The following is a 55,586-nucleotide window of genomic DNA, read 5'->3' on the forward strand; positions in this document are numbered from 1 at the left end:
CTGGTAAGTCATCGCCGATACCCACTCGACCAGGTCGCTCTGGAACAGGCCACCGAGGCCCATCAGCATCAGGGAAACCGTGCAGTTGCCGCCGATCCAGTCGCGGCCGCCCTTCACGAGCGAATCCTTGATGACGTTCATGTTGACCGGATCGAGGATGATCACCGCGTTGTCTTCCATGCGCAGCGCGCTGGCGGCATCGATCCAGTGCCCCTTCCAGCCGGTGGCACGCAACTGCGGATAGACGGCCTTGGTGTAGTCGCCGCCCTGGCAGGTGATGACGATGTCCATCTGCTTGAGCATGTCGATGTTCGACGCATCCTGCAGCGGCAGCGAGGCTTCCTTGCCGCCGAAAGCGGGCGGCTTGCCGCCGGCCGCGGACGTCGAGAAATACACCGGCTCGATGTGGGCGAAGTCGCCCTCCTCGACCATGCGCTGCATCAGCACGGAACCGACCATGCCACGCCAACCGACCAGACCAACCTTGTTCATTTGCTCTACCTCGAATTGCCAAAAATCTCAGAGCGCCGCCAGCACGGCGTCGCCCATCTGCTTCGTGCCCGTCTTCGTCGTACCCGGCTCGTAGATGTCACCGGTGCGATACCCTTGCGCGAGGACTTTCTTCACGGCCGTCTCGACGCGGGCAGCGGCGGCCTCGTTATTGAACGTATAGCGCAGCATCATCGCCGCCGACAGGATCGTCGCAAGCGGGTTCGCCACGCCCTTGCCGGCGATGTCCGGCGCCGAGCCGTGCGAGGGTTCGTACAGGCCCTTGTTGTTGGCGTCGAGCGAGGCCGAAGGCAGCATGCCGATCGAACCGGTGAGCATCGAGGCCTCGTCGGACAGGATGTCGCCGAACATGTTGCCGGTGACCATCACGTCGAACTGCTTGGGTGCACGGACGAGCTGCATCGCGGCGTTGTCCACGAGCATGTGGGTGAGTTCGACGTCCGGATACTCGGGGGCGAGCTCGATCATCACGTCACGCCACAGCTGCGTCGTTTCCAGCACGTTCATCTTGTCGACCGAGCACAGGCGCTTGTTGCGCTTGCGCGCGGCCTCGAAGGCGACGCGGCCGATGCGGCGGATCTCCGACTCGGTGTAGTGCATCGTGTTGAAGCCGTAGCGCTCGCCGTTGCGGTTCTCGATACCGCGCGGCTGGCCGAAGTAGATGTCGCCCGTGAGCTCGCGCACGATCAGGATGTCGAGCCCCGACACGACCTCGGGCTTGAGCGTGGAGGCGTTCGCGAGCTCGGGATAGAGGATCGCCGGACGCAGGTTGGCGAACAGGCCGAGATCCTTGCGAATGCCCAGCAGGCCGCGCTCGGGGCGCTGCTCGCGCGGCAGGTTGTCCCACTTCGGACCACCCACGGCGCCGAGCAGCACGGCATCGGCTTCGCGGGCGAGCTTGCGCGTCGCTTCCGGGTACGGGTCGCCGGTGGCATCGACCGCAGCGCCGCCCAGCAGCGCCTCTTCAAGTTCGAACTTCAGGTCCAGCGCTTCGATCACGCGGACGGCCTCGGCCGTGATTTCCGGACCGATCCCGTCGCCCGGCAGAACGCAAATCTTCATCAGCAGTCTTCTCCTCGTGCCCTTGCAGCGCTGCTCAGGCGAAATAATAAGGGTGTTCGGCGCGGCGCTTTTCCTCGAAAGCGCGGATCTTGTCGGCGTGGCGCAGCGTGAGGCCGATGTCGTCCCAGCCGTTCAGCAGGCATTCCCGGCGGAACGGATCCACGTCGAACTTGATGGTCGTGCCGTCCGGGCGAGTGATCGTCTGCGCGGCCAGATCAACGACGAGGCGGTAGCCTTCGGACGTCTCGCACTGGCGGAACAGTTCGTCGACCTGCACAGCCGGCAGCACGATGGGCAGCACGCCGTTCTTGAAGCAGTTGTTGAAGAAGATGTCGGCGAAACTCGTGCCGATCAGCACGCGGAAGCCGTAATCCTCCAACGCCCAGGGGGCGTGCTCGCGTGAGCTGCCGCAGCCGAAGTTGTCGCGGGTGAGCAGGATCTGCGCGCCCTGATAGCGGCCCTTGTTGAGCACGAAATCGGGATTCTTCGGCCGGTTGGTGCAGTCCTGGCCCGGCTCGCCGTGATCGAGGTAACGCCATTCGTCGAAGAGGTTAGGACCGAAGCCGCTGCGCTTGATCGACTTCAGGAACTGCTTCGGGATGATCGCATCGGTATCGACGTTCGCACGATCGAGCGGCATGGCCAGCGCGTCGAGTGAGGTAAACGGTTTCATTCTTTCACTACCCTCTGGATGGCCCGGCCATCCCTGTCAAGTTCGGTCGTCGGCGCGAAGTCGCGCCGGATGCAGTCAGAGTTCCCGGACATCCACGAAACGTCCGGTCACGGCCGCAGCGGCAGCCATTGCGGGACTGACGAGATGCGTTCGGCCGCCGGCGCCCTGCCGCCCTTCGAAGTTGCGGTTCGAAGTCGAGGCACAGTGCTCGCCCGGCTCGAGGCGGTCCGCATTCATCGCCAAGCACATCGAACAGCCCGGCTCGCGCCACTCGAAACCCGCCTCGATAAAGACCTTGTCGAGCCCTTCGGCCTCGGCCTGATGCTTCACCAGCCCCGAACCGGGAACGACCAGCACGCGCTTGACGCTCGCGGCCTTCCTGCGCCCCTTGGCGACCGCCGCGGCTTCGCGCAGGTCCTCGATGCGCGAGTTCGTGCACGAGCCGATGAACACCTGATCCACCGGAATTTCGCTGATCGGCGTATTCGGCGCGAGGCCCATGTACTTGAGCGCGCGCTCGACACCTTCGCGCTTGACCGGATCGGCGATCTTCGCCGGATCCGGCACGCGGCCGGCGACAGTCTCGACCATCTCGGGCGAAGTGCCCCAGGTAACTTGCGGCAGGATTTCGGTTGCATCGAGTTCGACGACACGATCGAAGTGCGCAGCGTCATCGGATTTCAGGGTGCGCCAATAGGCAGCCGCCTTCTCCCACAGCTCGCCCTTCGGTGCGAAGGGCTTGTCGCGCAGGTAGTCGATCGTGATGTCATCGACGCCGACCAGGCCGGCACGGGCACCGGCCTCGATCGCCATGTTGCATAGGGTCATGCGCCCTTCCATCGTCAGCGCGCGGATCGCGCTGCCGCCGAATTCGATCGCGTAGCCCGTCCCGCCGGCCGTGCCGATACGGCCGATCACGGCAAGGGCGATGTCCTTCGCGTAGACACCGCGCCCGAGCTGGCCGTCGACCCTGACCAGCATGGTCTTCGATTTCTTCTGCAGCAGGCATTGGGTCGCCATCACGTGCTCGACCTCGGATGTGCCGATGCCGTGCGCCAGACAGGCGAACGCGCCGTGCGTCGAGGTGTGCGAGTCACCACAGACGACCGTCATGCCCGGCAGCGTTGCCCCGTTTTCCGGCCCGATGACATGGACGATGCCCTGGCGCGAGTCCTTGAACGGAAAATACGCGAGCGCGCCGACTTCGCGGATGTTCGCGTCCAGCGTCTCGACCTGCTGGCGCGAGACCGGATCCTCGATACCCCGTTCCCAATGATCGGTCGGCGTGTTGTGGTCGGCGGTCGCGACGATCGAGCTCACGCGCCACGGCTTGCGCCCGGCGAGCTTGAGGCCCTCGAAGGCCTGCGGGCTGGTTACCTCGTGTACCAGGTGGCGGTCGATGTAAATGAGCGCAGTGCCGTCGGCCTCTTCATGGACGACGTGACTGGACCACAACTTTTCGTACAGCGTCTGGGCTTCCATCCAATATATCCCGCGGAAAGACAAGGAAAAGGTTTTGATTATTTCACACGTGCCGCCGACTGGGTAGCGGCGGCCCGAGCGCTGCCCGGCGCCGCATTCAGCGGCGTGCCTGCTCGTAAAGCGGCATCACCCGCTGGGCGTAATCGGCAAGATCCTTGCGCCGCGTGTCGTGCCCGGGGTGGGTGGACAGCCACTGCGGAGGTCCGCCGTTGGAGTGCGAGCTCATCTTGTCCCACAGGCTGATGGCGGCACGCGGATCGTAGCCCGCGCGTGCGGCGAGTTCGACGCCGATGCGATCGGCCTCCGTTTCGTGCAGACGGGAATTGGGCAGTTCGAAAGTCACCTTGCCGACCATGCTCATGAGATCCGTACCGAGTTCCCCGACTCCCAGGAGCGCACCTGCGACGGAAGCGCCCATGCTGGTCACCATCGCCTTGGAAATCTGCTCGCGCGAATGCTCGCGCAGCGCATGCGCGATCTCGTGCCCCATCACCGCTGCCAGTTCGTCATCGGTGAGCTTCAGCTGATCGATCAGACCCGAATAGACCGCCATCTTCCCCCCCGCCATGCACCACGCGTTGAGCTCGTCCGACTGGATCACGTTGACTTCCCAGTGCCACTGCGCCGCATCACGCCGGAACACGGCGGACTGGGGGATCAGGCGATTCGAAACGGCGCGTACGCGCGCAAGCTGCGCGGGATCGCGGTTGAGCACCCCCTTCTGGCGCGCCTCGGCGATCACCTGCTGGTACTGCTTGCCGGATGCCTGCTCGACCTCTGCGGCCGACACCATCATCATCTGGCTGCGATCCACGCCCACGGCTCCGGCGCCGGTTGTCTGCACGGTCTGGCAGGCCGACACGAGCCACGCTGCGGCCGCGGCCGACATCACCCTCACGAACCGAGTTTTCATCGCACCTCCCCTTCCATCATCGACTCCATATCACTGCGCCACCCCAGCACGAGCCACGCAAGCCCCGCGAGCGCGAACAGGGAACCGAGAGTATAGGTCCATGCCGGCCCCACTAAATCCCACGTGAATCCGCTCACGAGCCCGCCCAGCATCCCGCCCGCGCCGAAGGAAATACTCCCGTAAAGCGCCTGCCCGCGCGACTGCAGCTTTCCCCGGAACCACTGGTTGACCGCCGCGATCGCAGCCGCGTGATGGGCACCGAAGGTCGCACCGTGGAGAAGCTGGGCGAACGCCAGCACGAGGAGCGAACCCACCCCCCAGCCGATCGCCGCGAAGCGCACCACCGCGCACGCAAATGCAAAGATCAGGATCGCCCGCATCGAGTGGCGCCGCAGCAGCCGCGGCATGAACATGAAAACGACGATCTCCGCGACGACTCCGAGCGACCACATCGCGCCGACGACCGATTTGCCGTAGCCATGATCGACCAGGAAGATCGAGTAGAAGACATACAGCGCACCATGCGCGGCCGACATGAGGAAGCAGGCAATCAGCAAGGCCTGCACCTCGGGGCGGCGCAGTGTCTCCCGCAGGCTCGCGCTTTCACGATGCGCCGGCGGCCGCTCGGCCTCGGGCAAGGCTATGGAGCACAGAGCAATCGCGCCGAGGATCACGGCGGTCATCCAGAGCACGGCGTCCAGCGGAAGGAAGTCGAGCACGTAGCCGACACCCAGCACGGCGGCGATGAAACCGACCGAGCCCCACACGCGGATGCTGCCGTAGCGCCCGGGATGCACGCCCAGATGGGCAAAGGTCAGGCCCTCGACGAGCGGCAGCGCCGCACTCCAGAAGAACGCCATGAGGGCCATCGCAAGGAAGAGCCCTTCAAAGCGCGTCGTGAAGAAGAAGCCGCCGAACCCGACCAGGCTCGCCCAGGCGGACAGGCGGATGATGACGAGCCGGCGACCGAAATGTTCGGCGAGCCACCCCCACATGTTCGGGGCGATCACGCGCATGACCTGCATGAGGGACATCAGGATCGCAATGTCGGTGGCCGACAGCGCAATCGAATGCAGGTACAGCGTGAAATACGGCGAAAAAGCGCCGACGAACGCGAAGTATGAAAAGTAGTAGGCCGAGAGCCGCCAGTATGGAAGCACGGCGGAGCCTAGGCCCGATTCGGACGAACGCCTCTGTCCGACCTGCGACGGACCCGACAGGAGGCGTGCAAGACGTCCCCGCTCAAGCGCGCGGAGCGGGAACCCGCTGCACGCCCTGCGGGGCCAGACGCGCGATCTTCGGCGTTTCAGTCGTCACGTCGCCGCATTGCGCCCGATGGCGCAACGCATGATCCATCAGCACGATCGCGAGCATCGCCTCCGCGATCGGCGTTGCACGAATGCCGACACAGGGGTCGTGACGCCCCTGCGTGTTGATGACCACCGGATTCCCCTGCTTGTCGATCGAGCGGCGATCGAGGCGGATGCTGGAGGTCGGCTTGACCGCCATGCTCACGACGATGTCCTGGCCGCTGGAGATGCCGCCGAGCACGCCGCCCGCGTTGTTCGTCAGGTAGCCTTCGGGCGTCATCTCGTCGGAGTGCTCGGTCCCGTGCTGCGTCACGCACTCGAACCCGGCGCCGATCTCGACCCCCTTCACGGCATTGATGCCCATCATCGCGTACGCGATGTCGGCATCGAGCCGGTCATACACGGGCTCGCCCCAGCCGATCGGAACGCCCGTCGCGACCACGTCGATGCGCGCGCCGATCGAGTCGCCCGATTTGCGCAACTCGTCCATGTAGGCTTCCAGTTGCGGGACGATGGCGGCATTCGGCGCGAAGAACGGGTTGTGCGGAACCTCGTCCCAGCTCACGAACGGGATCGGAATCGGTCCGAGCTGCGACATGAAGCCGCGGACCACGACGCCGTAGCGTTCCTTCAGCCACTTCCTGGCAATGGCGCCGGCAGCCACCCGCACCGCCGTCTCGCGCGCCGACGCCCGGCCGCCGCCGCGGTGGTCGCGAATCCCGTACTTCTGCCAGTACTCGTAGTCCGCATGACCAGGCCGGAACGTCTCGGCAATGTTGCCGTAATCGCGCGAGCGCTGGTCCTGGTTGCGGATCAGGAGCGCGATCGGCGTGCCGGTCGTCACCCCCTCGAACACGCCCGACAGGATTTCCACCTCATCGGGCTCGCGGCGCTGCGTGACGTGCCGCGACGTCCCGGGCTTACGCCGATCCAACTCAACCTGGATCTCCTCGGCCGAAATCGGCAATCCCGGCGGACAGCCATCGACGACGCAGCCGATCGCGGGACCGTGGGATTCGCCAAACGACGTGACGCAATATAGTTTGCCTAGGGTGTTGCCGGACATCGCGATCTCGACTGAAACAGGTGGCGGATAGAACGTTGCAGTTTAGCACAGTGCCGAAACGCCCCTTCCGCCCAGCAGATCGGGGCAAACGCAGTGCCGCGCCCGCCCCGATTGCGTGCATCAGAGAAAGAATTTCTCGAGGCGCTCGAACACCTCGTGCCCGGCCCCGTGGCGGCGCACGGAAAGCACATCGACCAGCTTTTCGACCTGCAGCACCATCTGCTCCAACCGCTGATCCTCGAACACCAGCAGCCAGATCCGGCTGCGGCGCGCATCGGCCATCGGCATGCACAGGATGCCTTCGACGTTGAACGCCCGGCGGGCGAAAAGATTGCAGATGTGGCTCATCACACCGGGATGGTTGTTCACTTCCAGCTCCAGCACCACCTTGGCGAAGCCTTGCTGCTGCAGGGGCTCGGCAACTTGTTCGATCATGCTCAATCTCCGATCATTTCAGTGTTGGCAGCACCCGGCGCCACCATGGGGTAGACGAATTCCTCGCAGCTGATCGACACGTGAATCAGGCACGGCCCGCGACTCTGCAAGGCCTGCGCGAGCGCCGCGCGCGGATTCGCGGCATTGTCCAGATCCACCGCCGCGATGCCGAAACCTTCCGCGATCTTCACGAAGTCCGGCTCGCCGCGATACCTGGACGCGAACACCCGCTTGCCGTAGAACAGGCTCTGCTGCTGATACACGAGGCCGAGCGAATTGTTGTTCATCAGCACGATCTTGACGTTCAGCCCTTCCTCGGCGAGCGTCGCCAGTTCCTGGATATTCATCTTGAAGCTGCCGTCGCCGGTGAAACACACGACGGTCCGCTCGGGCTCCGCAAGCGCGGCACCAATCGCGGCCGGGAGCCCGAAGCCCATCGTCCCCGAGCCGCCCGAGGTCAGCCACTGGCGCGGCCGGCGGAAAGGGTAGGCCTGCGCAACCCACATCTGGTGCTGCCCCACGTCGGTGGCGATGATGGCCTCGTCGTCCAGCGCGGCGGCCACGGCATGCACGAGCCCGTAATGGGTGCGCGGATCGTCGCGGCCCGGCATCGCCATGGGAAAGCGCGCCTTCAGGCTATCCACGTGCGACAGCCAGCGCTTGCGCAGGCTCGGCTTGACCCGCGGCAGCATGGCCTCCAGCACGGCCGCCACGTCGCCGTTGATCGCCACGTGGGCCGTCCTGATCTTGTGCAACTCGGCCGGATCGATGTCGATATGGATGATCTTCGCGTTGGGGCAGAACTGTGCGGCCTTGCCGATCGCCCGATCGTCGAAGCGCGCGCCGACGCAGATCAGCAGGTCCGATTCCTCGAGAATGAAGTTCGTGCAGCGCGCACCGTGCATGCCGAGCATGCCGATGGAAAGCGGATGGTCGGCCGGCATCGTGCCCAGGGCCATGAGCGTCATCGTCGTCGGCAACCCCGCCTGCTCCGCCAGGCTAACCGCCAGTCCCGACGCGCCCGAGTGGACCACGCCACCGCCCAGATACAGCACCGGGCGTTCTGCGGCGTCGATCATCCGCGCCGCGGCATCGATCGCGTCGAGGTTCAGCGACGGTGCCGGATCCGGCACCGCCGGCTCGGGCAACGCCTCGAAGCTGACGAGCTGGTTCTGCACGTCCTTCGGCACATCGACGAGGACCGGCCCGGGCCGCCCGGACATCGCGATGCGAAATGCCTGGGGAATGACCTCGAGCAGTTCCGCCGCCGAGCGGACGAGGAAATTGTGCTTGGTGATCGGCACCGTCATGCCGTAGATATCGACTTCCTGGAACGCGTCGGTGCCGATCATCGCGAGCGGCACCTGGCCGGTGATGGCCACCATCGGAATGGAGTCCATGCGAGCGTCTGCAATCGCCGTCACCAGATTCGTCGCACCCGGACCGCTCGACGCGAAGCACACTTCGGGACGCCCGGACACACGCGCCATCCCTTGCGCGATGAAACCCGCCCCTTGCTCGTGGCGAGCGAGCACATGCCGGATGGTCTCGCTCCCTGACAAGGCATCGTACAGGGGCAGGATCGCCCCTCCGGGGATTCCTGCAATGGTACGAATACCCTGCCGTTCAAGCAGGCGCACGATCAACTCGGCGCCGGTCATTTGCATCATCTTGCGCTCCTTCGGTTCGGTGTCGGGCGTCAAAACCGGCGGCGCAAAAAACAAAACCCCCGCCGGGCTTGCGCGCCGGCGGGGGTTGGGAATCCGTTGCTTGCTTGTGTGCCCTTACCCTCGAGACGCGCGACCGCCTACGCCTACTACTACGCGTACGGACACTACTACGAGGGCGCGAACCAGATGGGTCATTTCGGGATTAAAACAAGCGATTAGCGGGTGAATCTAAACACAGGCGCGAACGGAACACAAGCGCGCCCTCATGCCTGCCCGTCGCGCAGCAGACGCCGCAGGATCTTGCCGACGTTCGTCTTCGGCAGTTCCTCGCGAAACTCCACCAGATGCGGCACCTTGTAGGCCGTAAGGTTCGCCCGGCAATGGGCGACGACTGCCTCCTTCGTCAGCGCCGGATCCTTGCGCACGATGAACACCTTCACCGCCTCGCCGGTCCGCTCGTCCGGGACTCCGACGGCGGCCACCTCGAGCACGCCCGGGTGGCTGGCGATGACATCCTCCACTTCGTTCGGGAAGACGTTGAAGCCCGACACCAGAATCATGTCCTTCTTGCGATCGACGATGCGCACGAAACCCCGTTCATCGATGGTCGCGACATCGCCGGTGCGCAGGAATCCATCTGCCGTGAAGACATTGGCCGTCTCCTCCGGCCGCTGCCAATACCCCCGCGTGACCTGCGGACCCCGCACGCACAGCTCGCCGGGCTGGCCAAGCGGCACCTCTTCCCCGCCATCGCCGCGGATGCTCACTTCGGTGGACGAGATCGGCAACCCGATCGAGTGGTTGAATTGCGGCAGATCGAGCGGATTGATCGTCACCGCGGGCGACGTCTCGGTAAGACCGTAGGCCTCCACGAGCGGCCGCCCCGTCACGCGCCGCCACTTCTCCGCGACGGCCTGCTGCACCGCCATGCCACCGCCCAGCGCAATGTGCAGGGACGAAAAATCCAGCTTGCTGAAATCCTCGTTGTTCAGCAGCGCGTTGAACAGGGTGTTCACGCCGGTGATCGCCGTGAACCGGTACTTCGCCAATTCCTTGACGAAACCCGGGATGTCCCGCGGGTTGGTGATCAGCACATTCATCGCGCCGATCTTGAAGAAAGTCAGGCAGTTCGCCGTCAGCGAAAAGATGTGGTACAGGGGCAAGGCCGTGACGATGATCTCGCCTTCCCTTCTCAGGTAGGGCTTGATCCACGCGTGCGCCTGCTGCAGGTTCGCAATGATGTTGCCATGGGTCAGCACCGCGCCTTTCGCGACGCCCGTCGTGCCGCCCGTGTACTGCAGATACGCGACATCCTCGTGCCCGACATCGACGGCGTTCAGGGGATGCCTTCCACCCGCAGCAAGCGCCTCGGAAAAGCGTACGTGACCGGGAATTCTCCACGACGGCACCAGCTTCTTGACATGGCGCACGACGAAGTCAACGAGCAGGCCCCTGGGGAAACCGAGCAGCTCGCCGAGACTGGTTATCACGACGTTCCGCACCTTCAGACGCTGCACGACGTGCTCGAGCGTGCTGGCGAAATTCTCGACGATGACGACCGTGTCGGCGCCCGAATCCCTGAGCTGATGCTCCAATTCGCGCGCCGTGTAGAGCGGGTTCACGTTGACGACCGTATACCCGGCGCGCAACGCCCCGAACATCGCGATCGGGTACTGCAGGACGTTGGGCATCATCAGCGCGATCCGCGACCCGCGCGGAAGCTTCAATTCACCCTGGAGATAGCCGGCAAACCGCGCCGACAGCCGGTCCAGCTCCGCATACGTGATCGACTTTCCCATGTTCACGTAGGCGATCCGGTCACCGTGCTGGCGCACCCCCTTCGCAAACAGGTCGCCGAGCGACGTGAACTCGTTCACGTCAATTTCCGCGGGAATTCCGGGGGGATAGCTCTTGAGCCAGATCCTTTCCACAGCACCTCCTCCGACAGTTGGAATCAGCACCGGACCGACCACATCCGGCGAAGCCCTCCCGAGGCTTGGACGACAAGCGCCTTTCGGCGCCGCCGACTTCCAGCTGCATGCCCTCGCCTCGTTGTGCGAGGGCTTCTTGTGCTCATCCGCCATGCCCCCGGGGTACGGCGGACGGGAACGGCCGAACGCGCTGCGTCAGCCGCGCATCACTCCTGCTCGCCCGGCTCCTGCGGCCAGTTGCGGATGTAATTCTTGAGCATGCGGTTCTCGAAGCTCTGCTCTTCGAGCACAGCCTTGGCCACGTCGTGGAAGGAAACCACCCCGAGCAGCGTGGTTCCGTCCATCACCGGCAGATAACGCTGGCGATGCTCCACCATGAGACGCCGGAGCTCATCCATTTCCATGTTCGGCGACGCCGCGACCGGGCCTGACAGCATCGCCTCCTCGATCGCCATCTTCCCCCATCCGGTGCCACCCTTATGCACCGCGCGCAGCACCTCGCGGAAGGTCAGCATGCCGACCATCTGCCCGTGCGAGAAGACCACCAGCGAACCGACGTCCTGCTCGGTCATGATCTCGACCGCCTCGGCGAGGCTCTTGTTCGGCGCTATGGTGTAGAGCACCTTGCCCTTGATTGCAAGAATCTCGCTCACCAGCATGCCAATCCCCTTTCCAAGTTCATATCAACCTATCCAAGTGCATCATATTGCATAGCCTCGACCAGGAAAAGACTCCGCACCCTGCGCGCCACGCATTATTTCACCATCTGCCGGTGCGCATCAGCCACGCCTTGCCGCGGGGACGCTTCAGCGCTTCAACTCGCCAAGCTTGTCCTTGCGCGCCGCCCATTCCTCGGCGTCGGGCAGGGCATCCTTGCGCTCGACGATCGGCTTCCACTGCGTCGCCAGTTCGGCATTCAGCGCGATGAAGTGGCGCTGCCCCTCGGGCACGTCGTCCTCCGCGTAGATGGCCTCGACCGGACACTCGGCCACACACAGGGTGCAATCGATGCATTCCGTCGGGTCGATCACGAGAAAGTTCGCCCCTTCACGGAAGCAATCCACCGGGCACACATCGACACAGTCGGTATACTTGCAGCGGATGCAAGCTTCAGTCACAACATAAGCCATCGTTTCCACTCCACGGTTAGTCAAGCAAGGCCCGCCAGAACCCGGGCGCACCGGCTTTTCCGACAATATAGCCGAGACCCTCGTTCTTTTGACACCCGCGCGGGCAAACCCTCATCCCGGCGAAGAGTCTTGACGTTCGCGGCGGCTTGGCATAACTTTTCCCGAATAGTCTGAAGTGGCGACCCAGTCTGCCATTGTCCAGAGGGCCGATCCGGCCCGCCTCCAAACCCGAATCACCTGCAAGACTTGATGCGAGGAATCATGAGCGAGCATATCCATTACGTCACCGACGGCAACTTCGAGGCCGAGGTGCTTCAGGCACAAACCCCCGTGCTGGTCGACTACTGGGCCGAGTGGTGCGGTCCGTGCAAGATGATCGCGCCGATCCTCGATGACGTCGCCAAGGAGTATGCGGGCAAGCTCAAGGTTGCCAAGCTGAACATCGACGAAAACCAGGAAACGCCGGCGAAATTCGGTATCCGCGGCATTCCGACGCTCATGCTCTTCAAGGGCGGCAACGTCGAAGCGACCAAGGTCGGCGCGCTTTCGAAATCGCAACTGACGGCATTCATTGACAGCAATCTCTGACCGGGGCTAAAGTCCCGGCCTGCCTGCGCGGCGCCTCCCGCTCCAGAAGCCGGCCTTCCGGCGCCGCAGCAGCGTCTTTCTGCAGTTACCCCCTCCACTGGTTTCATCCATCTGCGCCCCGTCGCGCCCTCTCACCATGCAATTATCGGAGCTCAAGTCTCTCCACGTCAGCGAGCTGCTGGAAATGGCGGTCGCCAACGAAATCGAAGGCGCCAACCGCCTGCGCAAGCAGGAACTGGTCTTCGCCCTGCTCAAGAACCGGGCCAAGAAAGGCGAACCCATCTATGGTGACGGCGCGCTCGAAGTGCTCCCCGACGGATTCGGCTTCCTGCGCTCGCCGGACATTTCCTACCTGGCGGGAACCGACGACATCTACGTCTCGCCGTCGCAGATCCGGCGCTTCAACCTGCACACCGGCGACACCATCGAGGGCGAGATCCGCACACCGAAGGACGGCGAACGCTATTTCGCACTGGTGAAGCTTGACCGGATCAACGGCCAGGCGCCCGAGGCATGCAAGCACAAGATCCTCTTCGAGAACCTCACTCCGCTTCACCCGAATGAGTGCCTCAAACTCGAGCGCGACATCCGCGGCGAAGAAAACGTCACCAGCCGCATCATCGACATGATCGCGCCGATCGGCAAAGGACAGCGCGGTTTGCTGGTGGCACCGCCGAAGAGCGGCAAGACGGTGATGCTTCAACACATCGCCCACGCGATCGTTGCCAATCATCCGGACGTGGTCGTAATCGTGCTGCTGATCGATGAGCGCCCCGAGGAAGTGACCGAAATGCAACGCTCGGTCAAAGGCGAAGTCGTCGCTTCGACCTTCGACGAGCCGGCATCGCGCCACGTGCAGGTCGCCGAAATGGTGATCGAGAAGGCCAAGCGCCTGACGGAGCACAAGAAGGACGTCGTGATCCTGCTCGACTCTCTCACCCGCCTCGCACGCGCCTACAACACGGTGGTACCGGCGTCCGGCAAGGTGCTGACCGGTGGTGTTGACGCCAATGCCCTGCAGAAACCGAAGCGCTTCTTCGGTGCAGCGCGGAACATCGAGGAAGGCGGATCGCTCACCATCATCGCCACCGCGCTGATCGACACCGGCAGCCGGATGGACGACGTGATCTACGAGGAGTTCAAGGGCACCGGCAACATGGAGCTGCATCTCGACCGTCGCATGGCCGAGAAGCGCGTCTATCCGGCCATCAACGTGAACCGCTCCGGCACCCGCCGCGAGGAACTCTTGATGAAAGCGGACGTGCTGCAAAAAGTCTGGGTGCTGCGCAAGCTGCTCTATGGCATGGACGACATCGACGCGATGGAATTCCTGCTCGACAAGGTCAAGGCCACGAAGAGCAACGCGGAATTCTTCGACGCCATGCGCCGCGGTTGACCGGGAACACCACTCGCAAAAACGCCACCTCGAGGGTGGCGTTTTTGCGTCTACGACCGGGGAACCGGACTGCGCAGAATCCGGTTCCGGCAAGCTTACTTGTAGTCGTAGAACCCCTTGCCGGCCTTGCGGCCCAGGTAACCCGCTTCCACCATTTCGACAAGCAGCGGCGCCGGACGGTACTTCGGATCCTTGAATCCCTCGAAGAGGACCTGCATCACCGCCAGTTCGACATCGAGGCCGATCATGTCGGCGAGCGCCAGCGGCCCGATCGGATGGTTGCAGCCGAGTTTCATCGCCTCGTCGATCTCGGCTGCCGTCGCGAGCCCCTCTCCCAGCGCGAAGATCGCTTCGTTGATCATTGGGCACAGCAGCCGGTTCACGACAAAGCCCGGGCTGTTGCGTACCTGCACCGGCGTCTTGCCGACCGCCTTGGCAACTGCCTCGACGGCCGCATAGGTCGCTTCCGATGTCTGAAGACCGCGAATCAGCTCGACGAGCGCCATCATCGGCACCGGGTTGAAGAAATGCATGCCGACCACCTTGTCCGCACGCTTCGTCGATGCGGCGAGCTTGGTAATCGAAATCGACGACGTGTTCGAGGCAAGCACTGCGTCGGCTTTCATGGCCGCATCGAGCTGGGCAAAGATCTTGAGCTTCAGCTCAAGGTTCTCGGTCGCCGCCTCGATCACGAGATCGCAGTCGGCAAGCGCGGCGACGTCGGTCGCCGTCGCGATTCGCGCCACCGTCTCCGCCTTCTGCGCCTCCGTCATCTTGTCCTTCTTGATCAGGCGATCAAGGCTCCCGCTCAGGGTTGCCAGACCACGCTGCACGGCCGCCTCAGCCACGTCCATCATCACCACATGGAATCCCGCCACGGCAAACGCCTGGGTGATGCCGTTTCCCATTGTGCCGGCGCCAACTACGCCGATCTTCTTCAAATCCATCGATTCCCGCTCCCTTGGTAAGCAACGCGGCAGCCCTGATCCGACAGGGACCATACTGATGCGTATGTATCGAATATAACGTAATGTGCAAATGCGGCGCCAGTCCGTGCGAAGTAAAGCCGCGGCAATGCTTACAGGGTCGAATGCGGAACATCCGGTACGAAGGGCTCGTTTCCGGACGCAAGGACGAAAAAAATGGGAGCCCGGAGGCTCCCATTCTTCTTTATTGGCGGAGTGGACGGGACTCGAACCCGCGACCCCCGGCGTGACAGGCCGGTATTCTAACCAACTGAACTACCACTCCGCGCCAACCAGTGTCCGGCATGGTCCTGCCGGCTCGCAAGTCGTCGTTCTACGCCTTGCTTCATGTGGCGTCCCCACGGGGATTCGAACCCCGGTTATCGCCGTGAAAGGGCGGTGTCCTAGGCCTCTAGACGATGGGGACAACGTCTTTTTGTTGCTTCGTTGGTGGAGGTAAGCGGGATCGAACCGCTGACCTCTTGCATGCCATGCAAGCGCTCTCCCAGCTGAGCTATACCCCCAACAGAGCTGCGCATTTTAGCTTCTGGCGCTACCAACCGCAAGCACTTTACTACATTTACTTAAATCTTCGCAGATACTCGTCTGCGTTGTTACTGGCGGAGTGGACGGGACTCGAACCCGCGACCCCCGGCGTGACAGGCCGGTATTCTAACCAACTGAACTACCACTCCACACTAACCCGTACCCGGCCCTACCGACCGGAATGCGATTCGTCATCATGATTCGACGCCTCGCGACATACTGGCGTCCCCACGGGGATTCGAACCCCGGTTATCGCCGTGAAAGGGCGGTGTCCTAGGCCTCTAGACGATGGGGACTGCATCGTTCTTTCGACTGGTGGAGGTAAGCGGGATCGAACCGCTGACCTCTTGCATGCCATGCAAGCGCTCTCCCAGCTGAGCTATACCCCCGACGGCGAAAGAGCGCGCATTATAGGGTGACGCCCCAACCCTGTAAACCAGGATTCGCCGTTTTTTTGCTTTCAAAGCACTTTCCCGGGATTCATCAGCCCGCGCGGATCGAAGACAGCCTTCACAGCCCTCATCAGCTCGAGCTCGATATCCGATTTGTAGCGGGCATTCTCGTCGCGTTTCAACCGACCCAACCCGTGCTCGGCTGAAATCGACCCCCGCAGGGACGCAACCAGGTCGTGTACGACCCGATTGACCTCCTCCGTGCGCGAGATGAACGCCACGTTGTCGAGCACGCCGGGTTTCGACAGGTTGTAGTGGAGGTTGCCATCGCCGATGTGGCCGAAGGCGACGATGCGCACGTCCGGCCACCGCGCAGTCAATTCGGCGTGTGCTCGTTCCAGGAACTCCGGAATGCGGCTCACGGGCACCGAGATATCGTGCTTGATGCTGACGCCTTCGATCTTCTGCGCTTCGGAGATGTTCTCGCGCAACGCCCACAATGCCGCCGCCTGCGCCACACTGGTTGCGACGGCGGCGTCAGTCACCAGTCCGGCGTCCAGCGCAGCCGCGACGGCGCTTTCGAGCATCGCATCCAGCGCTTGCGCGTCGAGGGTATCGGTGAGTTCGAGCAGGACACACCAGGCATGGTCGCCCGCCAACGGTGAGCGCGAGCCGGGAATATGACGCAGCACCAGTTTGAACGCAGTGCGGCCGACGATCTCGAACGCCGTCACGCGCTCGCCGCAACGTTCCCGCAGGAAGCCGAGAAGCTCCACAGCGGCTCCGGGGTGCGGCACGGCAAGCCAGGCGGTGGCACGGGCACGCGGGCGCGGGAACAGCTTGAGCACCGCCGCCGTGACGATTCCGAGCGTGCCTTCGGCGCCAATGAAAAGCTGCTTGAGATCGTACCCTGTATTGTCCTTGCGCAGCGCGCGCAGACCATCCCAGATTCTGCCGTCGGGCAGCACGACCTCCACGCCGAGAACCAGATCGCGCATGTTGCCGTAGCGCAAGACATGGACGCCACCAGCGTTGGTCGACAGGTTGCCACCGACGAGACAACTGCCCTCCGACGCCAGCGACAGGGGAAACAGGCGGCTCTCCCCCTCGGCGGCTTGCTGGACCGAGGCAAGAGTACAACCGGCTTCGGCGACGAGCGCGTTGTTTGCAACGTCGACGCTGCGGATGCGATGCATCCGTGACAGGTTGACGACCACGGAACGGCCATCCGGCAGGGGCGTGGCGCCTCCGCACAGGCCGGTGTTGCCGCCTTGCGGCACCATCGGGACGTTCGCCGCCGCGCAGGCTCGCACGACGGCAGCAACCTGCCGGGTGTCGGCGGGCTTGACGACCGCAAGCGCGCTCCCGACATAACGCCCGCGCCAGTCCGCGAGATGGGGCGCCATTGCCGCGGCATCGCTCAGTACATGCGACGGACCCACGGCCACAGAGAGGGCTTCTACGAGCTCGATCACGCGGATTGGTCGGCAGACGTGCGGCCCAGCGCATGGCGCAAGGCGGGCAGCATGTTGGTGACCGCGGCCTCGCCTTCCGCGATGGCCTCTCGGGCGCGGTGAAAATCCATCGTGCCGATATGACCGAGCCGTGGCGAGATCTGCACGTCGGCAGGCTCACCCGCCATTCGGCTGCGCGCGATGCGCACCTGCATGATGTTGATGCTGGAAGTCAGCACGGTCATCAGGGAAGGCAACGCGGCTTCAGCCGCCGCCGGGGGAGCCCCGCGCCCAACGCCGTTGCCCGTTGTGCTCATCGAGATACCGAGGCGAGCGAAGAGCCGCTCCGTCCAACCCTCGCTCGTCTCTTCTTCCTCCGCGGGCGTGGGACGCCACGCCCTGCCGATCATGTCCGAGCCGAGATCGACGGCGATCACGATGTCCGCCCCCATCGCACGGCACAGCGACACCGGAACGGGGTTCACCAGTCCGCCATCAACCAGGAGACGCCCATCGCGCGAGATGGGCGTGAGCAGCCCCGGGTGCGCGATTGACGCACGCACCGCCTGAGAGACGCTGCCTTCGCGCAGCCACACCTCGCGGCCGGTCTCGAGTTCGGTCGCGACACAGGCAAAACGACGATCGAGCTGGGAAAAATCGCAGTCCACGAAGTTGCGCTCGAAGAACTGGATGAGCTTCTGCCCCTTGATGAGTCCGCCCCGCAGACTGACATCGAGAAGTGAGACGACGTCCTGCCACTTCAGTGCCTCAGCCCATTGGGTGAGCTTCTCAAGGTCGCCGGAGGCCATCGCGGCACCGACAAACGCCCCGATCGAACAACCGCAGATGATCTGCGGCTCGATGCCCTCGCGCGCCAGTGCGCGCAGTACGCCAAGGTGAGCCCAGCCGCGCGCCGCGCCGCTGCCCAGCGCCAATCCGATGACCGGGTCGGCCTTGTCGGATTTCGGCGGCATCGGCTCGAACATCGGCGGGTTCCGTCAGGCGAGCGGCTCGGCGTACAGGTCGTGCACGTCGCAATCGGTGATGCGCACGCGGGCGAATTCGCCGGGCACCAGGCCCTCGCCGTTCGGAATGATGACGAGGCCGTCGATCTCGGGAGCATCTCCCGGCGAACGGGCAATCGCGCTGTCCTCGTCGAGGTCGTCCACGAGGACCGTGATTTCACGATCGATCCAGCGTTCCAGCCGCTGGGTCGAGATGTCCTCCTGAAACTCCATCAGACGCATGCGGCGCTCCTCGCGGATCTCGTCCGGGACGGGATCCGCGAGCTGATTGGCTTCAGCCCCCTCGACGGGGGAGTATGCGAACGCGCCGACACGGTCGAGCCGGGCTTCTTCGAGGAACTGCAGCAGCAGTTCGAAGTCCTCGTCGGTCTCGCCGGGGAAGCCGGTGATGAAGGTCGAACGAATCGTCAGATCGGGACAGATGCTCCGCCACGCACGGACACGTTCAAGCACGTTCTCGGCGTTTGCCGGGCGCCGCATCGCCTTGAGGATACGCGGGCTGGCATGCTGGAACGGCACATCCAGATACGGCAGGATCTTGCCTTCCGCCATCAGCGGAATCAGCTCGTCCACGCTGGGGTACGGATACACATAATGCATGCGCACCCAGACGCCGAGTTCGCCGAGCGCCTTCGCCAGGTCGATCAGCTTCGTCTTGAGCGGCCGACCGTTCCAGAATCCCGTGCGGTACTTGGTATCGACGCCGTAGGCGCTGGTATCCTGCGAGATCACCAGAAGCTCCTTCACCCCCGAATCGACCAGCGCCTCGGCTTCGCGCATCACGTCGTGGATGGGCCGGGACACGAGGTCGCCGCGCATCGACGGGATGATGCAGAAGGAACAGCGGTGGTTGCAGCCTTCCGAGATCTTCAGGTAGGCGTAGTGATTCGGCGTGAGGCGGATGCCCTGCGGCGGCACGAGGTCGGTGAACGGGTCGTGCGGCTTGGGCAGATGCTGATGCACCGCCTTCATCACCGCATCGGTCGCATGCGGCCCGGTAACGGCAAGGACCTGCGGATGCGCGGCCAACACCACGTCGTCCTTGGCCCCGAGGCAGCCGGTGACGATGACCTTGCCGTTCTCGGCAAGCGCTTCGCCGATGGCATCGAGGGACTCCTCGACGGCAGCATCGATGAAGCCGCAGGTATTCACCACGACGATGTCCGCGTCGTCGTAACTGCCGGAAATCTCGTACCCCTCGCCCCGCAGGCGCGTGAGGATGTGTTCGGAGTCGACGGTCGCCTTCGGGCATCCGAGGGAGACGAAACCGACTCGCGGTACGCCGGAGGTCTTGTGTTGGGTCATGCTCTGAGGGGGAGGTATTGCCCGGGGTCGAGGCGCCCCGGTCGAAATTTTACTTCTGGCTTGAGCGACCGGTTTTCGCCGTTGCGGCTTCCGCCTTCTCGTCCTTGGCCTGCTGGGGCGCAGCCCGCTCTTCCCTGGCGGCGGGGGCATAGCTCGGGAACGGGAAACCGGTGAAAATGTTGCGGGTCTGGCTCTCGATCTGTTCCTGCATCTGCGAGAACATCTTCTTGCTTTGATCGACGTAGGTGCCCATCACGCTCTGCAGCGCCGGCCCCTGGAAGTTCAGGAACTGGGCCCACAAGTCCTGGCTGATCGGGCTGTTTTCGCCGTAGATCGCCTGGGCCTGCTCCTGCAGTTTCGCCTGCATCTCGGTGAACGCCTTGATGTTGTTCTCGAGATACTTTCCCATCATCCCCTGCGTTGCATTGCCGTAGAAACGGATCATGTGTGCAAGCAGGTCACTGGTGAACATCGGGGCGCCGCCAGCCTCTTCTTCGAGGATGATCTGGAGCAGGATGCTGCGCGTGAGGTCTTCGCCCGTCTTGGCGTCAACGACCTGGAACTCTTCGCGTCCGAGCACGAGCTCCTTCACGTCGGCCAACGTGATGTAGGAACTGGTCCGGGTGTCGTATAGACGACGATTCGGATACTTCTTGATGAGACGGGCCTGTTCAGCCATCACTACCTCTCCTCGGCGGCGGTCGTTCCGCTCTGCATGTACGTGAAAATTATACCGCGGTGCAGAAATAAAAACCCCGCCAATTGGCGGGGTCTCGCAGGGGTCCGCGGGAGCGGAATACTGCATCAGCACATGTGCAGGCCACCGTTGATGTTGATGGTCGCACCGGTAACATAGCCAGCCAGTTCGGACGCAAGGTAGGAGCACAGCGCGCCGATTTCCTCGGGCTTGCCGAGACGCTTCATCGGGACGGTGTCGATGATGCCCTGGCGGATATCCTCGCGGATCGCCATGACCATCTCGGTACCGATATAGCCCGGGGCGATGGCGTTCACGGTGACGCCCTTGGTTGCGAGTTCGGCGGCGAGAGCCTTGGTGAAGCCGAGCACGCCAGCCTTGGCGGTCGAGTAGTTGGTTTGACCGGCCTGGCCCTTGACGCCGTTCACCGACGAGATGTTGATGATGCGACCCCAGCCGCGCTCGGCCATCTTCGGCGATACGTGGTGCGTGACGTTGAACAGGCTGTTCAGGTTGGTGTTGATCACCGCATCCCACTGCCCCTTCTCCATCTTGGGGAAGAATTTGTCGCGGGTGATGCCGGCGTTGTTCACCAGGACGTCGATCGCGCCGACTTCGGCCTCGATCTTCGCGACCATCGCCTTGCAGGATTCGTAATCGGACACATCGCCTTCAGCGGAGATGAACTCGAAGCCGAGTTCCTTCTGCTTGGCAAGCCATTCATCCTTCTGCGGGAAACCCGGCAGGCAGTTGGCGACGACCTTCAGGCCGTCCTTGGCCAGCGACTGACAGATCGCGGTGCCCAACCCCCCCATGGCGCCGGTAACGAGTGCGACTTTCTGAGTCATGGTGCAATCCTCTTGCAGATTGGTGATGGGAAGCGCGCGGGTCGCACCACAACCGTACGCAGCGCACTTCCTCTGGCAACCATGCGGCATTGCATTAACCGCAAAGCGGACAAATTATAGGCAGTTTTTGGATTTTTTGCTGCGCCGCAAAACGAAACGGCGCACCCCCCTCAGGAAGCGCGCCGTTCTCGGACCGTTCCGCTCCAGGTCAGAACATGTGCTGACCGCCGTTGATGGAGATGTTGGCGCCGGTCACGAACGCGGCCTCATCGGAGGCGAGGTAGGCCACCAGCCCGGCGATTTCCTCCGGCTTACCCAGACGCGACACGGGAATCTGCGGCAGGATCTTGGATTCAAGGATTTCCTGCGGGATTGCCGTCACCATCTTGGTGCCGATGTAGCCCGGCGAGATGGTGTTGACGGTTATGCCACTACGCGCAACTTCCAGCGCCAGCGCCTTGGTGAAGCCGTGCATCCCCGCCTTCGCGGCGGAGTAGTTGGTCTGACCGAACGCGCCTTTCTGGCCGTTGACCGACGAAACGTTGATGACGCGCCCCCACTTGCGCTCGACCATGCCGTCCATGACCTGCTTGGTCATGTTGAACACGCTGTCCAGGTTGGTGGCGATGACGGCATCCCAGTCGGCCTTGGTCATCTTCTTGAAGGTCATGTCGCGGGTGATCCCGGCGTTATTCACCAGCACGTCCACGGGCCCCACTTCCCGGGTGACGGTCTCGACGCAGGTCTTGCACGAATCGAAGTCCGATACGTCACAGGGATAGGCCTTGAAGCCGTAGCCCATGTTGTTCATGGTCTGCAGCCATTCAGCGGCCTTGGTGTTGCCCGGGGAATGCGTCGTCACGACCCTGTAGCCCAGCGCAGCGAGCTTGATGCAGACCGCCTCGCCCAGACCACCCATACCACCGGTCACGAGTGCAACTCTTGCCATAAACTTTCTCCTCTCCCGTTGATCGATTCACGAAGGGTTTCCATGCATTTGCGGCAGCGCCCCCGTGTCCGCTGCCGCGGGATAATTCTTGTTGTGCCGCCAACCCGACCTGTCAGGCTTTTTCCTTCACGTAGCGCCCCGGCGCAGGCTCGATCGGCGCATATTTCGCGTTACCCATCCGGCCGCGCGCGGCGACCTGCTTGCCGCCGTGCGTCTTAAGCCATTCGATCCAGTGCAGCCACCAGCTGCCTTTCTGCTCTCCAGCCCCGTCCAGCCATTCGTCCGGATCGGCGGCGCCGGAAACATTCACCCAATAGCTGCGCCGATTCTTCGATGCCGGGTTGACCGCGCCGGCAATGTGGCCGCTGGCGCCGAGCACGAAGGTCGTTTCTCCACCCAGCAGGCCGCGCGACAGGTAGGCGCCCTTCCACGGAACGATGTGATCCTCGCGCGCCGCGAACAGATACGCCGGCACCTCGACCTTGCCGAGATCGACCTTCACGCCGAGCATCTTGAGCTTCCCCGGCATGCGGAGGTTATTTTCCAGATACATGTTACGCAAATACCATGTCAGGAACGGTCCCGGCAGATTCGTGCTGTCGGAATTCCAGTACAGCAGGTCAAACGCCTGCGGCTTGTTCCCCTTCAGGTAGTTGCCCACGACGTATTGCCATATGAGGTCATTGGCGCGCAGCGCGGAGAACACGTTCGCCAGTTCCTGCCCAGGCAGCAGCCCCCCCTTGCCGATCGCGGCTTCGCGTGCCGCCACGCTGGCCTCGTCGACCAAGCAGCCGAGCTCGCCCGCATCGGCGAAATCCAGCAGCGTCGTCATCAGCGTGAGGCTCGCGACGGGATCTTCACCACGCGCACGCGCAACACCGAGCGCGGATGTCAATATCGTGCCACCGACGCAGAACCCGAGCACGTTCGGCTTCTTCACGCGCGTGACGGCACGCACGACCTCGAGTGCCTTGAGGGGGCCCTTTTCGATGTAATCGTCCCAGGTGGCGGTCGCTTCGGGCGCCTTGGGGTTCTTCCACGAGATGAGGAAGACCGTGAATCCCTGCTCCACGGCAAAGCGCACCAGCGAATTGTCGGGCTGGAGATCGAGGACGTAGAACTTGTTGATGCACGGCGGCACGATCAGCAGCGGCACCTGGGCGACCTTGTCGGTCAGCGGCGCGTACTGGATGAGCTGCATCAGCTCGTTTTCGTAGATGACCGCGCCGGGTGACACCGCGATGTTGCGTCCGACCTCGAACGCCGCGTCGTCGGTCATCGACACGCGGCCCTTCTCGAGGTCGGCGATCAGGTTCTTGATCCCGCGCGTGATGCTCTCGCCCTCGGTGTCGAGGGCAGTCTTGATGAATTCCGGATTGGTCGCGGCAAAGTTGGACGGCGCAAGCGCGTCGATGTACTGCCGCGTCAGGAACTGCAGGCGCGACTTGGCGCGGCCGTCGGCCATCGGCAGTTCGTCGGACACCTGCCTGAGGAAGCTGGCATTGAGCAGATAGGCCTGGCGGATGTAGTCGAAGACCGGGCTCGCCGTCCATTCGGGCGAGGCAAACCGCCGGTCCCCCGGTTCCGCCGATACGACCGGCGTCACCGTTTCACCCGGCTTCACTTGCAGCATCGTCGACCACAGCACGGCGTGGCGCTCGGCGAACTCCTTTTGCAGGCGCATAAACACTTCCGTTTCCGGCATGGGGACGTTGGGCGCCGCTTCGCCGCTGCTGTCCTGCATGACGGCATGCTGGCGCGCGATAGCCTGGAAGAAGTTCTGCGCCATCGCCTGGCCGAACTGAAGCATCCCTTGAATTGCCGGGTTGCCCTGGTTGTTGTCGGATTCGGACATCAGCCCCTCCTGAGGCGCGGGTTCGGGCGCATGCGGAACTCGCCGATCACCCTGTTGATTTTCCCTGGACCGCGGACGGCCCCTGGCGACGGACCTGCGTTGCCGCGGGTAGAATCGGCGCCATGTACATAATCGCAATCGCCTGGCTGTACGTCGTGCTGATCGCGGCGATCTCCGACACGACGATCACCGGCGGGGTTCTCACGTTCGTCTTCTGGGGGGCCGCCCCCCTGGCATTGTTTCTCTGGCTCGCGGGGACCCCTGCTCGTCGTCGTGCCGCAGCCCGTCAGGAAGACGCGAGCGAGGCACCGTCGAACGATAGATCCGATTCGAATATCGATCAATAGCCAAGCCGGCGAGCGCTCAATCCGAGAGCCACACCAGGGAAGCCAGGCGGCCCGTGACCCCGTCGCGGCGATAGGAAAACCAGCGCGAGGGGTCGGAATGGGTGCACACGTCGCCGCCGAACACGCGCTCGACGCCGATCGACCGCAGGCGCTGGCGCGCAAGCTCGAACAGGTCGGCATACCATTTTCCATCCGATGGCGCGGGATGGAACGCCCGCTCGGCGTTTGCGTCGGCCGCGATGAAGCGCTCCCGCACTTCGCCGCCGACCTCGAAGGCCTCCGGCCCGATCGCGGGGCCCATCCAGGCCATGATGCGCCCGGGCGAGACGCCCATGCGCACGATCGTGGCATCGAGGATGCCCGCCGCGAGGCCGCGCCATCCCGCGTGGGCGGCAGCCACGACCGACCCTTCGTCATCGCAGAAGAGCACCGGCAGGCAGTCCGCCGTCATGACGACGCATACCGCACCGGCCTCGCGCGCGAATGAAGCGTCAGCACGCGGCGGAGCGCCACCGGCGTCCGTGCTCGCGGCATCCCACACGGCGGTGCCATGGACCTGATCCAGCCAGCGGGGTTCCGACGGCACGACGGCGCGCAGGATTGCCCGGTTGCGGGCCACCGCAATCGGCGAGTCGCCGACGTGGCTGCCGAGATTCATGCTCGCCCACGGCCCCTCGCTGACGCCGCCATGTCGTGTCGTCATCAGGGCCCGCACGCGCTCGGGAGCGGGCCAGTCGGGTTCGAACCAGTCGGGACTCATATGACCAGCTCCGTACAGATGATTGCCAGGAGGTTTTCGAAATCCTGCGGCAGGGGCGACTCCCACACCATGTCCTCGCCGGTCGCGGGATGAACGAGGCCGAGGCGGAAGGCATGCAGGGCCTGCCGCGGGAAGGCGTCCAGGACCGCGTTGCCGCAGCGCCGCCGGCCGTAGGTCGCATCGCCGATGAGCGGATGGCCGATGTGCGCCATGTGGACGCGGATCTGGTGCGTGCGCCCGGTCTCGAGCCGGCACTCGACGAGCGTCGCGCGCGCGAAGCGTTCGCGTACGGAATAACGCGTCACGGCGACGCGTCCGGCCGAATGCACGGCCATCTTCGTGCGTTGCGACGGGTGGCGGCCGATCGCGGCGTCGACGACACCGGGGCCGGTCACCGTGCCATGCACGAGCGCGAGATAGTGTCGCCTCACCGTACGTGCCTGGAGCTGGCGCACGAGGTCGGTCTGGGCTTCGAGGGTCCGGGCGACGACCATCAGGCCGCTGGTATCCTTGTCGAGGCGATGCACGATGCCCGCGCGCGGCACGCCCGCGAGTTCGGGCGCGTGGTGCAGCAACGCGTTGAGGAGCGTGCCGCTCCAGTTTCCGCTGCCCGGATGCACGACAAGTCCGACCGGCTTGTCGATGACGAGGATGTGGGCATCCTCGAAAACAATGTTCAGCGGGATGTCTTCGGGAGCCTCGGCGACCTCCTCGGGCGCAGGCGCCGCATCCACTTCGAGGACTTCACCGCCCCACACCTTGAATTTTGCGTCGTGCAGGCCGCCGTTGAGACTGACCCGCCCGGACTTCAGCCACCCCTGCAGGCGGCTGCGCGAATGCGCGGGAAACAGCTGCGCGAGCGCCTGGTCGAGCCGCAGCCCCGCGCAATCGGCCGGGATCGTCAGCCACTGGTGCGAAGCAGCCCCTTCCTGTGGGCTATAATCGCCCGGTTCATTCACGCGAGTTTTTTCGATGGCCAGGTTCACTCTTGGAAGTTTAGCGGTTATCGGTGCATTGCTGCTCGGCGGCTGCGGCCTTTTGCCGGAACAGGTCGACGAGACGGCCGGCTGGAACGCCCAGAAGCTGTACTCGGAAGCAAAGAATTACATGGCCGAGGGTTCCTACGAACAGGCGATCAAACTCTTCGAAAAACTCGAGGCGCGATTCCCCTACGGCCGCTATGCCCAGCAGGCGCAGATCGAGGAGGCCTACGCTCACTACAAGTCCTATGAGCCGGCACTGGCGATCGCGGCGGCGGATCGCTTCATCAAGCTGCATCCGAACCATCCGAATACGGACTACATGTATTACCTGAAGGGCCTCGCTACCTTCAACGAGGACCTCGGCCTGCTCGGGGGGCTGTCGAACCAGGACCTCTCGGAGCGCGATCCGAAAGCGGCGCAGGAGTCCTTCGACACCTTCGGCCAGCTCGTGAGCCGCTTCCCGAACAGCAAGTATGCCGACGACTCGCGCCAGCGCATGCAGTACCTCGTGAATTCGCTCGCACAGCACGAGGTGCATGTCGCACGCTATTACTACAAGCGCGGCGCCTACGTGGCGGCGATCAACCGCGCGCAGGCGGTGTTCAAGACCTATCCGAACGCGCCGGCGAACGAAGAAGCGCTGTTCATGCTGGTCAAGAGCTACGACGCGCTGGGAATGAAGGATCTGCGCGACGATGCCGACCGCGTGATGCACAAGAACTTCCCGAACAGCGTGTATTACGCGGGCGGCCCGAAGGATGGCCGCCCGTGGTGGCAGCTCTGGTAACCCGGAACGACTTGCGGACGGGTGCAAGGCCCGTCCGCCCGCCCCCCTCCCGGTCGCGGCCGTACGCAAGCCCCCCGCGACCGGCGGATCTCGCGACGCGCGTAAACCTGGCTGCGATTATCGACCCTGCGGCGTGAGGCGATCTGCCTGACGTCCTGCCTACGCTCCTCGCGGACGGCCATCACGGCCGCGCAACGACGCATCCCGACTGTCAGGTGTGCAGCACCAGCAACAGTGTCGACAAGCTCAGCGCGGACAGCATCGTGGAAAGGAAGACTGCCGAGGCGGAGGTCGCCAGGCCGGCCTGATAGCGCTGCGCAAATAGATAGGGCGTGACACCGGTCGGCAAGGCTGCGAGCGTCACGGCGACGGTCGCCCACAGTGCGGGGACCTCGAACACGCGGGTCGCGAGCAGCCAGACGAGTGCGGGATGGACGATGGTCTTCAGCAGCACGAGCGTCAGGGGCTCACGCAGATTACCGCCCGCCCGGTAGCGGGTGAGCGAGGCGCCGAGGGCGAACAGTGCGCACGGTGGAGCGGCGCTACCGAGGCTCTTTGCCACGGCATCCACCGGCCCGGGAAGTGCCACGCCCAGCGTGGCCAGCGTCAGTCCGATGCTCAGCCCCCAGATGATCGGCGTTGCGGCGATGCTGCGCATGAGGCCGAGCAGAAGCCCAGCGGGCGACTGATTGCCCCCGCGCGCGGTTTCGATCAGCGCTGTCGTCGGTGGCAGCATCACGAGGCTATGGACCGCGATCAGCATGAACAGCGGCAGCGCCGCCGACGGACCATAGGCAGTCACGACCAGCGGAATGCCGAGCATTGCGGTATTGGAGAAGCTCGCCCCCAACCCCAGCACCCCCTGCTCCGCGAGGGTTCGCCCAAACAGCAGCCTGCTGGCAAGCATCGACAGGCCAAACACGGAGAACGCGCCGATGAAATACGACAGCAGGTAACCCCACGGCAAGACTTCCGGAAGATCCGTCTGTGCGATCGCGCGAAACAGCATCAGCGGCAGGGCGAAGTTGAACACGAATACGGACAAGCCGCGGTTCGCCGCCTCGTCGAACAGCCCCGCGCGTGCGGCGAGATAGCCGAGTCCCAGAGTGCCGAACACCGGCAGGATGATTCCTAACACGACTTCCATCGAAGGGCTCGCAGGGCGCGCAGCGGGTACAAGCTGCGCTACATTGGCAAAACAGGCAAGAATGCCACAAGTATCTGCGCATCTTGCCTTCGCTCGGCGAGACGGGCGCAAGGGGAGTACCATCGGCATACTCGTGCCCCGAATCCAGCCAGCGATGAACCTGAAGCCTGCATTTGTCTGCAGCATCCTCACGACCACCCTGCTCTCCCTGCCTGCCGCCGCCGACGCTTCGTTCGACCGCTGCATCGGCGATCTGCGCACGGAGGCACAAACCCGCGGCATCAAGCCCGAAACGTTCGACACCTACGCGAAGGGCCTCGAACCGGATAACTCGGTGCTCGGCCAGCTCGACTCCCAGCCCGAGTTCCGCACGCCGATCTGGGATTACCTGGCGGGACTGGTGGACGACGAACGCATCGCCGACGGGCATGCGATGATGCAACGGTGGGCCACGACCCTGCAGGCCGTGGAAACCGCCTACGGCGTCGACGCGGCCACGATCGTGGCGGTATGGGGCGTGGAGAGCGACTTCGGCCGAAACATCGGCAAGCGCCCGCTGCTCACCTCGCTCGCCACCCTCTCCTGCCAGGGGCGGAGGCAGGGTTTCTTTCGCAGCGAGTTTTTCGCAACGCTGCGAATCATCGAGAATGGAGACGTCGACGCGGCCCGCCTGACCGGCTCCTGGGCAGGCGCATTCGGGCACACGCAGTTCATGCCCTCCACTTTTGCCCGGGTCGCGGTGGACTTCGACGGCGACGGACGGCGCGATCTCGTCGACAGTGTTCCCGACGCCCTCGCCTCGACCGCGAACTTCCTCGCCAAGGCCGGCTGGATCAGCGGACAGCCCTGGGGCTACGAAGTAACGCTGCCGGCGGGATTCGACGCGTCCCTCGCAGGCCGGCACAACAAGCGTTCGATCGGCGACTGGATGCGCCTCGGCATCCAGCGCATCGACGGAGTGCCGCTCGAACCCTCAACCACTGCGGCGGCCATCCTGATGCCCGCCGGTGAAGGCGGCCCGGCCTTCCTGGTGCTGCAGAACTTCGACGCACTTTACTCGTACAACGCCGCCGAAAGCTACGCGCTCGCCATTGCCCACCTGTCGGATCGCCTCCGCGGCGCTGCGGCATTCGTCAGACCGTGGCCGACCGATGACCCCGGACTGTCCCGGGCCGAACGGCGAGAAGTGCAGACCCTTCTCGCGCGCCTCGGATACCCGGTCGGAGAAATCGACGGGGTCATCGGCAAGATCAGCCGCGAAGCGATCGAGGACGTACAGCGGCAGAACGGGCTGGAACCCAGCGGCCGCGCCGGGCGCTACATGCTCGGCGTGCTGCGACGCCTGGCCGGCGCGGGCACAGGGAGTTGACCCCGCGCTTCGCCGCACCGGCGAAGCCCTGATCCGCATCATCGGTTTCACGACCGGCATCGGCGTCCTGATCCTGCTGGGCCAGATTCCGCCGGGCTGGGAATCGAAGCCAAGAGGCATGACATCATCGAAAAACTCGCCTTCGCCCCATGAGCGGCGGCACGGAAAAGACGGCCGCCATCGTCCTCGCCGCGTTCGTCGCACTGCTGTACGAATTCATCAGCATGTTGCCCATGGCTTCGCTCGCCGCCGCCCTCCTCCTCACCGCACAACGCCTCATCGAAGTGCATGAAATCCGCACCGGCATCCGAGCCGGCATCCGGGGCAACATGCCCCAACGCCACCTGAACGAGGGACGCTGCTTTGCGTCCTTCTTTCGTGCTCCGTGCAAAAATTCCTTGGACTCCGCGGGAGGGACGCCTAACGTATCCTCAAGGGGCGGATCGTCCAACGACACGCCCCGACCCCGACGCATAGATAGGTTCGGGAGGAGGTGTCGATCATGTCAACCGCCAACTATTACTCCGGCCCGGGTACGCCGCCGGAGCTTTCCACCGAGGACCGCCGCACGCACGCGGCCCCTCTCTCCGAATCACCGCACCGGAGAATCAACGACACTTGGTTCAACAAGGTCCGCTGGCCCGCATTTCTAGCGTTCTGGATCGTAATGGGCCTCGCCGCATTCGCCTACCTGTTCGGCAAGATCTGAGAAAGGCAGGAGTATCGCCCGCGCGCGCAGAATCGAAAATCGCGACACTGCGCGCGGGGGTCCGTCACGCGCCCCGGCGCATCAAACGGCAGCGGCAGATTTCGATCCCGGATGACCCGTTTCATCACTAAGATCGCCGAGCCATCCCGGAACGAGACCTCGGCCTTTTCCCTGCGGCCAGCTTGAGCCAAACGAGCGGCGGGAATATTGTGTACGATGGCCACGGGGCGCTCATGCCGGCTGAACGGGTAGCCACGGCTCGCTCGGACTTGCCGTTTTCAGCTCCATACGCCCTCCGACTAGACCGCTTTTGCGCCATCAGCGGGTCTCGATCCCTCTCGAAGGCATCCTCTGGATGAGGCCCGAACCGGGCACACCGACATACTCTTCAATGACACATTCACCAACCGATAGCCGTGTGCTCCGCACGGACAACGTCCACTCCGATCGCCACTTCGGCGTCGAGCACGGAGGACTCCACAAGCCGATCCACACCTCGGTCCAATACGGTTTCGACCGCGTCGAGGACTTGATCGGAGCGTTTCAGGGAACCTACAAGGGTGGCTACCAGTACGCGCGCCAAGGCACGCCGACCACGGCCGCTCTCGAGGCCAAGATCACCGCGCTGGAGGGCGGCGTGGGAACGGTATGCTTCGCAACCGGAATGGGGGCGATTGCGGCGACCGTGCTCACGCTTCTGCGCGCGGGCGACCATCTCGTGGCGAGCCGGTACATTTTCGGCAACACGAACAGCCTGCTCGGCACCATCGAGGGCTTGGGAGTCGCCGTCGACAAGGTCGACGCCTGCTCCGTCGAGACCGTCGCCGCGGCGATCCGTCCTGAAACCCGCATGGTATTCGTCGAAACCATCGCCAATCCACGCACACAGGTCGCCGATCTCGCGGCCATCGGAAAGTTGTGCAGCGAGCGCGGACTCATCTATGTGGTTGACAACACCATCACCTCGCCGGCGCTGTTCCAGCCGCGCACGGTCGGCGCGAGCCTGGTGATCAACTCGCTGACCAAGACCATTGCCGGTCACGGCGAAGCACTCGGCGGTGCCGTCACGGACACCGGACTGTTCGACTGGTCACTCAACCCGAACATTTTCCCGTCCTATCGCAAGGGCGATCCCAAAGGCTGGGGGCTGCTGCAGATCCGCAAGAAAGGCCTGCGCGACATGGGCGGCACGATGTGCTCGGACCAGGCACATCGGATCAGCGTCGGCAGCGAGACCCTGGCACTGCGCGTAAGGCAGACGAGCAGCACGGCGCTCGCCTTGGCACACTGGCTCGAGGGCCACCCGAAAGTTCAAGCGGTCCACTACCCTTTCCTGCCCTCACACGCCGAACACGAGCGTGCAAGGAGCCTCTTCGCCGCCGGTTCGTGGCTGTTCAGCTTCGAACTGCGTGACCCGTCGTCGATGGTCGACGTGCTCAACCGCCTAACCCTGCCGATCAAGGCCACAGGTCTTGGCGATACGCGCACCTTGATCATTCCGGTGGCACCGACCATCTTCTGGGAGGCCGGACCGGCGGTACGCGCGGCAATGGGCATTGCCGAAGGTTTGATCCGCGTGTCGATCGGTCTCGAAGACGAAGCCGATCTGATCTCGGACTTCGATCGCGCCCTCGGGTAAGGGCATCCGCTCCGCGCAAAATTTCAGCCAGAAGCGACTGGCCCGGCCCATGCGGCTGAAAGACCGGCCCACCGCGACTCCCCCTGCACGGCGGGCGCTACCGTTCGACAACGGCAACGCACGCCATTCCGCGCCCTTACTGCATGTGCCAGCCGTGGCTGACGACGAACGACTGGCCGGTCAGGGCCCCGTTCGGGAAGGCCGCCAGGAACAGGGCGGTCTGCGCCACGTCGTCGGTGGCAGTGAATACTCCGTCGACGGTGTCGCTGAGCATGATGTTCTTGACCACCTCGGCTTCGCTGATCCCGAGTTCCTTCGCCTGCTCGGGAATCTGCTTGGCGACCAGCGGAGTGCGCACGAAACCCGGACAGATCACATGCGAATGCACGTTGTGCTCCGCCCCTTCCTTGGCAAGCACGCGCGACAGGCCGAGCAAGGCGTGTTTGGCGGCGCAATAGGCCGATTTGAGCTTCGACCCTTCGTGCGAATGCACCGAACCCATGTAGATCACCTTGCCTCCGCGGTTGTTCGGGTACATGTACTGCAGCGCCGCCTTGGTGGTGAGAAAGGCGCCGTCCACATGGATGGCCTGCATCTTCTTCCAGTCGGCGAAGGTGTAGTCGACAATCGGATTGACGATCTGGATCCCGGCATTCGACACCAGGATATCGAGCGCACCGAACGCATCGACCACCGCCTTGGTCCCCGCATTGACCGCGTCCTCGTTGGTGACGTCCATCGCCACGCCCATCGCACGGCCGCCATCGGCCTTGATCTCTTCGGCGGTCTGCTGCGCGGCGGCCAGGTTGATGTCGGCGATCGCCACGGCCGCGCCGGCCTTGGCATAGACGAACGCGATTTCCTTGCCGATGCCGCTCGCGGCACCGGTGATGAGGGCAACTTTTCCATTCAACATGGTGGGGCTCCTTGTTGTTTCAGCCAGGATAATCGAAGACCACTTCACCCAGCCCGAGGTTCAGGCCAGCCTGGCGGCAGGCTTGGTAACGGACGATGAAATATTCGCGGTTGGTGAAGCGGTAGGGCCCGACCCGGAACGCCGGACCGGTGAGCGGCATCGCGAGCCCTGCTCGCGGATCGTTTCAATCTTCATGCAAACGGCTCTCCTCTGTTGGTTGCTGCCGAACAATCGCCGGCGTGCCGGCGTCGTTTCGTGAACCGGTGCCCAGCTCACAGCCCCAGGGCCTTGCGAGTCATGCCGTAGCCCGACTCGATCAGCTGGTCGATGGTCAGCCGCGAGAAGTCGTAATCCTTCGACGACGGCTCGTCTTCGCTGTCTTCGCGGATGATGCGGGTGATCGTCATCGGGGCGTCCTCGCCCATCAACGCAATGAAGCGCGGGCGATGGCGGATGCGCTCGGCGGTGGCGGCCGGCAGTTCGGCGACGATTTCATCGACCAGCCTGCGGAAATCGTTCACCAGTTCGCGGGTGCTCAAATCGCTGCGAACGCGTTCGCAGTAAAGGATCTCGCTCTGCCTGGCCATGGCTTCCACCAGGTTGGCGGGCATGGCATTCCGCTTGCCGGGAAACAGGTCGATGATGAAGACGCGCTTGCCGGCGGAGCCGCAACGTTGCACCACCAGGTCCAGCGGCGAGTTGCTCACGATGCCGCCATCCCAGTAATGCTTGCCGTCGATCGTCGTCCACGGGAAGCCGAGCGGCAGACTGCCGCTGGCGATGATGTGCGCGGGCGTCAGGTCGTCCACGTAACTGTCGAAAACGACGAGTTCGCTGGTCTGCACGTCGACCGCACTCACCATGAGCCGGGTCGGGCTGGACCTGAGCTTGCTGAAGTCGACGTACTTTTCGAGCAGCTTGACGGCCGGCGCGGTGTCGTAGAGGCTGAACCAGCGGTTCGGCAACTGCTCCGGGCTGAGCATCGGCAGGAACCAGCGCGGCTGGAAAAATTGGGGCACCCCGAACAGCGCGATCTGCCCGCAGGCGATCTGCCGCCGCAGATTTTCGTCCGGCAGGGCCGGCGTGGCGGTGGCCAGGTCATTCCAGAAGGCAGTCAGCGCTGCCGCGGCGTGGTCGGGATTGCCGGCGATGATGGCGCCATTGAACGCGCCGATCGACACGCCGGCGACCACATCCGGACGGACGTCGGACTCCTCCAGCGCCCGAACTGCGCCGCACTCAAATGCGCCGAAGGCGCCGCCGCCCTGCAGGATGTAGATGGTCTGGTTGGGGATGTGGCACAGCGTGTAGTCCGGATCGGACAGGCGTGCCCTGCTGGACTTGAGGTTCACCCGGTTTTTGATGAGCAGCTCCGTCACCTTCATCTCTTCCGTCGGCCGCCCGAACGAGAACAGCGCGCGCGGCACGTCGTGCCGCAGGAAGAAGGACGCGAAGGATCTGGACTGCAGCGATCCGCGCTCGATCTTTTCATCGCCGGCTTCGAATTGACCGAGCAGGTTGAAGCTCAGATCGAACATCTCGCTGTAGAAATAGGTGACTTCGTCGTAAGACACGCGCTGGTCAAGCATGTTGCGGGCCGCGATGCGGCCCTGCCGGATAGCGTTGTCCCAATGTTCGACGCGGCGCTGACGGCTGAAGATGGGGTCGAAAAAATTGGCCACGTCGCCGGCAGCAAAGACCCCGGGCTGGCTTGTCCGCAGGAAGCGATCGACGACGATGCCGTTGTCTACCGCGATGCCGCTGCCCTCGAGGAAGCCGGTTTCCGGCGCCACGCCTGCGCCGATGACCACCATGTCGCAGGCGACCGTTCTGCCGCCCTGCGTCACCACGGCCTCGACCGCCGTTTTACCGCGGATTGCCGCCGGGCTATCGCCGACGATGACTTCAACCCCGTGCTTGGCAAAGCCGCGCCGGAAGAAGGCGGAAACCTCCGGCATGTGGAGCTTCCCGAGCAATTCGCTGCGTTCGAGCAGCGTAACCTCGATACCCTTTTGCCGTAGCGAAGCCGCGGCCTCCAGGCCGATGAAGCTGCCGCCGATCACGACGGCCCGCCTCGCCGTTTGCGCACCCCCACGGATCGCTTCGGCATCCTCCAGCGAGCGCAGATAAAAAACGCCGGGCAGCGCCGCCCCGGGCAGCGACAGGCGCCTCGGTGATGCCCCGGTGGCGATGAGCAGGCGCTTGTAGTGGATATCCGCGCCCGGCCGGGTGTGGACCATCTGCCCCGCGGGATCGATGGCGGAAACGGGGGTGCCGAGAAGCAGTTCGACTCCCAGCTCGCGGTATTGGTCCTTGCTGAGCACCAGCGTGGGCGGCGGCGCCTGCTCGGCCGTGAGGGCGCTCTTCGACAGCGGTGGCCGGTGGTAGGGGAGATGCGGCTCGGCGGCGAGCAGGAGGATGCTTCCCTTCGCGCCTTCGGTCCGCAAGGTTTCCACCGCGGTGGCGCCGGCCAGGCCACCGCCGACGACGACGAAATCAAAGTTCTTTGTCATGTTCCGGTTTCCGATGTCGGTTCGGGCACTTCATCGCGATGATGACACCATGGCGCGGTGCCGGCATCCCGAGGCGGGCACACGCGGCAAGGAGACGGGGATGGAGGCGTGGACCGGAGGTCGGCCGCACATTGAAGGGCAATGTCGCATATTCAGATAAGCGGGCTGGCCATCCGGGGGCACGCCCTGGTCGAGCCCGGCACCGGGCGCGGCGTCGACGGCTTGGCCAGGACTGCCTCCAACGTCATGACGGACTTTCGGTCTGGATGCCCCCGAGTGCAGCGCAAGCATGTCGTCCGGTGCGTCACGCTATCAGGGCGCGCCGCTGTTCTTGTGCCGACTGAAGTCAATTTAGTCGGCCATGTCCGGAAAGCAAAAAACACTGATACGACACTATGTTAATAATATTTCATAAATAGCGGCGTCGTTGCACTCCACGCATGGCTTGTCTATCTTTCAGTCACTGCAGCGAGGGGAACCGTGACGCTTCGGCGTACGGCAGTTGCGGGGCGTGGTGACTTGCGGTTAGCGCGTCATCCCGTGCAAGAGGCAGGAGTAGTGACATGGACGCCCGCGTTGATGATCACGGCCACCCGATGTGCCAGGGGTACGACCCGGTGGGACGCGGCCTGCTTGTCGGTTTGGTTGAAGCCCACGTCACTTCCCTGATCTCCTGGGCGCTTGCGCGGCCGATGACGGGAATCGCGGCGCCTTTTTTGCAGGGTCCGCCCTCGAAATGAGGTCGGATTATTGCCACACCGCGGATCAAGGAGACTCTCATGAGAAAGTACAAGGTCGGGTATTTCGTTGGCAGCCTCTCGAGCACGTCGATCAATCGCCTGCTGGCGAAGGCGCTGGTAAGGCTCGCCCCGCCGGAACTCGAATTGACCGAAATACCGATCCGGGACTTGCCGCTGTACAGCCAGGACTACGATGCGGACTATCCTCCTGTCGCGCGCGCTTTCAAAAAGGCCATCGCCGGTGTCGACGGGGTGCTCTTTGTCACGCCCGAATTCAACCGCTCCATTCCCGGCGGACTGAAGAACGCCATCGACTGGGCGAGCCGGCCGTGGGGCCAGAACTCCTTCGCCCGCAAGCCTTCGGGGGTGATCGGTACGTCGCCCGGATCGATCGGCACTGCAGTCGCGCAGCAGAGCCTGCGGGGCGTGCTGTGTTTCTGCAACTCACCGCTGATGAATACGGTCGAGGCGTACATCCAGTTCAAGCCCGGGCTCATCACCGAAGACGGACAGGTCACCGACAACTCGACCGCCGAGTTCCTGCGCAACTACATGAACGAGTTGCACGCGTTCATCGTACGGGTGCTGACCGTGTTGCCGCGGGACGCTTGACGGAGGGAATCCCGCTCCGACAGATCCGAACAAACGTGCTGGGCGTCCACGGCGTGATTTCGTTTAAACGTGGATGCCTTGCAGCACCTGTCGCTGGACTTCGCTCCCTACGAAGGAGGACTCCATGCTCTGCCCCCATTGCGCTGATGGTCACGACCGTCAATCGGCTCATCGCGCCCACGTGCTGCAACTCCTGGCTTTGATCGAACACCCCACCGCGCTGCCGCCGGACGCGGCGCTGCGGATCGCATGCGAACTTCTCGCGTGGACGGGACTCGAGGCGTCGGATGGCGAATGCGACCATTCCGACGCCCGGGTGGCCGAATTCGAGACGGCAGCCTGAGGGAGGGCGGGATGAAACGGAAGAGCGCGGAAGACGGGGCGGCGCGGGCAGGTCTGCCGGGCCCGTCCGGAGCGTTGCTCGCGCGCCTCGAAGGCATCTACCAGGACATCCACGCGAATCCCGAGCTGTCGATGCAGGAGCATCGCACTGCCGGCATCGTCGCATCCTGGCTGCGCGAGCGCGGGTACGAGGTGACCGAAGCGGTCGGCGCGACCGGTGTCGTGGGCTTGCTGCGCAATGGCGAAGGGCCGACCGTGCTGATGCGCGCCGACATGGATGCGCTGCCAATCGCGGAAAGCACCGGCCTGCCCTATGCCAGCCGGAAGACCGGCACGGACAGGTTCGGGCAGCCGACCGCGATTGCGCATTCCTGCGGGCACGACATGCACGTCGCGTGGCTGATGGGCGCGAGCGAGATCCTGGCGAGTAACCGCGAAGCGTGGCGCGGCACGGCGATGGTGGTGTTCCAGCCGGGCGAGGAAACCGGCCAGGGTGCGCGCGCGATGATCGAGGACGGGATGATCAGACGCTTCCCCAAGCCCGACGTCACGCTGGCCCAGCACGTGATGCCGCTCTCGGCCGGCCGGATCGGCTGGCGCACCGGAACGATGCTGTCGGCCGGCGATAGCTGGGAAGTGACGCTGTTCGGCCGCGGCGCTCATGGCTCGATGCCGCAGAAGAGCGTCGATCCGGTAGTGATGGCCGCGTCGGCGGTGATGCGCCTGCAGACCGTCGTGTCGCGCGAAGTCGCGATGACCGATTCGGCCGTGGTGAGCGTCTGCACGCTGCGGGCGGGCATGAACGAGAACGTGATCCCCGATCAGGCGCTGCTCCGTCTCAACATCCGCACCTTCAAGGATGAAGTGCGGACCCGGGTGCTCGCGGTCGTCAGGCGCATCCTGGAAGCGGAGGCGGCCGCGTCGGGGGCGCCGAGGCCGCCGGAGTTCTCCGTGCTGAGCGAGTTTCCCCTCACCCGCAATGACGAAGACGCGACACGGAAAGTCGTTGCCGCGCTCGAACAGCACTTCGGCGGCGACCGGATTGCGGAGATTTCGCCCGCGAGCGCGAGCGAGGACTTCGGGCTGTTCGGCACGGCGTGGAACGTTCCGACCGTATTCTGGGTGATCGGCGGCATCGACCCGGCGCTTTACGAGGAGGCGCGCAAGGCCGGCAGGCTGGACGAGTTGCCGGCCAACCATGCACCGAATTTCGCGCCGGTGCTCGACCCGACGCTGCGCACCGGTATCGAAGCCATGCTGGCCGCCGCCGGCGCCTGGATCTGCCCGCCGACCGATACGGCCGCCAACCGGGCGCACTGAAGCGGCCCGGCCCTGACCATGAGTACGGTGCTGCTACCGGATCTGGTGAAACTGCTCGACTGGGTGGGCACACTGGCGTTCGCCTTCAGCGGCGGCCTGCTGGGAGCGAGAAAGGGATTCGACCTGTTCGGCGTGCTCTTCCTGTCCTTCGTCGTCGCGGTCGGCGGCGGCATGGTGCGCGATGTGCTGATCGGCGCCGTGCCGCCGGTGGCGATCACGGAAATCCACTACTTCCTGATCGCGATCGGCGGTGGCCTGATCACCTTCTACTGGTATCCCAGGGTGGTTTCGCTCGAACGCCCCATCGTGCTCTGCGACGCCGTCGGCCTCGGCCTGTTCACGGTCATCGGCACGCAGAAGGCGATCGAGTACGGCATCCATCCGCTCATGGCCGCCCTGCTGGGGATGATGACCGGGATAGGCGGGGGGATGACACGCGACGTTCTCGCCGGAGAGCCCCCCTTCGTGCTGCGCAGCGAGCTGTATGCGGTGGCGGCGCTGGCAGGTGGCGCGATCGTGTCCGCGGGGTACGCAATCGGCGCTGCGCGCGCGTATTCGCTGCTGCTCGGCGCCGGTGCGTGCATCTTCCTGCGCCTGATGGCGATCTATCGCGGCTGGCGGGTTCCGGTCGCACGTCATCGCATCGATCCGGGCAGCCCGGGCGGCCGGTGAAGGGCGGGCAGCATCAGGCTGTGACTCGGGCGGCGTGACGGGGCAGGCCGCCTGGGTGGAATAGGCGAGGATTCCTGCTATGGATCCCGTATACCCTGTGAAGCGTTGCATGCCTGGAGTCCGCGATGACCATCCATACGGGAAGCCCCGCCCGGTATCAGGGGAACGACAGGCTGCTCTTCGGCATCATCATGGGCGTCCTGAACTTCTGGCTCTTCGCGCAGACCACGCTGAACGTCGCCCCCGACATGCAGAAGGATCTGGGGCTCGATGCAAGCATGATGAACATTGCCGTCGCGATCACCGCCCTGTTCTCCGGCATCTTCACCGTCGTGCTCGGCGGCCTGGCCGACGCCATCGGCCGCGTCCGGCTGGTCAGGGCAGGTTTCTTTCTTCATATTGCCGGTTCGCTGCTGGTCGGACTGACTCCCACCGGTGATCTGGCAGTCGCGGCATTGATGGCGGGCCGGGCTCTGCAGGGGCTGTCTGCCGCCTGCATCATGCCGGCCAGCCTGGCGCTGGTGAAGACCTACTGGGACGGCCCCGCGCGTCAGCGCGCGGTCAGCCTGTGGTCCATCGGGTCCTGGGGCGGCTCCGGCATCTGTTCGCTGTTCGGCGGTTTCGTCTCGCAGAGCTTCGGCTGGCGCTACATCTTCTTCGCCTCCATCGTCGTCGCTGTCGTCGGTCTCGCGATGATCAAGGGAACGCCCGAGAGCAAGGCGGAAACGACGGACAATTATAAATTCGACGTCGCCGGCGTGCTGACCTTCATGCTCGCCATGGTCGCGCTGCAGATCCTCGTGACCCAGGGCAACAAACTCGGCTGGACCAGCCCCGCCATACTCGGGATGATTGCCGTGGCGCTCGTCTTCGGTACCCTGTTCTTCATGGTCGAGGCGCGCGCCGTCCACGGGTTCGTCGATTTCAAACTGTTCCGGAACCCGACCTATACCGGCGCGACGATCTCGAATTTCCTGCTCAACGGCGTGGCCGGCACGCTGCTCGTGTCGTTGCAACTGGTGCAGATCGGCGGCAACATGACCGCGCAGGAGGCGGGCGGGCTGACCCTCGGCTATGCGATCGCGATCATTGCCTTCATCCGCGTGGGCGAGAAGCTGCTGCAGCGCTTCGGCACCCGCAAGCCGATGATCTGGGGCTGCCTGATCACCGGCCTGGCCATCCTGATGCTGTCCCCGGCCAACCTGCTGCTCACCGATTACAAGATCCTCGCAATCGTCGGCTACACGCTGTTCGGCGTCGGTCTTGCCTTCTACGCCACCCCCTCGACCGATGCGGCGCTGTCTTCCCTGCCGACCGCGCAAGCAGGTGCGGGTGCCGGCATCTACAAGATGGCTTCCTCGCTCGGCGCCGCTTTTGGCGTGGCCATCTCCGCGGCGATCTTCACCGCGCTGCGGGCCAGCCCGGAACACGTTTCATGGCTCGAAGGCGTCATCACCTTCGTCGGCCGCCAGGACAACCTGGCCGTCAGGCAAGCCGCGATGATCGCCCTGACGTTCAACGCGTTCATGGTGCTCGTGGCGATCATGTCGATCATGCTGACGGTGCCCAAGGGCGGCCCCAGGAAGGCCTGAGTCAGACCTTGACCACGATCTTCCGCCGGACGGCGCCTTTGGAGTTCAATCGAGGGCCTCACGGGCAATCGAATAACACACCCGGGCCCAAAAAACACAAACGCCACCTCAAGGGTGGCGTTTGTGTCTGAAACTTGGCGCGCCCGGCAGGATTCGAACCCACGACCCCCTGGTTCGTAGCCAGGTACTCTATCCAACTGAGCTACGGGCGCTAAAGAAAGCGCATTATAGACAGATTTGTAATCCAGTCAAGATCGGACGCTAAAAATCACGCGCCCCTGAAACCATAATCCGGAAATGAAAAGAGCATCCGAAGATGCCTCCCCTCCCCAGGAATGCTGGCGCGCCCGGCGGGATTCGAACCCACGCCCCCTTGAACACGCAGGCCGCCAATTACACATCGCCGAGTCGCAGCCTGTCTCCATATCCCTCACGACAGCGCTCGTCCTCCGTCCGACGGCAAGACTCGACGTCGTGACTCCTGACCTTACGCCACACACTTTACGCTGACGCCCCCGCGCCCATCCTCAGCTCTCGAAACAATGAATGGCGAATTCCGCCGCTCATAGGGGGCAAGTCCGGCAACGCCGAAACGAACGAGTCCTGCCGACGGTTTAGATTGACTACATATTGTTTGATTACAAATCATTTGTGCGATATGCTGCGATGCAAGAATTACCGGACGCGTCTTGAAACCACGTCTCGGTGCAACGTAGCTGTCATGCGTATCGGATTGTCGATCGGTAAGGGATGGGTAAATGTCTGGTTCGATGATTGGAGGACTCGGCCTCCCCCCCGACAAGAGGGAAAACGGGCACCCGTTTGTCGAAGGACGAGCGCGGGTCGTTGCGGTCGATAAGGGCATCGCGTGGCTCGAGCCCGAACAAACCGGCAGTTGCGGGGGCTGTGCATCCGCGGCCCTTTGCGGCAGCAAGGGGCTCGGCACCCTGACAAGCCGTCTCCAGGCGCGGCGTTTTCCCCTTCCCGACGGGGCCGGGCTTCATGTTGGCGACCGCGTCATTGTCGGCGTCCGCGAGGATGCGCTGGTCAAGGCGAGCATGACGGCCTACGCGCTGCCGCTGGCAACGTGCTTTGCCGCCGGCGCCCTCGCCCAGGCTGTCACGCACCGTGACGGCATCACGATGGCCGCCAGCGCTGCGGGCCTGCTCGTCGGACTCGTTCTCGCTCGCATATTCGCCCGCGTCCTCGAAACCTGTGGCGAGATCGCACCGCGACTGGTACGCCGGGACGCGCCCGCTTGTCACCCCGAACAAGGCTGACCCCATGCAGGAATACGTCCTCCTCTTCGTCAGCGCGGCGCTGGTCAACAACGTTATCCTCGCCCGCTTCCTCGGGCTGTGCTCCTTCATGGGCGTCACGACTCGGGTCGACACCGCGGTCGGCATGGGCATGGCGACGACCTTTGTCATCACGGTATCGTCGATGATCGACTGGGCGGTCGAGGCCTGGCTGCTGCAGCCGTATGGCCTCGGCTACTTGCGTACGGTGACTTTCATCCTGGTGATTGCCGCTGCCGTGCAATTCACCGAGATGACGATCCGCAAGGTCTCGCCACCCCTGTTCCAGATGCTGGGCATCTACCTGCCGCTGATCACGACCAATTGCGCGGTGCTGGGCGTCGCTTTGTTGCTCGTCGAAAGCCACATGAATTTCTTCGCCAGCGCGCTCTTCGCTTTCGCGTCGTCGATCGGCTACAGCCTCGTCATGGTGATCTTTGCCGGACTGCGCGAACGCCTCGCGCTGGCCGAGGTGCCGCGCCTGTTCGCCGGCCCGCCGGTGGGCTTCATCACGGCAAGCCTGCTGGCGCTGGCCTTCATGGGCTTCTCCGGCATGAGCACGAACTGAGGAACCGGTCATGTTGATCGACGTCGGAAGTCTCACGCTGATGGGCATCGCGCTTGGCAGCCTGCTCGGCACCGCGGCCCGCTACCTCGCTGTTCAGGAAGACCCGCTCGAAGAGGAACTCAGGGCGATGCTTCCGGGATCGCAGTGCGGCCAATGCGGGTACGTGGGCTGTGCTCAGGCCGCCGCGGCGCTGGCACGCGGCGAAGCGGCCGTTACGGTGTGCCCGCCGGGCGGCAAGGCAGTTGCCGAGGCGCTGGCGAAGAAGCTGGGGGTCAGTGCGGACCTGTCGGAGCACGTCGAACAGGTGCCGGTGTACGCCCGCATCGAGGAAAACCTGTGCATCGGCTGCACCCGCTGTCTCAAGGAATGCTCCGTCGACGCGATCTACGGCGCCACCAAGCTGATGCATACGGTGATCACCGACGCGTGCCATGGCTGCGGCAAGTGCGCGCTTGTCTGTCCCACCGACGCGATCGAAATGCTTCCGGTCGCGCAAACCCTCGCCACCTGGTACTGGCCCAAGCCCGCGACGGTGGGCGACGGGGCGGTCCACTGACAGGAGCCCGGCCATGAAACTCTTTCCGGTCCGAGGCGGCATTCATCCGGACTATCGCAAGTCGCTGTCGAGCAACGAGGCCATCGTCGTGATGCCGATGCCTCGACGGCTCGTCCTCCCGCTGCAGCAGCACATTGGCGCACCAGCCGAAGTGCTCGTCGCCGCCGGTGAGCAGGTCCGCAAGGGCCAGCTGCTCGCGCGCGGTCAGGGGCCGGTGTCGGCACCGCTGCACGCGCCCACCTCGGGCGTCATCGAAGCCATCAGCCAGATCCCGGCTCCGCATCCTTCCGGCCTGCCGCAGACTGCCATCGTGCTGCTGCCCGACGGACTCGACGCGTGGGCGCCCCTGCCCGCGCCGCTTGCCGACCCGTTCGAGGCTCCGCCCGAGGCGATCCGCGAGCACGTTGCGCAGGCCGGCATTGTCGGCATGGGCGGCGCGGCCTTCCCCGCAGCGGTCAAGCTTGGGCTCGGTGGTCAGCATCGCATCGACACCTTGCTCATCAACGGCGCCGAGTGCGAACCCTATCTCACCTGCGACGATCGCGTGATGCGCGAGCATGCGGACGACGTGGTCGACGGCGCGCGACTGATGGCCCGTGCGCTGGACGCGCCGTGCGTGATCATCGCCATCGAGGCCAACAAGCCGGAGGCGATCGACAGCATCTCGCACGCGGCAGCGAAGTTTGCCGAGGTGCAGGTCGTCGCCGTGCCGGTGCAGTACCCGATGGGCTCGGAACGCCATCTGGTGCAGGCGATCACCGGCCGCGAAACACCCGCGCGACGGCTCACCGCGGACATCGGCGTGGTCGTCCACAATCCGGGCACCGCGCGTGCCGTGCATGAGGCGGTGCGCCACGGCCGGCCGTTGACGCACCGGGTCGTCACCGTGAGTGGCGGCGCCGTTCGCCACCCGCGCAATGTCGACGTCGCGCTCGGCACGCCGGTTGCCGACCTGCTGGCCTTCTGTGGCGGACTGACCGGCATGGAGGAACAACTGGTCCAGGGCGGACCGATGATGGGGCAGCCCCTCCCCAGCCTGGACGTTCCGGTGGTCAAGGGCACCTCGGGCATTCTGGCGCTCACCGCCGAGGAAGTCGCCGAGCAGCCCGCAAGCCCCTGCATCCGCTGCGGCAGTTGCGTCAGCGTGTGCCCCTGCGGACTGGTACCCGTCGAACTCGCCGCCTACATCCGCAAGGACCGCCTGGAGGACGCCGCCAAACTGGGCGTCCAGGATTGCCTGTCCTGCGGCAGTTGCGCCTGGGTGTGCCCTTCGCACATCCCGCTGGTTCAGTACTTCAACTACGCAAAGGGCCGGCTCAACGCCGACGCGGCCGTGCAGCGCAAGAACGACCGTACGCGCACGCTGGCCGAAGCGCGAACGCTGCGACTCGAAAAGGCCGAGGCAGCCAAACGGGCCGCGGCAGCCGTCCGTCAGGCCGCAGCGACGGCAAACGCTGCCACGGGAGACATCAACGCATGACGACACCCCCTCCTGCGCGCCGCGGTCGCAGCGGCCACCCTCTCCGCGCAGCCCATAGCGGCCCCTTCACTCACGCACCGAGAAGCGTGCAGCGCACGATGCTGACGGTGCTCCTTGCGCTGACACCCGCCACCGTATTCGGCTGGTGGCTGTTCGGCTTGCCGGCGATCCTGCTGTTCGGTGTGACGGTCGGCGCCTGCGTCGTGGTCGAGGCGGTGTGCCTGGTGCTCCAGGGCCGATCCGTACAGATCGGAATCGCGGATGGCTCGGCGATCCTCACGGGCTGGCTGCTCGCGATGAGCCTTCCGCCCTGGGCGCCCTGGTGGACCGGCGCGCTCGGTGCGGTCTTCGCCATCGCACTGGCCAAGCATGCTTTCGGCGGACTCGGGCAAAACGTGTTCAATCCGGCGATGGTGGCACGCGTTGCGCTGCTGGTCTCCTTCCCGGTCGTGATGACGGCTTGGGTCAGCCCGCAGCCGCTGTTCTCGCCCGGAGCACCTGCGCTCGGTGCGGCGCTCGATATCACCTTCGGCCCCGGAGTGCCGGACGCTGTGACCTCCGCTACCACGCTGGGACACGTCAAGACGGAATTGTCTCGCGGCATACCGGTTACGCAATCGGTGGCCGAGGTACCTGCGCTGCGCGATCTGGTCTTCGGCCTGCGCGGTGGCAGCCTCGGCGAAACCTCGGCAATCTTCGTCCTCGCGGGCGGCCTGCTCCTGCTGGCGCGGCGAATCATCTCGTGGCACATCCCGGTCGCCGTGCTCGGCAGCCTGTTCGCGATGGGGACGCTCTTCCATGCGGTCAATCCCGCGCGTTTCGCGGACGGGAGTTTCCACCTGTTGTCGGGCGCCAGCTTCCTGGGGGCCTTCTTTATCGCCACCGACTACGTGACCTCCCCGGTCTCGAAGACCGGACAGCTCGTCTTCGGCATCGGCTGCGGCGTCCTCGCATGGGTGATCCGGACTTTCGCCGGCTACCCGGAGGGAATGGCCTTCGCGGTCCTGCTGATGAACGCGCTCACACCGATCATCGACCAATACACCCGGCCTCGGCTCTTCGGCCGCAGCCGCGACGGCGCACCGCTGCCGCTGAGGGAGGACGCATGAAACCGCGCACCTGGATTCATGCGGCGATCCTGGGCAGCTTCTGCCTCGGCTTCGGCGTGGTCCTCGCCGTCACCGACCGCATGACGACCGACCCGATCGCGGAGCGGGCGCGCGAAGACAAGCTCAATTCGCTCGCCCAGGTCCTCCCCGAAAACCTGCGCGACAACAACCCGGTCGCCGATGCGCTGACCCTGCAGGACGCCCACGGCCGGCCCCTCACGATCTACCGCGCGCGCAAGGGCGGCAAGGTCACGGGCGCCGCGTGGGAGATCCGCGGCTCCGGATACGCCGGCGAGATTCGCCTGATGATGGGCGTCGACGCCGGCGGCCGGATTCTCGGCGTACGCGCGCTCGCCCACAAGGAAACGCCGGGACTGGGTGACAGGATCGGGGTCAAGAAGGGCAACTGGATCTTGCACTTCACCGGACGTTCGCTCGACGCGCCCGCACCCGAGCGATGGAAGGTGAAGAAGGACGGCGGCGATTTCGACCAGTTCGCGGGCGCCACGATCACACCGCGCGGCGTCGTCGCAGCCATTCGCGGCGGGCTCGAGTTCTTCGCGGAACACAAGTCGGAACTGACCGGAGCGAACTGAAATGTCAAACGATTACAGCCGCATCGCCCGCGACGGCCTGTGGGACAACAACGGCGTGCTGTGCATGCTGCTTGGCATGTGCCCGACGATGGCGATGACGACCAGTGCCACCAACGGTCTCGGCATGGGCCTTGCCACCGCCGCGGTGATGGCGGCCTCGAACCTGCTGGTCGCGCTGTTCCGCGGTTACATCACGCAGGAAGTTCGGATTCCCGTCTACATCCTGATCGTCGCCGCGATGGTGACGCTCGTCGACCTGACGATGAACGCGTGGATGCACGAGTTGTACAAGGTGCTGGGCTTGTTCATACCGCTGATTGTGTCGAACTGCCTGCCGCTGGCGCGCCTGGAAGCCTTTGCTGCAAAGGAACCGGTGTTGCCCTCGCTGCTGGACGGCATCTTCATGGGACTGGGCTTCACGCTGGCGCTGACCGCCATTGGAGCGGTGCGGGAGATCATCGGCTCGGGCACGCTCTTCGCGGACGCCTCGCTGCTGCTCGGCCCCGCGTTCCATTTCATGGAAATCCGCCTGATGCCGGCCGACAGCGGCGTGCTGATGATGATCCTGCCCCCGGGGGGATTCCTGACCGCGGGCCTGATGGTGGTCGGCAAACGCATGCTCGATGTGCGCGCCGGCAAGGGCATACAGATGGCCGGCGCACACAGCGTCGGCTGAGGTGGAAAAATGAAAGTCGGTATTGCGTACGGGCTTCCGCAACGCCAAACGTGGCTCACGCTCGAAGTGCCCGAGGGCACGACCGTCGGTGACGCGATCGCGCGCTCCGGCATTACCGGCCAGTTCCCGGACATCGACCTCGAAAAACAGAAGGTCGGTATCTTCGGCAAACTCGCCAGCCTCGATGCGGTCCTCGAGGAAGGTGACCGTGTCGAAATCTATCGCCCGATCATCTGTGACCCGAAAACAGTGCGCAAGAAAAACGCCGGCGACTGAACTTCGACCGGCAGATGGGTGTTCCGGGATGGCGATAAGGACACATCGGCCGAATCCGGAACACCCGATTTCACACGCGACTGGCCTCAGCCTTTCATGATTTTTAGGGTCTGGCTGGAGGTGTACTCCTCCAGCCCGTAGCGCCCGAACTCGACGCCCAGGCCCGACTGCTTCACGCCGCCGAAAGGGGCATCAGGCTGTATCGCGCCGTGCTCATGCGGAGCTCAATCGAGTGCCTCACGGGCAATCGAATAACACAGCCGGGTCCCATTAACACAAACGCCACCTCAAGGGTGGCGTTTGTACTTGAAACTTGGCGCGCCCGGCAGGATTCGAACCCACGACCCCCTGGTTCGTAGCCAGGTACTCTATCCAACTGAGCTACGGGCGCTTTTGCCGACCCGGCCTGCTACCAAGCCGTTCAGCGATTGGCGGAGAGGGTGGGATTCGAACCCACGGTAGGCTCGCACCTACGCCTGATTTCGAGTCAGGTACATTCGACCACTCTGCCACCTCTCCGACTCCCGCATGGCCTCGCCTTGCGGGAGGCCGAATTATACGCAGAAAATTCCGCGGGACAACAACACCGCGGGATTTTTTTTATGCATGCTGCGGCGGCATCCAGGCGGTCACCTTCACAAACACAGCCGGAACCCCCTTTCTGAACGCGCACAGACGCAAACCCCTCTTCGTCGCCGACTGTCCAGCGCGCGGGGCACCGGAATTCTTTCAGCATTGCCCATTCCGATGGGCTCACGCAGAATCATTCGGTCATGTCGAATGGACCGGCCTCTTGCGCGCCTCCCTGATCATCATTGCCGCACTCCTTGTCACCGCCTGCGGGCCTTCGGGAACGTCACTCACCGACCTACGGACGGTCTCCGGCTACCGTACCGCAGGCGAGTTGCGTGTCGCGACCCGCGTGGATCCGATCACCTACCGCAACGGCAGCGACGGGAAGGCATCCGGCTTCGACTACGATCTGCTGCAGAAACTCGGCAAGCGCCTGGGCGTACCGGTGCACATGGTGATCTTTCCCGATGCGGCCCGAGCCCTCGAGGCCGTCATCCGGGGCCAGGTGCATCTGGCGGCGGCGGGCGTGGGCCGCAACGACCGCTTGCCACTCGCCTGGACCAGTCCGCTGCGCGAGGTCGACTACGTCCTCGTCGGGCGTGCCGAGAACGGCGAAATCACGGAAGAAAGCTCACTCGCGGGACGCACCGTCTCGGCACGGCACGGCTCCCTCGCTGCCGACTTCCTGAATCAGATCCACAAGCGGGTTCCGGAAATGCACCTCCATTTCCCGGTGAACGCCTCGGACGACCACCTGCTCGAGTCGCTGGCCAAGGGCGAACTGGATATCGTCGCCACTGACCGCGTCCATTTCGCCGTGGCGGCACAAACCTCACCGAACCTGGCCGTCATATACGACTTGCCTGTCAGCTCGACCATCGGGTGGGCGCTCTCCACGGAAGCGAAAGACGAACTGAACGAGGAAATCGAGGCGTTCCTCGCCGACGCGCGCGCGAACGACACGCTGGCCCGGCTCTCGGATCGCTACTTCGGCCACATCCGGCGTCTTGAGGACAGCGCCATCACGACCTTTCTTTCCCGCCTCCAGGCGCGGCTCCCGCATTACCGCCAGCATTTCCACGAGGCACAGGCGCGGACCGGCATCGACTGGCGTTTTTTCGCCGCGCTGGCGTATCAGGAGTCGCACTGGGATCCGCTGGCGACGTCGCGTTCCGGGGTGCGGGGGATGATGATGCTGACCTCGGAGACGGCAGATCGCCTCGGGGTACGCGACCGCCTCGACCCGCGCGAGAGCATTCTCGGCGGTGCGCGCTACTTCTCGATGCTCAGGGAGCAGTTGCCCGATGACGTACCCGAGCCGGATCGCCTGTGGATGGCTGCGGCGGCGTACAACCTCGGGATGGGCCACATGAACGGGGCGCGCACGATCGCGCAACGGATGGGCAAGGACAACACCAGCTGGCTCGACATGAAGGCGGTGCTGCCCCTCATGTCGAAGCCCGAGTACGCCAGCCGCCTGAAGGCCGGCGCGGCACGGGGCGGCGAGGCCGTGATCATGGCGGAGAACATCCGCAACTACCACGACATCCTGCTGCGCCTCGAGCGCCCCTACGTCCCGCCGCTTCAGCCCGCGGGGCTGCGGCTCGAAACAACGTCGCAGCGGCTACCCGCGCGCGGCGGTTACGCGCGCGGCTCGAGCACCTCGAGCCCGCCCATGTAAGGCACGAGTGCCTTCGGCACGGCGACCGACCCGTCTGCCTGCTGATAGTTCTCCAGCACGGCCACCAGCGTCCGCCCGACCGCGAGACCCGAGCCATTCAGCGTGTGCACGAGCTCGTTCTTGCCCTGCGCGTTTTTGAACCGGGCCTGCATGCGGCGCGCCTGGAACGACTCGAAGCACGAGCAGGACGAGATTTCGCGGTAGGTCTTCTGCGCCGGCAGCCATACCTCGAGGTCGTACGTCTTGGCCGAAGAGAAGCCCATGTCGCCGGTGCACAGGACGATCTTGCGGTATGGCAGTTCCAGCCTGCGCAGGATCGCCTCGGCATGGCCGGTCATCTCTTCGAGTGCGCCCCAGGAGTTGTCGGGATGCTCGATGCGGACGAGCTCGACCTTGTCGAACTGGTGCTGACGGATCATCCCGCGTGTGTCGCGACCGTAGCTGCCGGCCTCGGAGCGGAAGCAAGGAGTGTGGCTGACGAACTTGAGCGGCAGCACGTCTGCCTGCAGCAGCTCGCCGCGCACCATGTTGGTCACCGGCACCTCGGCCGTCGGGATCAGGTAGAAGCGCCCCTCGTCCCGCGGAACCGCGAACAGGTCGGCCTCGAACTTCGGCAGCTGGCCGGTGCCGAACATGCTGTCCGGGTTGACCAGGTAAGGCACGTACACTTCCGTGTAGCCGTGCTCGCGCGTATGCACGTCCAGCATGAACTGCGCGAGCGCGCGATGCAGGCGCGCGACCCCGCCGCGCATGACCGCGAAGCGCGACCCGGCGATCTTCACCGCGGTCTCGAGATCCAGCCCGCCCAGTCCGCCGCCGACGTCGACATGGTCGCTGACCTTGAAGTCGAACTCGCGCGGCGTGCCCCAGCGGCTCACCTCGACGTTCGCCGTCTCGTCCTTGCCCACCGGCACGCTCGCATGCGGCAGGTTCGGCAGCCCCGCCACCAGCGCCTCGATGCGGGCGAGCAGCGCGGACAGCGCCTGCTCGTTGGCCTTCAACTCGTCGCCGATCCCCGCGACCTGCGCCATCACCGCGGACGCATCCTCGCCCTTCCCTTTCAGGATGCCGATCTGCTTGGACCGCGCGTTGCGTTGCGCCTGAAGCTCCTGCGTGCGGGTCTGCAGGTTCTTGCGCTCGTTCTCGAGCGCCTGGAATTCCGCCGGGTCGAAACTCGTGCCGCGCGCGGCCAGTGCAGTGGTAACGACATCGATCTGGTTGCGCAGCAGTTGGATATCAAGCATGGCTGTTCCGAAAGTCTTTCAATTCAATGAATAGGCGATGAATACTGCGGCGGAACCTTCGGATCCGCCGCCAACTCGTTCTGTTTCCATGACATTCTAGGGCAAAACCGCCCGCATGCCGCGATGCACAATTATATTAATCAAATCAATCGTTTACTCAAAACGATCGGCACAAACTTTCCTTGAATTCGACCGCCCCTAGCTTATAGTTAAGGTTCTCAGGGAAGCGCCGCACAGACGACGAACGCCACATATGAGGAGACACCCATGCTGTCGATCCGAGACTGCCTTGATTACTGCGATTTGACCGACGACGAAGTTGCGCTGATTGCCGAGCACGAAGGAATTCCCGACGGGGCCGCTGCTCAGATCGTCTGCGGGATGGTCCAGACAGCCGAAGGCGTTCTCGTGCTCACCGGCTATATGCAGGACCTCATCGACCGCGCCACGGAGCGCGGCGACCTCGAACAAGCCGAGCGCGCCAGGAACGTCCAGGCCCGCTTCGTGGCCGACCATCCCCTGCCCCACTGAGGGCGCGACCGCCCTCTAATCCTGCTTCCCACCCTCGTCGGGCCGCCGGCCCGACGAGGCGGCGGCATCCAGTTCGCGCAGATGCTCGAGCTTGGCGGCGATGCGCGCCTCCATGCCGTAGGGTGTCGGTCGATACCATCCGGGTGGCGCCATGCCTTCGGGGAGGTAGGTTTCGCCCGCAGCATAGGCGTCGGGTTCGTCATGGGCATAGCGGTAGGTCTTGCCGTAACCCAGTTCCTTCATGAGCCGCGTCGGCGCGTTGCGCAGGTGCAGGGGCACCGGGCGCGACACGTCGTTCGCCACATGCTGGCGCGCGGCGTTGTAGGCCTTGTACACCGCGTTCGATTTTGCCGCGCACGCGAGAAAGATCGTCGCCTGCGCGAGCGCGAGTTCGCCCTCCGGCGAGCCAAGCCGCTCGTAGGTCGTGCAGGCGTTCAGTGCGATTTCGAGTGCGCGCGGATCGGCCAAGCCGATATCCTCGACCGCCATCCGCACCAGCCGGCGGCCGAGGTAGAGCGCGTCCGCCCCGCCATCGAGCATCCGGCACAGCCAGTACAGCGCGCCGTCGGGATTCGAGCCGCGCACCGACTTGTGCAGGGCGGAGATCTGGTCATAGAAGGCCTCCCCGCCCTTGTCGAAGCGCCTGAGCTTGCTCGACAGCGCCTCGTCGACAAACTCCGGCGTGACGGGATCCACCCCGGCCGTCTCCGCGGCGACCTGCACCTGTTCGATCAGGTTCATCAGCCGCCGCGCATCGCCGTCGGCGAAACCGATCATGCGTTCGCGCGCCGTCTCGTCGAAGGCGAGTTGCGGACAGGCAAGCGCCCGCGCCCGCTCGAAGAGCCCGCCCATCGCGTCGTTGTCGAGCGGTTCGAGCACATACACGGACGCGCGCGAGAGCAGCGCCGAATTGACCTCGAAGGACGGATTTTCGGTCGTCGCGCCGATGAAGGTCACGAGGCCCTGTTCGACGTAGGGCAGGAAGGCGTCCTGCTGGGCCTTGTTGAAGCGATGCACCTCGTCGACGAAGAGGATCGTGTGGCGGCCGCGTGCCTTCGCGGCCTGCGCCTGGCTGACGGCCTCGCGGATGTCCTTGACGCCGGAGAACACCGCCGACAGGGCGATGAAATCGGCGTCGAACGCCTGCGCCATCAGGCGCGCCAGCGTCGTCTTGCCGACACCGGGCGGCCCCCACAGGATCATCGAGTGGAGCTTGCCGGACTCGAAGGCAAGCCGCAGCGGCTTACCCGGCCCGACGAGGTGGCGCTGCCCGGCAATCTCGTCGAGCCGCTGCGGCCGCATGCGCTCGGCGAGCGGTACGCGCGGCGGTTCCAGTGAATCGAAGAGATCAGCCATCGGCTGCGTCGGCCTCGGTTGCCACTTAGTTGCCGCTCAGTTGCCGATCACGTCGGCACCCGGCGGCGGCACGAAGCGGAACTGCGCGGGATCCGGGCGCGCCCCGGCCGTCAGGGAACGGAATTCGATCAGCGTCGTCTGCCCGAAGTGGTCCTTCAACTCCATCCGCTTCAGGGTGCCGCCGGCGAAGCCCATGCGCATGGACTCGAAGCTGCTCTCGGCCAGCTTCGGTTTCGCGTACACCCATTCGATCCCGTCGCCGGAACCCGCTTCGGAGAGTTCGAAATTGCGTTCGATGGCCCCGTCGCCGGCAAGAATCGCCGCCGGCGTGCTGCCCAGGGCATCGCCCAGACGCTTGACGGTCACCTGATTGAGGTCACGATCCCAGGACCACAGCTTTTCCCCGTCGCTGACGAGAACCTGCGGGTACGGCTTCTCGTAAGTCCAGCGGAACTTGCCCGGACGCGCGAACACGAAACTGCCGCTCGCGCGCTGCGGCTTGCGGCCCGAGGCGGCAAAGACGGTCTGGTCGAACTCGCCCTGCGCCGTGCGTGCGCCGTCGATGAACTGGCGCAGCTGCGCGATCCCGCCCGCGGATGCGAGACCCGCCCCGCACATCAGCGCAAGCGCCACCCCCAGCCGCAAGGCGGCTTGCAGGAACCTTGCCGAAACCCTCATTCGCCCTCCTTCGCAGGCACGATCACTTCACGGTTGCCGTTCGTGCCCATCGCCGAGACCAGGCCGGCACGCTCCATCTGCTCGATCAGGCGGGCCGCACGGTTGTAACCGATGCGCAGGTGCCGCTGCACCAGCGAGATCGACGGGCGCCGCGTCTTGATGACGACTTCGACCGCCTGGTCGTACAGCGGATCCGCTTCGCCATCCCCCTCGCCTCCTCCGCTCCCGCCGAGCGCCGCATCGAGCTCGTCCTCGGGCGCCGACAGGATGCCCTCGACGTAGTCGGGCGGGCCGCAGCGCTTGAGATGATCGACAACCTTGTGCACCTCCTCGTCGGCCACGAAGGCACCGTGCACGCGCACGGGCAGCCCGGTGCCGGGTGCCAGATACAGCATGTCGCCCATGCCCAGCAGCGTCTCCGCGCCCATCTGGTCGAGGATCGTGCGCGAATCGATCTTGCTCGACACCTGGAACGCGATCCGGGTCGGGACGTTGGCCTTGATGAGGCCGGTGATGACATCGACCGACGGCCGCTGCGTCGCGAGGATCAGGTGGATGCCGGCCGCGCGCGCCTTCTGCGCGAGCCGCGCGATCAGCTCCTCGACCTTCTTGCCGACCACCATCATCATGTCCGCCAGTTCGTCGACGATCACGACGATGTGCGGCAACTGTTCGAGCGGTTCGGGATTGTCCGGGTTGATCGCGAACGGGTTGGTCAGCGGCTTCTCGACCTTCTCCGCCTCGACGACGGCCTTGTTGAAGCCCGCAAGGTTGCGCACGCCGACGGCCGCCATCAGCTTGTAGCGCTTGTCCATCTCCACCACGCACCAGTTGAGCGCGTTGGCGGCATGCTTCATGTCGGTGACGACCGGTGCGAGGAGATGCGGAATGCCCTCGTAGATCGACAGCTCCAGCATCTTCGGGTCGACCATGATCAGCCGCACCTTCTCCGGCCCGGCCTTGTACAGCAGCGACAGGATCATCGCGTTGATACCGACCGACTTGCCGGAGCCGGTCGTGCCCGCGACGAGCACGTGCGGCATCTTGCCGAGGTCCGCGACGACCGGCTGGCCGGCGATGTCCTTGCCGAGCGCCACCGTCAGCGTCGAGTGCATGTCGTGGTAGGCCTTGGAACCGAGGATCTCGGACAGGCGCACGGTCTGGCGCTTCGCGTTCGGCAGTTCGAGCGCCATGCAGGACTTGCCCGGCACGGTCTCGACGACGCGGATCGACACCAGCGACAGCGCACGCGCGAGATCCTTCGCGAGGTTCACGACCTGACTGCCCTTCACGCCGGTCGCCGGCTCGATCTCGTAGCGCGTCACGACCGGACCGGGATAGGCCGCCAGCACCTTCACCTCGACGCCGAAATCGCCCAGCTTGGTCTCGATCACGCGCGACGTGAATTCGAGCGATTCGGCCGAGGGCGGCTCGACGTCGCCCGACGGCAGATCGAGGAGGCTCAGCGGCGGAATCGCGCCGACCGGCGTCGGCAGGTCGGCGAACAGCGTCTGCTGGCGCTCCCGCTGCTGCTCCTTCTCGGCCCGCTCGGATTTCGGCACCTCGGCCACGGCGGGTTCGATGCGCAACTGGGGCGTCGGCGCCGCCACCGTCTTGCGCCGCTTCGTCTCGACCACGGCCTCGCGCTTCTGCGCCACCTGCTGGCCGGCCTTGCGGTCCTGCCACCCATACCACGCCCGCTGCGCACCCTGCCATCCCTGCTCCAGGGACAGCCCGATGCGCTCGATCACGGACAGCCACGAAATCCCGGAGAACAGGCTCAAACCGGAGGCGAACAGCGCCAGCAGCAGCAAGGTGCCGCCGGTGAAACCGAGATAGCGCTGCACGATCTGCCCCAGCTCGACCCCGGCGAGGCCGCCCGGCGCCAAGGGCACGCTCGCGCCATGCGAGTAGAAGCGCAAGGACTCGAGGGCGCTGCTCGACAGCAACACCACGAAAAAGCCCGTCAGCACGAAGAAGAAGGAGCGGCGATCGAGCCGGACATCATGGCGCAGGCGCCTGAAGCCCCACACCAGCGCATAGCCGAGAAACACGACCCACCACCAGGCGGACAAGCCGAACAGGTAGTAGAGGAGATCGGCGAGCCAGGCCCCGAAGCGCCCGCCCGGATTGCTGACCCGCGCGACTTCGGCGGCATGCGACCAGCCGGGATCGGACTTGCTGTAACCGAGCAGCACCAGCCCGACATACAGGGACATCACGCCGAGAATCAGCCAGCGTGCTTCCTGAAGCAAGAGGGAGATCCGTTCCGGCAGAGGCTGGAAACGGGGGGACTGACGGGACGCCATCGGCT

Annotated in this window: 54 protein-coding genes and 9 tRNA genes (1 of these 63 running past the window's edge); 23 read left to right on the forward strand and 40 right to left on the reverse strand. The window is 64.6% G+C overall.

Annotated elements, in window-relative coordinates; translation table 11 throughout:
- The 12 genes from asd to fdxA form a co-directional block, all read right to left on the reverse strand.
- Positions 1-492, reverse strand: the start of a protein-coding gene (gene asd, locus CDA09_RS16465; RefSeq protein WP_121429646.1) for an aspartate-semialdehyde dehydrogenase. 642 nt of this gene lie to the left of the window's left edge; the window shows 492 of its 1,134 coding nt (coding positions 1-492); it begins with the start codon at positions 490-492; the stop codon falls past the left edge of the window.
- Positions 493-519: 27 nt separating this feature from the next.
- On the reverse strand, positions 520-1,572 hold the full coding sequence (leuB, locus tag CDA09_RS16470; RefSeq protein ID WP_121429647.1) for a 3-isopropylmalate dehydrogenase: 1,053 nt from the start codon (positions 1,570-1,572) through the stop codon (positions 520-522).
- 34 nt (positions 1,573-1,606) lie between these two features.
- Positions 1,607-2,245: a 3-isopropylmalate dehydratase small subunit gene (gene leuD, locus CDA09_RS16475; protein ID WP_121429648.1), complete on the reverse strand. Its 639-nt coding sequence runs from the start codon at positions 2,243-2,245 to the stop codon at positions 1,607-1,609.
- A gap of 75 nt (positions 2,246-2,320) precedes the next feature.
- Positions 2,321-3,727 carry a 3-isopropylmalate dehydratase large subunit gene (gene leuC / locus CDA09_RS16480; RefSeq protein ID WP_121429649.1) on the reverse strand — a complete coding sequence of 469 codons (1,407 nt, stop codon included), beginning with the start codon at positions 3,725-3,727 and terminating at the stop codon, positions 2,321-2,323.
- 97 nt (positions 3,728-3,824) lie between these two features.
- A complete protein-coding gene (locus CDA09_RS16485; protein ID WP_121429650.1) occupies positions 3,825-4,640 on the reverse strand; it encodes a M48 family metallopeptidase in 816 nt (271 codons plus the stop codon).
- Positions 4,637-5,800, reverse strand: a complete 1,164-nt coding sequence (locus CDA09_RS16490) for an MFS transporter (RefSeq protein ID WP_121429651.1) — start codon at positions 5,798-5,800, stop codon at positions 4,637-4,639. The genes CDA09_RS16485 and CDA09_RS16490 overlap by 4 nt, the downstream gene beginning before the upstream one ends.
- A gap of 82 nt (positions 5,801-5,882) precedes the next feature.
- Complete coding sequence (gene aroC, locus CDA09_RS16495) at positions 5,883-7,016, reverse strand: chorismate synthase (protein WP_121429652.1); 1,134 nt, start codon at positions 7,014-7,016, stop codon at positions 5,883-5,885.
- A gap of 120 nt (positions 7,017-7,136) precedes the next feature.
- Positions 7,137-7,451 carry an acetolactate synthase small subunit gene (gene ilvN / locus CDA09_RS16500; RefSeq protein ID WP_121429653.1) on the reverse strand — a complete coding sequence of 105 codons (315 nt, stop codon included), beginning with the start codon at positions 7,449-7,451 and terminating at the stop codon, positions 7,137-7,139.
- Between the two features lie 2 nt (positions 7,452-7,453).
- A complete protein-coding gene (ilvB, locus tag CDA09_RS16505) occupies positions 7,454-9,121 on the reverse strand; it encodes an acetolactate synthase large subunit (RefSeq protein ID WP_121430897.1) in 1,668 nt (555 codons plus the stop codon).
- Between the two features lie 263 nt (positions 9,122-9,384).
- A complete protein-coding gene (locus tag CDA09_RS16510) occupies positions 9,385-11,052 on the reverse strand; it encodes a long-chain-fatty-acid--CoA ligase (protein ID WP_121429654.1) in 1,668 nt (555 codons plus the stop codon).
- A gap of 206 nt (positions 11,053-11,258) precedes the next feature.
- Positions 11,259-11,711, reverse strand: coding sequence for a CBS domain-containing protein (locus CDA09_RS16515; protein ID WP_121429655.1), 453 nt, complete (start codon positions 11,709-11,711; stop codon positions 11,259-11,261).
- Positions 11,712-11,858: 147 nt separating this feature from the next.
- Complete coding sequence (gene fdxA / locus CDA09_RS16520; RefSeq protein ID WP_121429656.1) at positions 11,859-12,182, reverse strand: ferredoxin FdxA; 324 nt, start codon at positions 12,180-12,182, stop codon at positions 11,859-11,861.
- 261 nt (positions 12,183-12,443) lie between these two features.
- On the opposite strand from fdxA, the gene trxA reads away from it, so the two are divergent.
- Positions 12,444-12,770 (forward strand): thioredoxin TrxA, encoded by a 327-nt coding sequence (gene trxA, locus CDA09_RS16525; protein ID WP_121429657.1) that lies wholly within the window; start codon positions 12,444-12,446, stop codon positions 12,768-12,770.
- Positions 12,771-12,906: 136 nt separating this feature from the next.
- Positions 12,907-14,166: a transcription termination factor Rho gene (rho, locus tag CDA09_RS16530; protein ID WP_121429658.1), complete on the forward strand. Its 1,260-nt coding sequence runs from the start codon at positions 12,907-12,909 to the stop codon at positions 14,164-14,166.
- Between the two features lie 95 nt (positions 14,167-14,261).
- On the opposite strand, the gene CDA09_RS16535 is transcribed toward rho, so the two are convergent.
- From CDA09_RS16535 to CDA09_RS16600, 14 genes are all read right to left on the reverse strand, one after another.
- On the reverse strand, positions 14,262-15,113 hold the full coding sequence (locus CDA09_RS16535; RefSeq protein WP_121429659.1) for a 3-hydroxybutyryl-CoA dehydrogenase: 852 nt from the start codon (positions 15,111-15,113) through the stop codon (positions 14,262-14,264).
- Between the two features lie 227 nt (positions 15,114-15,340).
- A tRNA-Asp gene (locus CDA09_RS16540) sits at positions 15,341-15,417 on the reverse strand.
- 65 nt (positions 15,418-15,482) lie between these two features.
- A tRNA-Glu gene (locus tag CDA09_RS16545) sits at positions 15,483-15,558 on the reverse strand.
- Positions 15,559-15,579: 21 nt separating this feature from the next.
- Positions 15,580-15,655: transfer RNA gene (locus CDA09_RS16550), tRNA-Ala, on the reverse strand.
- A gap of 94 nt (positions 15,656-15,749) precedes the next feature.
- Positions 15,750-15,826: transfer RNA gene (locus CDA09_RS16555), tRNA-Asp, on the reverse strand.
- Positions 15,827-15,897: 71 nt separating this feature from the next.
- Positions 15,898-15,973, reverse strand: a tRNA-Glu gene (locus CDA09_RS16560).
- Positions 15,974-15,990: 17 nt separating this feature from the next.
- Positions 15,991-16,066 (reverse strand) — tRNA-Ala (locus tag CDA09_RS16565).
- A gap of 71 nt (positions 16,067-16,137) precedes the next feature.
- Positions 16,138-17,544, reverse strand: a complete 1,407-nt coding sequence (locus CDA09_RS16570) for an FAD-binding oxidoreductase (RefSeq protein WP_174718448.1) — start codon at positions 17,542-17,544, stop codon at positions 16,138-16,140.
- Positions 17,541-18,509 carry a patatin-like phospholipase RssA gene (gene rssA / locus CDA09_RS16575; RefSeq protein ID WP_121429660.1) on the reverse strand — a complete coding sequence of 323 codons (969 nt, stop codon included), beginning with the start codon at positions 18,507-18,509 and terminating at the stop codon, positions 17,541-17,543. Before rssA ends, CDA09_RS16570 begins: the two co-directional genes overlap by 4 nt.
- A gap of 12 nt (positions 18,510-18,521) precedes the next feature.
- Entirely contained in the window at positions 18,522-19,853 is a 1,332-nt protein-coding gene (rimO, locus tag CDA09_RS16580) for a 30S ribosomal protein S12 methylthiotransferase RimO (protein ID WP_121429661.1), read from the reverse strand.
- A gap of 49 nt (positions 19,854-19,902) precedes the next feature.
- Complete coding sequence (gene phaR, locus CDA09_RS16585) at positions 19,903-20,532, reverse strand: polyhydroxyalkanoate synthesis repressor PhaR (protein ID WP_121429662.1); 630 nt, start codon at positions 20,530-20,532, stop codon at positions 19,903-19,905.
- Positions 20,533-20,657: 125 nt separating this feature from the next.
- Positions 20,658-21,398: a beta-ketoacyl-ACP reductase gene (locus CDA09_RS16590; RefSeq protein ID WP_121429663.1), complete on the reverse strand. Its 741-nt coding sequence runs from the start codon at positions 21,396-21,398 to the stop codon at positions 20,658-20,660.
- A gap of 208 nt (positions 21,399-21,606) precedes the next feature.
- Positions 21,607-22,347 (reverse strand): acetoacetyl-CoA reductase, encoded by a 741-nt coding sequence (phbB, locus tag CDA09_RS16595; RefSeq protein WP_121429664.1) that lies wholly within the window; start codon positions 22,345-22,347, stop codon positions 21,607-21,609.
- Between the two features lie 112 nt (positions 22,348-22,459).
- Complete coding sequence (locus tag CDA09_RS16600; RefSeq protein WP_121429665.1) at positions 22,460-24,202, reverse strand: PHA/PHB synthase family protein; 1,743 nt, start codon at positions 24,200-24,202, stop codon at positions 22,460-22,462.
- Between the two features lie 122 nt (positions 24,203-24,324).
- Between CDA09_RS16600 and CDA09_RS16605 the strand changes: the two genes are divergently transcribed.
- Entirely contained in the window at positions 24,325-24,549 is a 225-nt protein-coding gene (locus CDA09_RS16605; RefSeq protein ID WP_121429666.1) for a hypothetical protein, read from the forward strand.
- 16 nt (positions 24,550-24,565) lie between these two features.
- Here the strand turns inward: CDA09_RS16605 and pgeF are convergent, their stop codons facing one another.
- Together pgeF and rluD are read right to left on the reverse strand one after the other, a co-directional pair.
- The gene (gene pgeF, locus CDA09_RS16610; protein WP_121429667.1) at positions 24,566-25,309 is read right to left on the reverse strand and encodes a peptidoglycan editing factor PgeF; all 744 of its coding nucleotides are present in this window, start codon (positions 25,307-25,309) and stop codon (positions 24,566-24,568) included.
- Positions 25,306-26,268, reverse strand: a complete 963-nt coding sequence (gene rluD / locus CDA09_RS16615) for a 23S rRNA pseudouridine(1911/1915/1917) synthase RluD (protein ID WP_286164181.1) — start codon at positions 26,266-26,268, stop codon at positions 25,306-25,308. Before rluD ends, pgeF begins: the two co-directional genes overlap by 4 nt.
- 13 nt (positions 26,269-26,281) lie before the next feature.
- Between rluD and CDA09_RS16620 the strand changes: the two genes are divergently transcribed.
- Positions 26,282-27,079: an outer membrane protein assembly factor BamD gene (locus CDA09_RS16620; protein WP_121430899.1), complete on the forward strand. Its 798-nt coding sequence runs from the start codon at positions 26,282-26,284 to the stop codon at positions 27,077-27,079.
- 211 nt (positions 27,080-27,290) lie between these two features.
- Here the strand turns inward: CDA09_RS16620 and CDA09_RS16625 are convergent, their stop codons facing one another.
- Positions 27,291-28,226, reverse strand: a complete 936-nt coding sequence (locus tag CDA09_RS16625) for an AEC family transporter (protein ID WP_121429669.1) — start codon at positions 28,224-28,226, stop codon at positions 27,291-27,293.
- 154 nt (positions 28,227-28,380) lie between these two features.
- On the opposite strand from CDA09_RS16625, the gene CDA09_RS16630 reads away from it, so the two are divergent.
- From CDA09_RS16630 to CDA09_RS16640, 3 genes are all read left to right on the forward strand, one after another.
- Complete coding sequence (locus tag CDA09_RS16630) at positions 28,381-29,595, forward strand: lytic murein transglycosylase (RefSeq protein WP_121429670.1); 1,215 nt, start codon at positions 28,381-28,383, stop codon at positions 29,593-29,595.
- A 502-nt stretch (positions 29,596-30,097) separates the two neighbouring features.
- Positions 30,098-30,304: a hypothetical protein gene (locus tag CDA09_RS16635; protein WP_121429671.1), complete on the forward strand. Its 207-nt coding sequence runs from the start codon at positions 30,098-30,100 to the stop codon at positions 30,302-30,304.
- A gap of 355 nt (positions 30,305-30,659) precedes the next feature.
- On the forward strand, positions 30,660-31,943 hold the full coding sequence (locus CDA09_RS16640; RefSeq protein WP_286164182.1) for a cystathionine gamma-synthase family protein: 1,284 nt from the start codon (positions 30,660-30,662) through the stop codon (positions 31,941-31,943).
- 136 nt (positions 31,944-32,079) lie between these two features.
- Here CDA09_RS16640 and CDA09_RS16645 read toward each other — a convergent pair whose 3' ends face one another.
- The 3 genes from CDA09_RS16645 to CDA09_RS16655 all read right to left on the reverse strand — a co-directional run bounded on the left by CDA09_RS16645 (position 32,080) and on the right by CDA09_RS16655 (position 35,372).
- A complete protein-coding gene (locus CDA09_RS16645) occupies positions 32,080-32,859 on the reverse strand; it encodes a 3-hydroxybutyrate dehydrogenase (protein WP_121429673.1) in 780 nt (259 codons plus the stop codon).
- Between the two features lie 19 nt (positions 32,860-32,878).
- On the reverse strand, positions 32,879-33,019 hold the full coding sequence (locus CDA09_RS23535) for a hypothetical protein (RefSeq protein ID WP_217351256.1): 141 nt from the start codon (positions 33,017-33,019) through the stop codon (positions 32,879-32,881).
- Positions 33,020-33,131: 112 nt separating this feature from the next.
- Positions 33,132-35,372 (reverse strand): FAD-dependent oxidoreductase, encoded by a 2,241-nt coding sequence (locus CDA09_RS16655; RefSeq protein WP_121429674.1) that lies wholly within the window; start codon positions 35,370-35,372, stop codon positions 33,132-33,134.
- A gap of 563 nt (positions 35,373-35,935) precedes the next feature.
- On the opposite strand from CDA09_RS16655, the gene CDA09_RS23395 reads away from it, so the two are divergent.
- From CDA09_RS23395 to CDA09_RS16675, 6 genes are all read left to right on the forward strand, one after another.
- Entirely contained in the window at positions 35,936-36,112 is a 177-nt protein-coding gene (locus CDA09_RS23395; RefSeq protein ID WP_164844431.1) for a hypothetical protein, read from the forward strand.
- Positions 36,113-36,151: 39 nt separating this feature from the next.
- Positions 36,152-36,724, forward strand: coding sequence for an NADPH-dependent FMN reductase (locus CDA09_RS16660; protein WP_121429675.1), 573 nt, complete (start codon positions 36,152-36,154; stop codon positions 36,722-36,724).
- A gap of 124 nt (positions 36,725-36,848) precedes the next feature.
- Positions 36,849-37,067, forward strand: coding sequence for a hypothetical protein (locus tag CDA09_RS23200; protein WP_128106579.1), 219 nt, complete (start codon positions 36,849-36,851; stop codon positions 37,065-37,067).
- A gap of 11 nt (positions 37,068-37,078) precedes the next feature.
- Positions 37,079-38,386, forward strand: coding sequence for an amidohydrolase (locus CDA09_RS16665; protein ID WP_121429676.1), 1,308 nt, complete (start codon positions 37,079-37,081; stop codon positions 38,384-38,386).
- An 18-nt stretch (positions 38,387-38,404) separates the two neighbouring features.
- Entirely contained in the window at positions 38,405-39,058 is a 654-nt protein-coding gene (locus CDA09_RS16670; protein ID WP_121429677.1) for a trimeric intracellular cation channel family protein, read from the forward strand.
- Positions 39,059-39,183: 125 nt separating this feature from the next.
- On the forward strand, positions 39,184-40,650 hold the full coding sequence (locus tag CDA09_RS16675; RefSeq protein ID WP_121429678.1) for an MFS transporter: 1,467 nt from the start codon (positions 39,184-39,186) through the stop codon (positions 40,648-40,650).
- A 135-nt stretch (positions 40,651-40,785) separates the two neighbouring features.
- Here the strand turns inward: CDA09_RS16675 and CDA09_RS16680 are convergent.
- A tRNA-Arg gene (locus CDA09_RS16680) sits at positions 40,786-40,862 on the reverse strand.
- A gap of 546 nt (positions 40,863-41,408) precedes the next feature.
- Here CDA09_RS16680 and CDA09_RS16685 point away from each other — a divergent pair.
- From CDA09_RS16685 to CDA09_RS16720, 8 genes are all read left to right on the forward strand, one after another.
- Complete coding sequence (locus CDA09_RS16685) at positions 41,409-41,930, forward strand: SoxR reducing system RseC family protein (protein ID WP_286164183.1); 522 nt, start codon at positions 41,409-41,411, stop codon at positions 41,928-41,930.
- A 4-nt stretch (positions 41,931-41,934) separates the two neighbouring features.
- Positions 41,935-42,516 (forward strand): electron transport complex subunit RsxA, encoded by a 582-nt coding sequence (gene rsxA / locus CDA09_RS16690; RefSeq protein WP_121429679.1) that lies wholly within the window; start codon positions 41,935-41,937, stop codon positions 42,514-42,516.
- 10 nt (positions 42,517-42,526) lie between these two features.
- The gene (locus tag CDA09_RS16695; protein ID WP_121429680.1) at positions 42,527-43,072 is read left to right on the forward strand and encodes an RnfABCDGE type electron transport complex subunit B; all 546 of its coding nucleotides are present in this window, start codon (positions 42,527-42,529) and stop codon (positions 43,070-43,072) included.
- 13 nt (positions 43,073-43,085) lie between these two features.
- Positions 43,086-44,552, forward strand: coding sequence for an electron transport complex subunit RsxC (rsxC, locus tag CDA09_RS16700; RefSeq protein WP_121429681.1), 1,467 nt, complete (start codon positions 43,086-43,088; stop codon positions 44,550-44,552).
- A 98-nt stretch (positions 44,553-44,650) separates the two neighbouring features.
- Positions 44,651-45,661: an RnfABCDGE type electron transport complex subunit D gene (locus CDA09_RS16705; RefSeq protein WP_286164184.1), complete on the forward strand. Its 1,011-nt coding sequence runs from the start codon at positions 44,651-44,653 to the stop codon at positions 45,659-45,661.
- Complete coding sequence (gene rsxG, locus CDA09_RS16710; RefSeq protein WP_121429683.1) at positions 45,658-46,257, forward strand: electron transport complex subunit RsxG; 600 nt, start codon at positions 45,658-45,660, stop codon at positions 46,255-46,257. Before CDA09_RS16705 ends, rsxG begins: the two co-directional genes overlap by 4 nt.
- A 1-nt stretch (position 46,258) precedes the next feature.
- A complete protein-coding gene (locus tag CDA09_RS16715; RefSeq protein WP_121429684.1) occupies positions 46,259-46,933 on the forward strand; it encodes an electron transport complex subunit E in 675 nt (224 codons plus the stop codon).
- Positions 46,934-46,942: 9 nt separating this feature from the next.
- Positions 46,943-47,209 (forward strand): RnfH family protein, encoded by a 267-nt coding sequence (locus tag CDA09_RS16720; RefSeq protein ID WP_121429685.1) that lies wholly within the window; start codon positions 46,943-46,945, stop codon positions 47,207-47,209.
- An 86-nt stretch (positions 47,210-47,295) separates the two neighbouring features.
- On the opposite strand, the gene CDA09_RS16725 is transcribed toward CDA09_RS16720, so the two are convergent.
- The 3 genes from CDA09_RS16725 to CDA09_RS16735 form a co-directional block, all read right to left on the reverse strand.
- A complete protein-coding gene (locus CDA09_RS16725) occupies positions 47,296-47,385 on the reverse strand; it encodes a hypothetical protein (protein ID WP_286164186.1) in 90 nt (29 codons plus the stop codon).
- A gap of 138 nt (positions 47,386-47,523) precedes the next feature.
- Positions 47,524-47,600: transfer RNA gene (locus tag CDA09_RS16730), tRNA-Arg, on the reverse strand.
- A gap of 38 nt (positions 47,601-47,638) precedes the next feature.
- Positions 47,639-47,728: transfer RNA gene (locus CDA09_RS16735), tRNA-Ser, on the reverse strand.
- A 274-nt stretch (positions 47,729-48,002) separates the two neighbouring features.
- On the opposite strand from CDA09_RS16735, the gene mltF reads away from it, so the two are divergent.
- Positions 48,003-49,463, forward strand: coding sequence for a membrane-bound lytic murein transglycosylase MltF (mltF, locus tag CDA09_RS16740; RefSeq protein WP_164844432.1), 1,461 nt, complete (start codon positions 48,003-48,005; stop codon positions 49,461-49,463).
- Here mltF and serS read toward each other — a convergent pair.
- The gene (gene serS / locus CDA09_RS16745; protein WP_121429687.1) at positions 49,424-50,707 is read right to left on the reverse strand and encodes a serine--tRNA ligase; all 1,284 of its coding nucleotides are present in this window, start codon (positions 50,705-50,707) and stop codon (positions 49,424-49,426) included. The genes mltF and serS overlap by 40 nt on opposite strands.
- A gap of 267 nt (positions 50,708-50,974) precedes the next feature.
- Here serS and CDA09_RS16750 point away from each other — a divergent pair, with 267 nt between their 5' ends.
- Positions 50,975-51,238 carry a hypothetical protein gene (locus tag CDA09_RS16750; RefSeq protein WP_121429688.1) on the forward strand — a complete coding sequence of 88 codons (264 nt, stop codon included), beginning with the start codon at positions 50,975-50,977 and terminating at the stop codon, positions 51,236-51,238.
- 15 nt (positions 51,239-51,253) lie between these two features.
- On the opposite strand, the gene CDA09_RS16755 is transcribed toward CDA09_RS16750, so the two are convergent.
- The 3 genes from CDA09_RS16755 to CDA09_RS16765 are packed head-to-tail and all read right to left on the reverse strand — an operon-like array spanning position 51,254 to position 55,581.
- Complete coding sequence (locus tag CDA09_RS16755) at positions 51,254-52,594, reverse strand: replication-associated recombination protein A (RefSeq protein WP_121429689.1); 1,341 nt, start codon at positions 52,592-52,594, stop codon at positions 51,254-51,256.
- A gap of 36 nt (positions 52,595-52,630) precedes the next feature.
- Complete coding sequence (gene lolA / locus CDA09_RS16760) at positions 52,631-53,272, reverse strand: outer membrane lipoprotein periplasmic chaperone LolA (protein ID WP_121429690.1); 642 nt, start codon at positions 53,270-53,272, stop codon at positions 52,631-52,633.
- The gene (locus CDA09_RS16765) at positions 53,269-55,581 is read right to left on the reverse strand and encodes a DNA translocase FtsK (RefSeq protein ID WP_121429691.1); all 2,313 of its coding nucleotides are present in this window, start codon (positions 55,579-55,581) and stop codon (positions 53,269-53,271) included. Before CDA09_RS16765 ends, lolA begins: the two co-directional genes overlap by 4 nt.
- Between the last annotated feature and the right edge of the window lie 5 nt (positions 55,582-55,586).

Origin of the sequence: Azoarcus sp. DN11 (assembly GCF_003628555.1) — a bacterium.
GTDB lineage: Bacteria > Pseudomonadota > Gammaproteobacteria > Burkholderiales > Rhodocyclaceae > Aromatoleum.

Bases quoted from the DNA above. Each gene is read 5' to 3' on its own strand.
- leuB (WP_121429647.1), bottom strand. From the start codon at position 1,572: ATGAAGATTTGCGTTCTGCCGGGCGACGGGATCGGTCCGGAAATCACG.
- leuD (WP_121429648.1), bottom strand. From the start codon at position 2,245: ATGAAACCGTTTACCTCACTCGACGCGCTGGCCATGCCGCTCGATCGT.
- leuC (WP_121429649.1), bottom strand. From the start codon at position 3,727: ATGGAAGCCCAGACGCTGTACGAAAAGTTGTGGTCCAGTCACGTCGTC.
- CDA09_RS16485 (WP_121429650.1), bottom strand. From the start codon at position 4,640: ATGAAAACTCGGTTCGTGAGGGTGATGTCGGCCGCGGCCGCAGCGTGG.
- aroC (WP_121429652.1), bottom strand. From the start codon at position 7,016: ATGTCCGGCAACACCCTAGGCAAACTATATTGCGTCACGTCGTTTGGC.
- ilvN (WP_121429653.1), bottom strand. From the start codon at position 7,451: ATGATCGAACAAGTTGCCGAGCCCCTGCAGCAGCAAGGCTTCGCCAAG.
- ilvB (WP_121430897.1), bottom strand. From the start codon at position 9,121: ATGATGCAAATGACCGGCGCCGAGTTGATCGTGCGCCTGCTTGAACGG.
- CDA09_RS16515 (WP_121429655.1), bottom strand. From the start codon at position 11,711: ATGCTGGTGAGCGAGATTCTTGCAATCAAGGGCAAGGTGCTCTACACC.
- fdxA (WP_121429656.1), bottom strand. From the start codon at position 12,182: ATGGCTTATGTTGTGACTGAAGCTTGCATCCGCTGCAAGTATACCGAC.
- trxA (WP_121429657.1), top strand. From the start codon at position 12,444: ATGAGCGAGCATATCCATTACGTCACCGACGGCAACTTCGAGGCCGAG.
- rho (WP_121429658.1), top strand. From the start codon at position 12,907: ATGCAATTATCGGAGCTCAAGTCTCTCCACGTCAGCGAGCTGCTGGAA.
- CDA09_RS16535 (WP_121429659.1), bottom strand. From the start codon at position 15,113: ATGGATTTGAAGAAGATCGGCGTAGTTGGCGCCGGCACAATGGGAAAC.
- rssA (WP_121429660.1), bottom strand. From the start codon at position 18,509: ATGTTCGAGCCGATGCCGCCGAAATCCGACAAGGCCGACCCGGTCATC.
- rimO (WP_121429661.1), bottom strand. From the start codon at position 19,853: ATGACCCAACACAAGACCTCCGGCGTACCGCGAGTCGGTTTCGTCTCC.
- phaR (WP_121429662.1), bottom strand. From the start codon at position 20,532: ATGGCTGAACAGGCCCGTCTCATCAAGAAGTATCCGAATCGTCGTCTA.
- CDA09_RS16590 (WP_121429663.1), bottom strand. From the start codon at position 21,398: ATGACTCAGAAAGTCGCACTCGTTACCGGCGCCATGGGGGGGTTGGGC.
- phbB (WP_121429664.1), bottom strand. From the start codon at position 22,347: ATGGCAAGAGTTGCACTCGTGACCGGTGGTATGGGTGGTCTGGGCGAG.
- CDA09_RS16600 (WP_121429665.1), bottom strand. From the start codon at position 24,202: ATGTCCGAATCCGACAACAACCAGGGCAACCCGGCAATTCAAGGGATG.
- CDA09_RS16605 (WP_121429666.1), top strand. From the start codon at position 24,325: ATGTACATAATCGCAATCGCCTGGCTGTACGTCGTGCTGATCGCGGCG.
- pgeF (WP_121429667.1), bottom strand. From the start codon at position 25,309: ATGAGTCCCGACTGGTTCGAACCCGACTGGCCCGCTCCCGAGCGCGTG.
- CDA09_RS16620 (WP_121430899.1), top strand. From the start codon at position 26,282: ATGGCCAGGTTCACTCTTGGAAGTTTAGCGGTTATCGGTGCATTGCTG.
- CDA09_RS16625 (WP_121429669.1), bottom strand. From the start codon at position 28,226: ATGGAAGTCGTGTTAGGAATCATCCTGCCGGTGTTCGGCACTCTGGGA.
- CDA09_RS16630 (WP_121429670.1), top strand. From the start codon at position 28,381: ATGAACCTGAAGCCTGCATTTGTCTGCAGCATCCTCACGACCACCCTG.
- CDA09_RS16635 (WP_121429671.1), top strand. From the start codon at position 30,098: ATGTCAACCGCCAACTATTACTCCGGCCCGGGTACGCCGCCGGAGCTT.
- CDA09_RS16640 (WP_286164182.1), top strand. From the start codon at position 30,660: ATGAGGCCCGAACCGGGCACACCGACATACTCTTCAATGACACATTCA.
- CDA09_RS16645 (WP_121429673.1), bottom strand. From the start codon at position 32,859: ATGTTGAATGGAAAAGTTGCCCTCATCACCGGTGCCGCGAGCGGCATC.
- CDA09_RS23535 (WP_217351256.1), bottom strand. From the start codon at position 33,019: ATGCCGCTCACCGGTCCGGCGTTCCGGGTCGGGCCCTACCGCTTCACC.
- CDA09_RS16655 (WP_121429674.1), bottom strand. From the start codon at position 35,372: ATGACAAAGAACTTTGATTTCGTCGTCGTCGGCGGTGGCCTGGCCGGC.
- CDA09_RS23395 (WP_164844431.1), top strand. From the start codon at position 35,936: ATGGACGCCCGCGTTGATGATCACGGCCACCCGATGTGCCAGGGGTAC.
- CDA09_RS16660 (WP_121429675.1), top strand. From the start codon at position 36,152: ATGAGAAAGTACAAGGTCGGGTATTTCGTTGGCAGCCTCTCGAGCACG.
- CDA09_RS23200 (WP_128106579.1), top strand. From the start codon at position 36,849: ATGCTCTGCCCCCATTGCGCTGATGGTCACGACCGTCAATCGGCTCAT.
- CDA09_RS16665 (WP_121429676.1), top strand. From the start codon at position 37,079: ATGAAACGGAAGAGCGCGGAAGACGGGGCGGCGCGGGCAGGTCTGCCG.
- CDA09_RS16670 (WP_121429677.1), top strand. From the start codon at position 38,405: ATGAGTACGGTGCTGCTACCGGATCTGGTGAAACTGCTCGACTGGGTG.
- CDA09_RS16675 (WP_121429678.1), top strand. From the start codon at position 39,184: ATGACCATCCATACGGGAAGCCCCGCCCGGTATCAGGGGAACGACAGG.
- CDA09_RS16685 (WP_286164183.1), top strand. From the start codon at position 41,409: ATGTCTGGTTCGATGATTGGAGGACTCGGCCTCCCCCCCGACAAGAGG.
- rsxA (WP_121429679.1), top strand. From the start codon at position 41,935: ATGCAGGAATACGTCCTCCTCTTCGTCAGCGCGGCGCTGGTCAACAAC.
- CDA09_RS16695 (WP_121429680.1), top strand. From the start codon at position 42,527: ATGTTGATCGACGTCGGAAGTCTCACGCTGATGGGCATCGCGCTTGGC.
- rsxC (WP_121429681.1), top strand. From the start codon at position 43,086: ATGAAACTCTTTCCGGTCCGAGGCGGCATTCATCCGGACTATCGCAAG.
- CDA09_RS16705 (WP_286164184.1), top strand. From the start codon at position 44,651: ATGCTGACGGTGCTCCTTGCGCTGACACCCGCCACCGTATTCGGCTGG.
- rsxG (WP_121429683.1), top strand. From the start codon at position 45,658: ATGAAACCGCGCACCTGGATTCATGCGGCGATCCTGGGCAGCTTCTGC.
- CDA09_RS16715 (WP_121429684.1), top strand. From the start codon at position 46,259: ATGTCAAACGATTACAGCCGCATCGCCCGCGACGGCCTGTGGGACAAC.
- CDA09_RS16720 (WP_121429685.1), top strand. From the start codon at position 46,943: ATGAAAGTCGGTATTGCGTACGGGCTTCCGCAACGCCAAACGTGGCTC.
- serS (WP_121429687.1), bottom strand. From the start codon at position 50,707: ATGCTTGATATCCAACTGCTGCGCAACCAGATCGATGTCGTTACCACT.
- CDA09_RS16750 (WP_121429688.1), top strand. From the start codon at position 50,975: ATGCTGTCGATCCGAGACTGCCTTGATTACTGCGATTTGACCGACGAC.
- CDA09_RS16755 (WP_121429689.1), bottom strand. From the start codon at position 52,594: ATGGCTGATCTCTTCGATTCACTGGAACCGCCGCGCGTACCGCTCGCC.
- lolA (WP_121429690.1), bottom strand. From the start codon at position 53,272: ATGAGGGTTTCGGCAAGGTTCCTGCAAGCCGCCTTGCGGCTGGGGGTG.
- CDA09_RS16765 (WP_121429691.1), bottom strand. From the start codon at position 55,581: ATGGCGTCCCGTCAGTCCCCCCGTTTCCAGCCTCTGCCGGAACGGATC.